The sequence below is a fragment of the Pokkaliibacter plantistimulans genome (assembly GCF_003194385.1).
Taxonomy (GTDB): Bacteria; Pseudomonadota; Gammaproteobacteria; order Pseudomonadales; family Balneatricaceae; genus Pokkaliibacter; species Pokkaliibacter plantistimulans.
In genome coordinates, this window is record NZ_LAPT01000034.1 from 1 (window position 1) to 55,336 (window position 55,336).

58 protein-coding genes and 1 other RNA gene (1 of these 59 cut by a window edge) are annotated in these 55,336 nt (G+C 53.7%); 35 read left to right on the forward strand and 24 right to left on the reverse strand.

The genetic code is table 11. The features are described 5' to 3' along the window. Nucleotides 1-301: 301 nt before the first annotated feature. The 3 genes from gatB to gatC all read right to left on the reverse strand — a co-directional run bounded on the left by gatB (nt 302) and on the right by gatC (nt 3,616). Nucleotides 302-1,753 carry an Asp-tRNA(Asn)/Glu-tRNA(Gln) amidotransferase subunit GatB gene (gene gatB, locus WH50_RS08160; protein ID WP_110186875.1) on the reverse strand — a complete coding sequence of 484 codons (1,452 nt, stop codon included), beginning with the start codon at nt 1,751-1,753 and terminating at the stop codon, nt 302-304. 27 nt (nt 1,754-1,780) lie between these two features. Continuing rightward, nucleotides 1,781-3,220: an Asp-tRNA(Asn)/Glu-tRNA(Gln) amidotransferase subunit GatA gene (gatA, locus tag WH50_RS08165; protein WP_110186876.1), complete on the reverse strand. Its 1,440-nt coding sequence runs from the start codon at nt 3,218-3,220 to the stop codon at nt 1,781-1,783. Between the two features lie 108 nt (nt 3,221-3,328). After that, on the reverse strand, nt 3,329-3,616 hold the full coding sequence (gene gatC / locus WH50_RS08170) for an Asp-tRNA(Asn)/Glu-tRNA(Gln) amidotransferase subunit GatC (protein ID WP_104156416.1): 288 nt from the start codon (nt 3,614-3,616) through the stop codon (nt 3,329-3,331). A 410-nt stretch (nt 3,617-4,026) separates the two neighbouring features. Here gatC and WH50_RS08175 point away from each other — a divergent pair, with 410 nt between their 5' ends. From WH50_RS08175 to WH50_RS08190, 4 genes are read left to right on the forward strand one after another with little or no spacing between them, the layout of a single operon-like run. Next, nucleotides 4,027-5,064 (forward strand): rod shape-determining protein, encoded by a 1,038-nt coding sequence (locus WH50_RS08175; RefSeq protein ID WP_104156417.1) that lies wholly within the window; start codon nt 4,027-4,029, stop codon nt 5,062-5,064. 23 nt (nt 5,065-5,087) lie between these two features. Continuing rightward, entirely contained in the window at nt 5,088-6,149 is a 1,062-nt protein-coding gene (mreC, locus tag WH50_RS08180) for a rod shape-determining protein MreC (protein ID WP_110186877.1), read from the forward strand. Next, nucleotides 6,146-6,628, forward strand: coding sequence for a rod shape-determining protein MreD (gene mreD / locus WH50_RS08185; RefSeq protein WP_104156418.1), 483 nt, complete (start codon nt 6,146-6,148; stop codon nt 6,626-6,628). Before mreC ends, mreD begins: the two co-directional genes overlap by 4 nt. A 60-nt stretch (nt 6,629-6,688) precedes the next feature. After that, nucleotides 6,689-7,273 (forward strand): Maf family protein, encoded by a 585-nt coding sequence (locus tag WH50_RS08190; protein ID WP_110186878.1) that lies wholly within the window; start codon nt 6,689-6,691, stop codon nt 7,271-7,273. Nucleotides 7,274-7,347: 74 nt separating this feature from the next. On the opposite strand, the gene WH50_RS08195 is transcribed toward WH50_RS08190, so the two are convergent. Together WH50_RS08195 and WH50_RS08200 are read right to left on the reverse strand one after the other, a co-directional pair. Further along, the gene (locus WH50_RS08195) at nt 7,348-8,028 is read right to left on the reverse strand and encodes a Fe2+-dependent dioxygenase (RefSeq protein WP_110186879.1); all 681 of its coding nucleotides are present in this window, start codon (nt 8,026-8,028) and stop codon (nt 7,348-7,350) included. 62 nt (nt 8,029-8,090) lie between these two features. Next, the gene (locus tag WH50_RS08200) at nt 8,091-10,241 is read right to left on the reverse strand and encodes a TonB-dependent receptor (protein WP_110186880.1); all 2,151 of its coding nucleotides are present in this window, start codon (nt 10,239-10,241) and stop codon (nt 8,091-8,093) included. A gap of 459 nt (nt 10,242-10,700) precedes the next feature. On the opposite strand from WH50_RS08200, the gene WH50_RS08205 reads away from it, so the two are divergent. The 3 genes from WH50_RS08205 (at nt 10,701) to WH50_RS08215 (ending at nt 12,792) form a co-directional block, all read left to right on the forward strand. Continuing rightward, on the forward strand, nt 10,701-11,279 hold the full coding sequence (locus WH50_RS08205; RefSeq protein ID WP_165838358.1) for a PepSY-associated TM helix domain-containing protein: 579 nt from the start codon (nt 10,701-10,703) through the stop codon (nt 11,277-11,279). Between the two features lie 59 nt (nt 11,280-11,338). Beyond that, complete coding sequence (locus tag WH50_RS08210; RefSeq protein WP_110186882.1) at nt 11,339-11,836, forward strand: DUF2271 domain-containing protein; 498 nt, start codon at nt 11,339-11,341, stop codon at nt 11,834-11,836. A gap of 71 nt (nt 11,837-11,907) precedes the next feature. Continuing rightward, complete coding sequence (locus WH50_RS08215) at nt 11,908-12,792, forward strand: DUF4198 domain-containing protein (RefSeq protein ID WP_110186883.1); 885 nt, start codon at nt 11,908-11,910, stop codon at nt 12,790-12,792. 151 nt (nt 12,793-12,943) lie between these two features. On the opposite strand, the gene WH50_RS08220 is transcribed toward WH50_RS08215, so the two are convergent. Beyond that, nucleotides 12,944-14,581, reverse strand: a complete 1,638-nt coding sequence (locus tag WH50_RS08220) for a fatty acid--CoA ligase (protein ID WP_110186884.1) — start codon at nt 14,579-14,581, stop codon at nt 12,944-12,946. 224 nt (nt 14,582-14,805) lie between these two features. Here WH50_RS08220 and WH50_RS08225 point away from each other — a divergent pair, with 224 nt between their 5' ends. The 4 genes from WH50_RS08225 to WH50_RS08240 all read left to right on the forward strand — a co-directional run bounded on the left by WH50_RS08225 (nt 14,806) and on the right by WH50_RS08240 (nt 22,404). Then, a complete protein-coding gene (locus tag WH50_RS08225; protein ID WP_110186885.1) occupies nt 14,806-15,879 on the forward strand; it encodes an AraC family transcriptional regulator in 1,074 nt (357 codons plus the stop codon). Nucleotides 15,880-16,003: 124 nt separating this feature from the next. Continuing rightward, complete coding sequence (rng, locus tag WH50_RS08230; protein ID WP_104156427.1) at nt 16,004-17,470, forward strand: ribonuclease G; 1,467 nt, start codon at nt 16,004-16,006, stop codon at nt 17,468-17,470. 49 nt (nt 17,471-17,519) lie between these two features. Then, nucleotides 17,520-21,404, forward strand: a complete 3,885-nt coding sequence (locus tag WH50_RS08235; RefSeq protein ID WP_110186886.1) for a YhdP family protein — start codon at nt 17,520-17,522, stop codon at nt 21,402-21,404. Nucleotides 21,405-21,558: 154 nt separating this feature from the next. Beyond that, complete coding sequence (locus WH50_RS08240) at nt 21,559-22,404, forward strand: carbon-nitrogen hydrolase family protein (protein WP_110186887.1); 846 nt, start codon at nt 21,559-21,561, stop codon at nt 22,402-22,404. A 33-nt stretch (nt 22,405-22,437) separates the two neighbouring features. Here the strand turns inward: WH50_RS08240 and yjgA are convergent, their stop codons facing one another. From yjgA to WH50_RS08300, 12 genes are all read right to left on the reverse strand, one after another. After that, a complete protein-coding gene (gene yjgA, locus WH50_RS08245; RefSeq protein WP_110186888.1) occupies nt 22,438-22,962 on the reverse strand; it encodes a ribosome biogenesis factor YjgA in 525 nt (174 codons plus the stop codon). Nucleotides 22,963-23,076: 114 nt separating this feature from the next. Further along, entirely contained in the window at nt 23,077-24,426 is a 1,350-nt protein-coding gene (mgtE, locus tag WH50_RS08250) for a magnesium transporter (protein ID WP_110186889.1), read from the reverse strand. A gap of 150 nt (nt 24,427-24,576) precedes the next feature. Beyond that, nucleotides 24,577-24,849 carry an HPr family phosphocarrier protein gene (locus WH50_RS08255; RefSeq protein ID WP_110186890.1) on the reverse strand — a complete coding sequence of 91 codons (273 nt, stop codon included), beginning with the start codon at nt 24,847-24,849 and terminating at the stop codon, nt 24,577-24,579. Between the two features lie 14 nt (nt 24,850-24,863). Continuing rightward, nucleotides 24,864-25,718 carry an RNase adapter RapZ gene (rapZ, locus tag WH50_RS08260; protein ID WP_104156433.1) on the reverse strand — a complete coding sequence of 285 codons (855 nt, stop codon included), beginning with the start codon at nt 25,716-25,718 and terminating at the stop codon, nt 24,864-24,866. Beyond that, a complete protein-coding gene (gene ptsN / locus WH50_RS08265; protein ID WP_104156434.1) occupies nt 25,715-26,179 on the reverse strand; it encodes a PTS IIA-like nitrogen regulatory protein PtsN in 465 nt (154 codons plus the stop codon). Before ptsN ends, rapZ begins: the two co-directional genes overlap by 4 nt. A gap of 9 nt (nt 26,180-26,188) precedes the next feature. Beyond that, entirely contained in the window at nt 26,189-26,497 is a 309-nt protein-coding gene (gene hpf, locus WH50_RS08270) for a ribosome hibernation-promoting factor, HPF/YfiA family (protein ID WP_104156435.1), read from the reverse strand. A 103-nt stretch (nt 26,498-26,600) separates the two neighbouring features. Then, nucleotides 26,601-28,073: an RNA polymerase factor sigma-54 gene (locus tag WH50_RS08275; protein ID WP_110186891.1), complete on the reverse strand. Its 1,473-nt coding sequence runs from the start codon at nt 28,071-28,073 to the stop codon at nt 26,601-26,603. A gap of 77 nt (nt 28,074-28,150) precedes the next feature. Then, nucleotides 28,151-28,876, reverse strand: coding sequence for an LPS export ABC transporter ATP-binding protein (gene lptB / locus WH50_RS08280; RefSeq protein ID WP_104156437.1), 726 nt, complete (start codon nt 28,874-28,876; stop codon nt 28,151-28,153). Further along, the gene (lptA, locus tag WH50_RS08285; RefSeq protein ID WP_110186892.1) at nt 28,873-29,379 is read right to left on the reverse strand and encodes a lipopolysaccharide transport periplasmic protein LptA; all 507 of its coding nucleotides are present in this window, start codon (nt 29,377-29,379) and stop codon (nt 28,873-28,875) included. Before lptA ends, lptB begins: the two co-directional genes overlap by 4 nt. Beyond that, complete coding sequence (lptC, locus tag WH50_RS08290) at nt 29,363-29,926, reverse strand: LPS export ABC transporter periplasmic protein LptC (protein ID WP_110186893.1); 564 nt, start codon at nt 29,924-29,926, stop codon at nt 29,363-29,365. Before lptC ends, lptA begins: the two co-directional genes overlap by 17 nt. Nucleotides 29,927-29,954: 28 nt before the next feature. Beyond that, nucleotides 29,955-30,500 carry a 3-deoxy-manno-octulosonate-8-phosphatase KdsC gene (kdsC, locus tag WH50_RS08295; protein WP_110186894.1) on the reverse strand — a complete coding sequence of 182 codons (546 nt, stop codon included), beginning with the start codon at nt 30,498-30,500 and terminating at the stop codon, nt 29,955-29,957. A 1-nt stretch (nt 30,501) separates the two neighbouring features. After that, entirely contained in the window at nt 30,502-31,473 is a 972-nt protein-coding gene (locus WH50_RS08300) for a KpsF/GutQ family sugar-phosphate isomerase (RefSeq protein ID WP_110186895.1), read from the reverse strand. A 357-nt stretch (nt 31,474-31,830) separates the two neighbouring features. Here WH50_RS08300 and WH50_RS08305 point away from each other — a divergent pair, with 357 nt between their 5' ends. From WH50_RS08305 to hisD, 9 genes are all read left to right on the forward strand, one after another. After that, on the forward strand, nt 31,831-32,628 hold the full coding sequence (locus WH50_RS08305; RefSeq protein WP_110186896.1) for an ATP-binding cassette domain-containing protein: 798 nt from the start codon (nt 31,831-31,833) through the stop codon (nt 32,626-32,628). Nucleotides 32,629-32,640: 12 nt separating this feature from the next. Then, entirely contained in the window at nt 32,641-33,423 is a 783-nt protein-coding gene (mlaE, locus tag WH50_RS08310; protein WP_110186897.1) for a lipid asymmetry maintenance ABC transporter permease subunit MlaE, read from the forward strand. Between the two features lies 1 nt (nt 33,424). Beyond that, on the forward strand, nt 33,425-33,883 hold the full coding sequence (mlaD, locus tag WH50_RS08315; protein WP_110186898.1) for an outer membrane lipid asymmetry maintenance protein MlaD: 459 nt from the start codon (nt 33,425-33,427) through the stop codon (nt 33,881-33,883). Between the two features lie 122 nt (nt 33,884-34,005). After that, the gene (locus WH50_RS08320; protein WP_207780230.1) at nt 34,006-34,635 is read left to right on the forward strand and encodes an MlaC/ttg2D family ABC transporter substrate-binding protein; all 630 of its coding nucleotides are present in this window, start codon (nt 34,006-34,008) and stop codon (nt 34,633-34,635) included. A gap of 3 nt (nt 34,636-34,638) precedes the next feature. Continuing rightward, nucleotides 34,639-34,932, forward strand: a complete 294-nt coding sequence (locus WH50_RS08325; RefSeq protein ID WP_110186900.1) for an STAS domain-containing protein — start codon at nt 34,639-34,641, stop codon at nt 34,930-34,932. Nucleotides 34,933-35,046: 114 nt separating this feature from the next. Beyond that, a complete protein-coding gene (locus WH50_RS08330; protein WP_110186901.1) occupies nt 35,047-35,289 on the forward strand; it encodes a BolA family protein in 243 nt (80 codons plus the stop codon). A 13-nt stretch (nt 35,290-35,302) separates the two neighbouring features. Next, the gene (gene murA, locus WH50_RS08335) at nt 35,303-36,565 is read left to right on the forward strand and encodes a UDP-N-acetylglucosamine 1-carboxyvinyltransferase (protein WP_110186902.1); all 1,263 of its coding nucleotides are present in this window, start codon (nt 35,303-35,305) and stop codon (nt 36,563-36,565) included. Between the two features lie 41 nt (nt 36,566-36,606). Next, a complete protein-coding gene (hisG, locus tag WH50_RS08340) occupies nt 36,607-37,269 on the forward strand; it encodes an ATP phosphoribosyltransferase (RefSeq protein ID WP_110186903.1) in 663 nt (220 codons plus the stop codon). Then, complete coding sequence (gene hisD / locus WH50_RS08345) at nt 37,266-38,600, forward strand: histidinol dehydrogenase (protein WP_110186904.1); 1,335 nt, start codon at nt 37,266-37,268, stop codon at nt 38,598-38,600. Before hisG ends, hisD begins: the two co-directional genes overlap by 4 nt. Before the next feature lie 81 nt (nt 38,601-38,681). On the opposite strand, the gene WH50_RS08350 is transcribed toward hisD, so the two are convergent. Next, the gene (locus WH50_RS08350; protein ID WP_207780231.1) at nt 38,682-39,827 is read right to left on the reverse strand and encodes a trypsin-like peptidase domain-containing protein; all 1,146 of its coding nucleotides are present in this window, start codon (nt 39,825-39,827) and stop codon (nt 38,682-38,684) included. A gap of 70 nt (nt 39,828-39,897) precedes the next feature. Here WH50_RS08350 and WH50_RS08355 point away from each other — a divergent pair, with 70 nt between their 5' ends. Beyond that, a complete protein-coding gene (locus tag WH50_RS08355) occupies nt 39,898-40,677 on the forward strand; it encodes a Nif3-like dinuclear metal center hexameric protein (RefSeq protein WP_459536956.1) in 780 nt (259 codons plus the stop codon). A 59-nt stretch (nt 40,678-40,736) separates the two neighbouring features. Here WH50_RS08355 and WH50_RS08360 read toward each other — a convergent pair whose 3' ends face one another. Then, nucleotides 40,737-41,207 carry a ZapG family protein gene (locus WH50_RS08360; protein WP_110186905.1) on the reverse strand — a complete coding sequence of 157 codons (471 nt, stop codon included), beginning with the start codon at nt 41,205-41,207 and terminating at the stop codon, nt 40,737-40,739. Between the two features lie 161 nt (nt 41,208-41,368). On the opposite strand from WH50_RS08360, the gene zapE reads away from it, so the two are divergent. The 8 genes from zapE to WH50_RS08400 all read left to right on the forward strand — a co-directional run bounded on the left by zapE (nt 41,369) and on the right by WH50_RS08400 (nt 47,763). Beyond that, nucleotides 41,369-42,475 carry a cell division protein ZapE gene (gene zapE / locus WH50_RS08365; protein ID WP_110186906.1) on the forward strand — a complete coding sequence of 369 codons (1,107 nt, stop codon included), beginning with the start codon at nt 41,369-41,371 and terminating at the stop codon, nt 42,473-42,475. A gap of 126 nt (nt 42,476-42,601) precedes the next feature. Further along, on the forward strand, nt 42,602-43,030 hold the full coding sequence (gene rplM / locus WH50_RS08370) for a 50S ribosomal protein L13 (RefSeq protein WP_110186907.1): 429 nt from the start codon (nt 42,602-42,604) through the stop codon (nt 43,028-43,030). A gap of 12 nt (nt 43,031-43,042) precedes the next feature. Next, a complete protein-coding gene (rpsI, locus tag WH50_RS08375) occupies nt 43,043-43,435 on the forward strand; it encodes a 30S ribosomal protein S9 (RefSeq protein WP_104156454.1) in 393 nt (130 codons plus the stop codon). A 449-nt stretch (nt 43,436-43,884) separates the two neighbouring features. After that, nucleotides 43,885-44,481: a ubiquinol-cytochrome c reductase iron-sulfur subunit gene (gene petA, locus WH50_RS08380; RefSeq protein WP_110186908.1), complete on the forward strand. Its 597-nt coding sequence runs from the start codon at nt 43,885-43,887 to the stop codon at nt 44,479-44,481. Continuing rightward, on the forward strand, nt 44,481-45,740 hold the full coding sequence (locus tag WH50_RS08385; RefSeq protein ID WP_110186909.1) for a cytochrome b: 1,260 nt from the start codon (nt 44,481-44,483) through the stop codon (nt 45,738-45,740). Before petA ends, WH50_RS08385 begins: the two co-directional genes overlap by 1 nt. Then, a complete protein-coding gene (locus WH50_RS08390) occupies nt 45,737-46,525 on the forward strand; it encodes a cytochrome c1 (RefSeq protein WP_341476829.1) in 789 nt (262 codons plus the stop codon). Before WH50_RS08385 ends, WH50_RS08390 begins: the two co-directional genes overlap by 4 nt. A gap of 86 nt (nt 46,526-46,611) precedes the next feature. Continuing rightward, nucleotides 46,612-47,241: a glutathione S-transferase N-terminal domain-containing protein gene (locus tag WH50_RS08395; protein ID WP_104156457.1), complete on the forward strand. Its 630-nt coding sequence runs from the start codon at nt 46,612-46,614 to the stop codon at nt 47,239-47,241. Nucleotides 47,242-47,307: 66 nt separating this feature from the next. Continuing rightward, the gene (locus tag WH50_RS08400) at nt 47,308-47,763 is read left to right on the forward strand and encodes a ClpXP protease specificity-enhancing factor (RefSeq protein WP_110186911.1); all 456 of its coding nucleotides are present in this window, start codon (nt 47,308-47,310) and stop codon (nt 47,761-47,763) included. A gap of 79 nt (nt 47,764-47,842) precedes the next feature. On the opposite strand, the gene WH50_RS08405 is transcribed toward WH50_RS08400, so the two are convergent. From WH50_RS08405 to WH50_RS08420, 4 genes are read right to left on the reverse strand one after another with little or no spacing between them, the layout of a single operon-like run. Further along, a complete protein-coding gene (locus tag WH50_RS08405; RefSeq protein WP_110186912.1) occupies nt 47,843-48,412 on the reverse strand; it encodes a BON domain-containing protein in 570 nt (189 codons plus the stop codon). After that, nucleotides 48,409-49,002, reverse strand: a complete 594-nt coding sequence (locus WH50_RS08410) for a phosphoheptose isomerase (RefSeq protein WP_110186929.1) — start codon at nt 49,000-49,002, stop codon at nt 48,409-48,411. The genes WH50_RS08405 and WH50_RS08410 overlap by 4 nt, the downstream gene beginning before the upstream one ends. Before the next feature lie 22 nt (nt 49,003-49,024). Next, nucleotides 49,025-49,384, reverse strand: coding sequence for a YraN family protein (locus WH50_RS08415; RefSeq protein ID WP_165838359.1), 360 nt, complete (start codon nt 49,382-49,384; stop codon nt 49,025-49,027). 4 nt (nt 49,385-49,388) lie between these two features. Beyond that, nucleotides 49,389-51,206 (reverse strand): penicillin-binding protein activator, encoded by a 1,818-nt coding sequence (locus WH50_RS08420; RefSeq protein WP_341476830.1) that lies wholly within the window; start codon nt 51,204-51,206, stop codon nt 49,389-49,391. A gap of 48 nt (nt 51,207-51,254) precedes the next feature. Between WH50_RS08420 and rsmI the strand changes: the two genes are divergently transcribed. From rsmI to WH50_RS08450, 6 genes are all read left to right on the forward strand, one after another. Continuing rightward, nucleotides 51,255-52,103: a 16S rRNA (cytidine(1402)-2'-O)-methyltransferase gene (gene rsmI / locus WH50_RS08425; RefSeq protein ID WP_110186915.1), complete on the forward strand. Its 849-nt coding sequence runs from the start codon at nt 51,255-51,257 to the stop codon at nt 52,101-52,103. A gap of 86 nt (nt 52,104-52,189) precedes the next feature. Then, an RNA gene (gene rnpB / locus WH50_RS08430) (RNase P RNA component class A) lies at nt 52,190-52,538 on the forward strand. A gap of 173 nt (nt 52,539-52,711) precedes the next feature. Beyond that, nucleotides 52,712-53,173 (forward strand): division/cell wall cluster transcriptional repressor MraZ, encoded by a 462-nt coding sequence (gene mraZ / locus WH50_RS08435; RefSeq protein WP_104156463.1) that lies wholly within the window; start codon nt 52,712-52,714, stop codon nt 53,171-53,173. Between the two features lie 7 nt (nt 53,174-53,180). Further along, nucleotides 53,181-54,113 carry a 16S rRNA (cytosine(1402)-N(4))-methyltransferase RsmH gene (gene rsmH / locus WH50_RS08440; protein WP_110186916.1) on the forward strand — a complete coding sequence of 311 codons (933 nt, stop codon included), beginning with the start codon at nt 53,181-53,183 and terminating at the stop codon, nt 54,111-54,113. Between the two features lies 1 nt (nt 54,114). Further along, nucleotides 54,115-54,480: a cell division protein FtsL gene (gene ftsL / locus WH50_RS08445; protein WP_243410040.1), complete on the forward strand. Its 366-nt coding sequence runs from the start codon at nt 54,115-54,117 to the stop codon at nt 54,478-54,480. After that, nucleotides 54,477-55,336 carry the 5' portion of a peptidoglycan D,D-transpeptidase FtsI family protein gene (locus WH50_RS08450; protein ID WP_110186917.1) on the forward strand. It continues 844 nt past the right edge of the window, so only the first 860 of its 1,704 coding nucleotides appear in the window; it begins with the start codon at nt 54,477-54,479; its stop codon lies off the right edge, out of view. Before ftsL ends, WH50_RS08450 begins: the two co-directional genes overlap by 4 nt.

The window sequence follows — 55,336 nt, forward strand, 5'->3', positions numbered from 1 at the left end:
CCCCAGGGCATGGCCAACAGCCCTGCGCCACGGCCTTCGGCCAGCCGTGACGAAGGCGCGGAGAGGATCAACGTTAACAGGCTGTTGAAAAACGTTATCGAGGCAGCCGAGACAAGGAAATACCCCGAGGGCACAAGAAACAGGCGAAAAAGCGGAGTTTAGTGAACTAAATGAGCACTTGACTCGCTTTGCTCGCCCCTTCGGGGCCGTGCTAAAGCACGTTCAGCCTTTGGCTGTGAGCCTGTTTTTGACGCGGTATTCGGCAACGCAGATAGATTTTCAACGACCTGTTCAGGCGTGATCAGCAGAGCTTGTCTAGCTTGCTCTTCAGCAATCCGGTGACCTGACCTGGGTTGGCCTTGCCACCCGAGGCTTTCATTACCTGGCCCATGAAGAAGCCCAGCATCTTGCCACGCTTGTCTGGCTCGGCAGCCACATACTGCTCCACCTGAGGTGTGCACTTGGCGATGACGTCATCAATGACCTGTTCCAGTGCACCGGTATCGGTTTCCTGTTTCAAGCCTTTGGCGGCAATGATGGTGTCAGCATCGCCTTCACCATTCCACATCGCATCCCAGACCTGTTTGGCGATCTTGGAGTTGATCGTGTCATCCAGAACACGCTGAATCAGTTGTGCCAGGTTGGCCGCAGGGACGGGAATCTGGGCAATGTCCAGACTGTTCTGATTCAGATACTTGGCGACTTCGCCCAGCATCCAGTTGGCGGCCTGTTTGGCATCACCACAGACTTTGGCAACGGCTTCGAAATAGTCCGCCTGATCGCGATAGGCCGACAGGTTGGAAGCGTCGTAATCGTTCAGGCCGTACTGTTCCATAAAGCGGGCCTTACGGCTGTCGGGCAGTTCGGGAAGGGTCTGGCGCACTGCGTCGATATAGACGTCATCGATGATGATCGGCAGCAGGTCAGGGCAGGGGAAGTAACGGTAATCGTTGGCTTCCTCTTTGGAGCGCATGGAGCGGGTTTCGTTCTTGTCGGCATCGTACAGGCGGGTTTCCTGCACGACTTCACCACCGTCTTCGATCAGGTCGATCTGACGCTCAATCTCGTACTGAATGGCTTTTTCGACAAAGCGGAACGAGTTGACGTTCTTGATCTCGGCACGGGTGCCAAACTTTTCCTGACCCTTGGGACGCACGGAAACGTTGGCGTCGCAGCGGAAAGAGCCTTCCGCCATGTTACCGTCACAGATGCCGAGGTTGGTCACGATGGCATGAATCTTCTTCAGATAGGCCACGGCTTCCTTGGCTGAACGCAGGTCTGGCTCAGAAACGATCTCCAGCAGGGGAGTGCCTGCACGGTTGAGGTCGATGCCCGTCATGCCCTGGAAGTCTTCATGCAGTGACTTGCCTGCGTCTTCTTCCATGTGCGCACGGGTCACACCAATTACCTTGCGGCTGCCGTCTTCCAGCTCAATTTCCACTTCGCCCTTACCGACGATGGGGAACTCGAACTGGCTGGTCTGATAGCCTTTTGGCAGATCGGGATAGAAGTAGTTTTTGCGGGCAAAGACGGATTTCTTGCCAATCTCAGCACCGATGGCCAGGCCAAACTTGACCGCCATCCGCAGCGCTTCTTCATTCAATACCGGCAAGGTGCCAGGCAGTGCCAGATCAATGGCACAGGCCTGGGTGTTGGGTTCGGCGCCAAAAGCAGTGCTGGCACCGGAGAAAATTTTCGATTGGGTGGCGAGCTGGGTGTGAATTTCCAGACCGATTACAGCTTCCCATTGCATCTTCTATATACCTCTTCTCATCCGGGCTCAGGCTGGGGTACGCAGGTGCCAGTCGGTCACTTGCTGGAACTGGTGGGCTACATTCAGCAGACGGGCTTCGTCGAAGAAGTTACCGATCAGCTGCAGACCCACCGGCAGGTGGCCGATGAAACCAGCGGGCACAGACATACCGGGCAGACCCGCGAGGTTCAGGGACAGGGTGAAAATATCTTCCATATACATGGCGACAGGGTCATTAGTGTTTTCACCGATCCTGAAAGCAGGGGTTGGCGTCACCGGTGCCATGATGACATCCACATCATTGAGGGCTGCGATGTAATCCTGCTGGATCAGACGACGTATCTTCTGTGCCTTCAGGTAGTAAGCATCGTAATAGCCAGCGGACAGGGCGTAGGTGCCGACCATGATGCGGCGTTTGACCTCTTCACCGAAGGCCTCACCACGGCTGCGCTTGTACAGATCCATCAGATCCTTGGGGTTGTCGCAGCGATAGCCGTAACGAACACCGTCAAAGCGGGACAGGTTGGAAGAGGCTTCGGCCGGGGCAATGATGTAGTAGGCCGGAATCGACAGGCCAACGTTGGTCAGGCTGATTTCCTTCACTTCAGCGCCCAGCTTGCGGTATTCGTCAATGGCAGCCTGCAGCACGCTTGCCATCTGCCCATCCAGATCAGCGTTGAAGAACTCCTTCGGCAGACCAATCTTCAGGCCGCTCAGCGGGGCATTGAGACTGGTGCTGTAGTCGGGCACGTCGCGCTGGGCGCTGGTGGAGTCTTTCTGGTCAAAGCCTGCCATGGCCTGCAGCAGCAGTGCGCAGTCTTCTGCGGTGCGCGCCATAGGACCGCCTTGATCCAGACTGGAGGCATAGGCGACCATGCCCCAGCGCGACACGCGGCCATAGGTGGGGCGCAGACCGGTAATACCGCAGAATGCAGCGGGCTGGCGAATGGAGCCGCCGGTATCAGTGCCGGTGGTGGCGGGTACCAGACCAGCGGCAACGGCGGCGGCTGAGCCACCCGAAGATCCGCCGGGAACGCGTTCCGCATCCCAGGGGTTTTTTACCGCACCATAGAAGGAGTTCTCGTTGGAGGAACCCATGGCGAACTCATCACAGTTCGTTTTACCCAGCATGACCATGCCTTCGGCAGCACACTTCTCCACCACGGTGGCATTGTAGGGAGCGATAAAGTTATCGAGCATTTTCGAGCCGCAGGAGGTGCGCACGCCTTCGGTGCAGAAAATGTCTTTGTGAGCGATGGGCAGACCGGTCAGCAGACCGGCATTGCCTGCCGCGCGGCGCTCGTCAGCCGCTTTCGCCTGTTGCAGCGCGATCTCTTCGGTCACGCTGATAAAGGAGTTGGTGGTGTCTGCCTTGATACGGCCCAGATAATCCTGTGCCAGTTCAGTGGCAGAGCACTGGCCGTCCTGAAGTTGTTTGGCCAGCCCGGCCAGAGTGTGTTGTTGCATGGGAAAAGGCATCCTGTGCTGTCGATCAGCGGAATATGTAGAAGAAACAGACCAGAGATCGGGCTCCGGTGATTTCAGCTGTCGTTAAGGTTGAAAAAGTGCCAGGAATTACTCGATGACCTTGGGCACCAGGAACAGTCCGCGCTCCTGCGCAGGGGCATTAGCCTGCAGCTTGTCGCGCTGATTTTCCTCGGTTACGGCGTCAGGACGCAGACGTTGAACGGCGTCCAGGGGGTTGGCCAATGGCTCGACATTGTCGGTATTCACCGCCTGCATCTGATCGACCAGAGCGAGAATATTGGAAAGATTGCGCACGTATCCCTCAACACTGGACTCTTCCAGTTGCAGCCGGGCCAGGTGTGCAATTTTTTCTACGTCGGATTGCTGAAGTGCCATGTAGTGTCATCCACCTTTCAGAAGATTTTGCCAGCCCATCCATACCTCTCTCTCTGTCTGCCGCTGTGATGACCTTGCGCCTTTGTCGCAGTGCAGCGACAACGTGCCAAGGTCATTGCCTGCTTACCCGCCAATATCGACAAATTCTGACATTTACCCGGGTATTTCCGGTTGTAACCAGCAACAGTACTGTACCAATCAGCAGTTTCTTATGGTCGGCTGCTCGGCTAGAATAGCGCCTCAAATCGCGCGAGAGCGTCAGGTTCGCCAGGCATGGACGGCGAGCTGCTCAAAGGCTGGTAAGGTACCATATTTACGCCTTGCTCAAAATCCCTGCCATTGTTAGAGTTTGGCAGTTTACTGACGCCCGCTCACGCACTCATCAGCCTGCATAAGAAGCTATTAGTCTCATGTTCAAACGAATCCGTGGACTGTTCTCAAGCGATCTATCCATTGACCTGGGAACGGCCAATACCCTGATTTATGTCCGCAACAAGGACATCGTACTCAACGAGCCATCAGTGGTGGCCATTCGTCAAGTGGGCAACCAGAAGCAGGTCGCGGCGGTCGGTCTTGATGCCAAGCGTATGCTGGGCAGAACTCCCGGTAACATCACTGCTATCCGGCCAATGAAAGACGGCGTTATTGCTGACTTCCATGTCACCGAAAAAATGCTCCAGCACTTCATTCACAAAGTGCATGAAAACTCCTTCATTACGCCCAGCCCACGTGTGCTGGTCTGTGTGCCCTGCAAATCTACCCAGGTTGAGCGTCGTGCGATCAAAGAGTCGGCACTGGGGGCAGGTGCGCGTGAGGTCTATCTGATTGATGAACCCATGGCGGCGGCCATTGGTGCAGGTTTGCCAGTAGATGAAGCGACCGGTTCGATGGTGGTGGATATCGGTGGTGGTACTACCGAAATCGCTATCCTGTCGTTGAACGGTATCGTTTACGCCGAGTCTGTGCGTGTAGGTGGTGACCGTTTTGACGAATCCATTTCAACCTATGTACGTCGCAACTATGGCAGCCTGATTGGTGATGCTACGGCTGAGCGTATCAAGCAGGAAGTGGGCTGTGCCTATCCCTCTGCTGAAATCCGTGAAATCGATGTGCGTGGCCGCAATCTGTCAGAAGGTATCCCGCGCAGCTTCACGCTGAACTCCAACGAAATTCTGGAAGCGCTGCAAGATCCGCTGTCTACCATTGTGCAGGCGGTTAAAACTGCACTGGAGCAGTGCCCCCCTGAACTGGCCTCCGATATCGCCGAAAGCGGTATCGTGATCACCGGTGGTGGTGCCTTGCTGCGTGATATCGACAAACTGATCAGTGAGGAAACCGGTTTGCCGGTCATCATCGCTGATGATCCTCTGACTTGTGTGGCCCGTGGTGGTGGCCGTGCACTGGAGATGTTGGACAGCCGCGGTTTTGAGCTGTTGTCATCCGAATAAGTCAGGGATAACAGAGAACCACTGTGCGTTCGATTTTCCGTAGTTCTTCTTCCAAGTGGTGGTTCTGGGTTTTGGTGTGCCTGTCGCTGTCTCTGCTGGTGGCTGATCGCTATTGGTCGGGGATGTCGCAGGTGCGCTCCTGGCTCACCGTCTTTACCGCTCCTCTTCAGTGGGTGGTCGATGTCCCTAATCAGGTCTGGAGTGCTGCTGACCGAACGCTCGCCAACCGCGAGCAGTTGCAGCAGGACAATGATCGTCTGCGTACTCAGGTGCTGTTTCTTGAGCGCCAGGTGCAGAAAATGGCATCTACCACAGCAGAAAACATTCGCCTGCGTGAATTGCTCAACGCTTCCCAGCGTCTGGATGAGCGTGTTCTGTTGGCAGACCTAATCGGCGTCAATCCTGACCCTTTCCAGCATCAGATCGTCCTCAACAAAGGCAGTAACGATAACGTCTATGTAGGGCAGGCTGTTCTGGATGCTGGCGGCATCATGGGGCAGGTGGTAGAGGTCGGACCCTACACCAGTCGGGTGCTGCTGATCACTGACGCGGCTCATGCCATTCCGGTGCAGGTCAACCGCAACGGTCTGCGTGCCATTGCCTTTGGCGAAGGTGTGCCGGGTGTGCTGAGCCTTGAGCATGTACCTGACACTGCAGATATTGCCAAGGGTGACTTGCTGATCAGCTCCGGGCTGGGAGGGCGCTTCCCTTATGGTTATCCGGTCGGGGAGGTGACTGAAGTGATTCATGATCCGGGTGAGCCTTTTGCGCTGGTTAAAGTCAAACCCAGTGCACAGCTTGACCGCAGCCGCCATGTATTGTTGTTGTTCCCGTCGCCACAGCCGCTTGTTGATCCTGCTGCTGTACCCGCTGAAGGCGCCGATGCTCAGGCTGGCTCCGTTCCGGCTCCTGCCAGCAATGCAGCTGCCAACGCAGGTACGAGTACGCCGCAAAAGCCGGCCGCTACGGCTGCCCCTGCACCCTCACCGGATGCAAGAAAACAAGACAACAAGCCCAAGCCTGCTGCAGGGAATGCGCACACCAGTGCTGCCACCCCTGCTGCTAAAAAGGTAGCGACCCCATGAGGCAGGGCCCCAAGGGTGGCTGGCTGATTCTGCTGTCGTTGTTGTTGGCCTTCATGCTCAGTGCTATTCCACTACCAGAAATGCTGCAGTGGGGGCGGCCCGAATGGGTTGCCATGGCGCTGATCTATTGGGTCATGGCATTGCCAGAGCGTGTGGGCGTCAAGACCGCATGGATATGTGGATTACTTCTGGATCTGCTGCAGTCCAGCCCGCTCGGGGCCAACGCCATTGGGCTGACGGTGGTGGCGTATCTCACCACTTTGCTGCATCAGCGCCTGCGTAACTTCCCGCTGATTCAGCAATCTTTCGTGGTGCTCATGCTGATTGGCATTTTGCAAATGGTGCGGCACTGGCTGCAGCAGTGGCAGGGTGGTGCCGCAGAGTCATTGATCTTTATGCTGCCCAGTCTGATCAGCGCTTTGCTATGGCCCTGGTGGTTTGTCGTGCACAGGGATCTGCGCCGCATTTTTGTCAGCTGATCCGATCACATTGCTTGGTGTTGCTCTCCCGTTTTCCCTTCTTGTTTCAGGTAGCCTCTCATGAAATTGATTCTGGCCTCCCAGTCTCCACGTCGTCGTGAACTGCTAACCCAGATAGGTGCAGAGTTCACCGTGCAGGTGGCCGATATTGATGAAACTCCTCTGGTTGATGAAGACCCCGCCGCTTATGTGGAACGTCTGGCTATTGAAAAGGCACAGGCTGTAGCCCGGTTGCAGGGTGATGATGTCGCGGTGCTTGGATCTGACACCAGTGTTGTTCTGGACGGCGAGATTCTTGGCAAACCGCTGGATCAGGCCGACGCAGTCCGTACGCTGGTTAAACTGGGTGGGCGCGAGCATCAGGTGCTGACGGCAATCGCCATCGTGACAGCGGGGCAGGTATTCAGTCGTGTTATTACTACCGATGTCAGCATGATGCCAGTCTCAGCCGCACAGGCCGAGGCGTACTGGATGACGGGTGAGCCTGCCGACAAAGCCGGGAGCTATGGTATTCAGGGCAAAGGTGGCGTCCTGGTGGCGGGGGTGCGTGGTAGCTATTCAGCGGTGGTAGGACTGCCTTTGCATGAGACTGCGTTGCTGCTAGCTGAAGCCGGCGTCCCTACCTGGCTGACTCAGGCGACCTGATCTCAAACGGGATGACGTTGCGGTACAAAGGCCGGTGTGAATCCCCGGCCTTTGTGTTTTCTGCGGTAGTCGTATCAGACCTCGGCCCATTCGCGCAGCAGGTTGTGATATACGCCGGTCAGCTGAATCAGGGCAGGGTGCTCCGGGGTAGCCTGAGTGAGCTGCTGGATCGACATGTCCAGATCAAACAGCAGGCTGCGGCGGCTGTCCTGACGAATCATGCTTTGCAGCCAGAAGAACGACGCCAGACGCGCTCCCTGGGTGACGGCTGTGACGTGATGCAGGCTGGTTGAAGGGTAGAGAATCATGTGCCCGGCTGGCAGTTTTACCTGATGGGTACCGTAAGTATCCTCCACTACCAGCTCGCCGCCTTCGTACTCATCGGGATCGGAGAGAAACAGCGTACAGGACAGGTCTGTACGGATGCGCTCCGGCGTGCCGGGAATACGGCGAATGGCATTGTCGACATGGGTGCCAAAGGACTGCCCACCCTGATAGCAGTTAAACAGCGGTGGGAAGATCTTGCCTGGCAGGGCTGCTGCCATGAACAGCAAATTGGTGGCCAGAGCGGTAGTAATCATTTCCCCCATGTAGCGTGCAGCGTCACTGTTTTCGGCCAGTTGCAGATTGTGCTTGGCTTTGGCCGACTGGTGACCCGCAGTGACCTTGCCGTCAATCCAGGGAGCGTCCTGCATGATCTTGCGGCATTCGTTGACCTGATCCTGGGTCAGTACAGCGGGAATGGGAAGCAACATGGTACGTCATATCCTGAATATAAAAGGGCGGCTGAGTGAACCGCCCTGTGGTGAGGCATGGGTCAGAAAGATACATCTGCCGTCAGGGTGGCGTAACGCCCGGTGCCGGGCACAAAGTGTCCGCCACCTACGCTGTCGATGTAGTCTTCGTCTGTGATGTTATGCAGATTCAGACGCAGGGTAACATCAGGATTGACGGCATAGGAGACGGTCGCGTCATACAGGGTGTAGGACGGGGCAATACGCAGGTTGGCGGTACTGTTGTAGCGATCATCCACATACTGCGCACCTGCGCCGACCTTGATGCCGTAGCCTACGTCGTAGTCACTCCACAGGCTGAAGGAGTTACGAGGAGTATTGCTCAGCTCATGGCCGACGATGTCCTCGTCTGCGGAACTGACCACTTTGCTCTTCATGTAGGTGTAGCTGGCGATCACTTGCCACTGAGGCGTGATCTGGCCTACGGCACCCAGCTCCAGGCCCTGCACACGCTGCTTGCCATTCATGACGTACAGGGTGCTGTCATCGGGGTCGGTTTCCCGTGCGTTGGTCTTCTCAGTGCGGAAGACCGCGGCGCTCAACAGCAGTTTGCTGTCCAGCAGTTCCCACTTGGTGCCCAGCTCATAGCTGCGGTTCTTTTCTGGCTCCAGATCCTTGGTGGCATCACTTAACGCCAGACCTTCGGCTGAAGGATTGAACGAGTTGCCGTAGGACAGGTAAATGCTGCCGTTTTCCCGTGGCTTGTAATTCACGCCAGCCTGATAGCTCAGGGTGGTTTCGTTATTGCTATAGGTGCCGAGCGGTACAGTACGAGAGGCCGTTTTCACGGTGTAGTCAGTGTCCGAATGATCCAGACGCAAACCGCCATTGAGTTGCCACTGCGGATTCAGATGCAGGGTGTCGTTGACGTACAGCGATTGAGTATTGGTCACCCCGACGTTGGCTGGCGTGCGTTCCGGCACGGCGCTGTAGCTGTCGTAAGGATTGGGATTGTACAGATCCGTCAACGCGGAACTGCTGCTGACGTTACGGGTGATGGTTTCTTCTTTCTCGCGTGTCAGCTGGATACCGGTCACCAGATCGTGTTTCACCTGGCCGGTGGCAAAGTGCAGGGTCAGATCGGTCTGATTATCAAAAATTGAGTCGACCTGATCGCGGCCTTTGAGCTCTCGCTTGATATCGGTGCTGCCATCAGCGTTGAAGCGTGGTGTGCTGATGATGGAATCACGATCACTGCGGGTATAGGTGAACTGGTTGCGCAGGGTGACGTTGTCATTGAAGTCATGTTCGGCCGCAACTTTCAGGCTGTCACTGACGATGTCTTCATAGTCGCGCTCGACCAGACCATAAAAGTTGTCGAAGTTGACCGGTGGGGCCTTGTCGGCATAGTCAGCCAGTGCGGTATTGGTCGTCGGAACCCAGGGAATGCCGTAGTCCGGCATGTTGTCTTCCTGAATGTGCTGATAGCTGACGGTAACGCGGGTATCGGTTTCCAGGCCAAAGGCAACGGAGGGCGCGACGCCCCAGCGCGAGTTGTAGACTTCATTCCGGCCAGCAGTATCGGCATCGTAACCCATCACATTGAGACGGATAGCACTGTTACTGCCAATGGTCTGGTTGGTATCAATGGTGGCACGTTTGTACTCGTCTGTGCCCAGACCAACGCTGGCAGTGGTGAAGCTGTCCAGGCGCGGCGCCTTGGAAACCAGATTGATGGAGCCGCCTGTCGAGCCGCGTCCGCTCATGGATGATGACGGGCCCTTGGCCACTTCAACCTGCTCCAGATTGAAAGAGTCTCGGGTGTAGGTACCCAGATCGCGTACGCCATCCACGTAGATATCAGTGCGGGCATTGAAACCACGAATGCTCATGTTGTCGCCAGCAGGTGTTCCCCCTTCACCTGCCTGAATGCTGATGCCGGTGACGTTGCGCAGCACATCGCGCAGCGTGGTGGCGCCCTGTTCCTTGATCACTTCCTCAGGAATCACGGTAATGGTTTTGCCGGTATCCAGCAGCGGCTGGGTGTACTTGGGAGAAGCCGCCTTCTCTACTTTGTAACCTTCTTCAACCTGATTGCCTTCGATACTGACCACAGGCAGTTGCAGACTGTTGTCATCGGCATGAGCCAGCAGGGTTGATGAGGTGAGAGCCAATCCCACTGCTGTGGTCAGCAGGGTTTTGTGCTGAGTAGAAGTGATACCGCCGGATGCCATTCTGTGACTCCTGTTTCAACTACAGAATACTTGTGGGTTAAAGGAGGCTTTCACGCCAGGTGCGAGGGCTGGTGAGAAGGTGCGACGAATCTACTCTGTGAAATATAAAAATACAAATGATAATTTTTCGTATTTAAATTTATATTTGTCTTTGATGTTAACTGACAAAACTGAAAAAGCAGGCGGATTATTGACTGAGGGAGGCTGGGTAACATTTCTTAACTATTGTTACTACGTATAATCATTTTCATTCGTGTTTCTGTCGAGTTTTTTGCAGCGTTGGCTATACTGGCGCGCCATCGGTACGTTGCAGCGATGCCGGGCTATCACGACATAGCGCCTGCAACCTGCAACCTGCAGCAGAACAGCCCTACGGGCTGCAGACAAGATCAAACAGAAGCAGGCTGACCTGCTCATGATGAGAGTGATGACGTGCTCAAAGGCAAGGTGTTGCGCGCGGTGAAGTCCGTGCATTGGATCAGTTCGGCGCTGGCATTGGCCTGTCTGCTGCTGTTCAGCGTCACGGGGATCACCCTCAACCATCCTGACTGGTTTGATGCGGACCCTACACAGGCAGAGCAGCACTTGCAGTTACCAGAGGAGCTTCAACAGCAGCTGATGAAGGCAGTGGCTGCAGGGCAGTGGATCAGTGTCCAGCCTGCATTGCTGCAATGGTTGTCTGGCCAGGGGCTGGCTGGCACTCCGCAGCGTCTGGAGGCGGTGGATAACGAGCTGCATCTGGATTACCAGCGCCCGGGTGGCTATCGCCAGATCAGCATCTATCTCGATGAAGGGGTGGTGGAGGCCGAAGAGGAAAGCCGTGGGTTGGTGGCAATTCTTAATGATCTGCACAAGGGACGTCATGCGGGCGCCTGGTGGAGTGCGCTGATCGATCTCACGGCAGTGATCATTCTGGTGTTTTCCGTCAGTGGCCTGGTGCTGCTGTATCACTTTGCCAGTCAGCGCGGGTCAACATGGCCGCTGGTGACCGTGGGCTGCGCCATTCCGTTGCTGATATATCTGGTGGCTGTGCCGTAATCATCGTTTTCCCCCGGCGGCTGACATGGCCGTGCGGTGTCTATTTGCTGGAGATAAGCATGAAGTACTTCGTTGCTGCGCCTTTGCTGCTGGCTGCGGTTAGCAGTCAGGCCGCTGACCTGCGCGTTGAGTTTGTCGTACCTGCAATGAAGGTTGCGGAATATCACCGGCCCTATGTGGCGGTATGGATCGAAAATGATCAGCGTCAGGCGGTGAACACCCTGGCGGTGTGGCATGAACAGGGCAAGAAAGACAAGTGGCTGAAAGATCTCAGCCAGTGGTGGCGGCGTGTCGGGCGTGATCTTGACGGCCCCATTGATGGTGTTTCCGGTGCCACCCGCTTGCCCGGTACCTACCAGCTGCAGTGGCAGGGTATTGATCAGCAGGGTCAGGCACTGCCAGCTGGCCAATATACGCTGTCGGTGGAGGTGGTGCGTGAAGTGGGGGACCGGGAGTTACAGCGCGTCAGCTTTGACTGGCCACCCGCTGAGGCACATACCGAGCAGCTGCAGGGCAAGACGGAGCTCGGTCAGGTGACGCTGCAGCTGACACCCTGATCAGGCTGCGTGCTGTGATTCATCAACGGATTTACCCATTCCTAGCTAGTACATCTTTGGGACGGATACGCATGAAAAAGACGTTTTTGGTTTCGACGCTGGCCCTGACTATGGGGCTGGTGACGATGCAGGCTCAGGCTCACAGCCGCTGGATTCTGCCATTGCAGCCTATTGTCAGTGGCCATGAAAGTGAATGGGTCTCTTTCGATGTGTCGGCGTCGAACACCCTTTTTCAGGCGGATAAGCCAGCCCGGCTGGATGGCATGGTGGCGGTGATGCCTGACGGCAGTCAGGGCGTTGCGGTGGAAGGCTACACCGATAAGCGACGCAGCGTATTCAGCTACGAGCTGACCCAACCCGGTACCTACAAGTTTGAGCAGACCAACGAAGGTTACATGGTGATGCGCGAGCGTCCGCAGGGCGCAGAGCAACCCAAAGCGGAAGGAGGCAAGCCACAGGGCGAGGGCAAGCCCGGCATGGGACCACAGGGGCCGGGGCGTGGTATGCGTGCTGACACGCTGGAAGCCCTGCTGGCGCAGCTGCCGGATGACGGCAAAGCCAAGCACATCGTCCATTCACTGTCGCGGGTGGAGACCTTCGTTACCCGCGGTAAGCCGACCGATGCGGCACTTAAGCCTACCAATAAAGGTATTGAGATGGTGCCCCTGACCCATCCGGCAGACCTGTTCACGGGCGAGCCAGCTACCTTCCAGTTTCTGCTGAATGGTAAGCCAGCCGCGGATCTGGCGGTTGAACTGACGCCGGGAGGGACGGCCTACCGCAATGAACGCCTGACCCAGTCACTGAAAACGGACGGCGAAGGCAAGATCAAGGTAGAGTGGCCGATGGCCGGACCCTATCTGGTAGAAGTGGAAGATGAAGTCAAACTGTCAGAAGGGAAGGTCAATAGCGAGCGCTATGGTTATTTCGCCACGCTGGTGGTGCAGCCGCAGTAAGGCAGTCAGGGAGGTCTTCACCCTCTGCCCGGTGTCGGCGGCACGCGGGTGAAGCGACCTTCTGACGGAGTATCTGCAGTTAACAGACGGCATTTGCTCAGGTCGTGAATAGGTTTGAGGAGTGAGCGGGCCCGTAAGCCCGCTCATTTGATTAATGGCCAAACAGCTCGCGAATCTGTTTCTTGTTGATCTTGCCGACGCTGGTTTTGGGGATGTCAGCAACAAACTCGAAGTGATCGGGTATGCCCCACTTGCTCAGTTTGCCCTGGGCGACAAATGTCTGAAGATGGCTGCGCAAGGCGGCGTCATCCAGTGTGTCATCGCTTTTCACCACCAGTGCCAGTGGGCGTTCACCCCACTTGCTGTCAGCGACCCCCACCACTGCCACGGCGGCGACGCCTGTGTGCTGACTGATAAAGTTCTCCAGTTCAAGTGAAGACAGCCATTCTCCTCCGGTCTTGATGACATCCTTCAGACGATCCTTGATCTCGATAAAACCATCGGCATGGATGGAGGCTACGTCGCCCGTATGCAGCCAGCCGTTGGCCCACAACTCTTCGCTTTTGCTTTCTTCCTTGTAGTAGCCCTGAGTCAGCCAGGGGCAGTGCACCACAATCTCCCCCAGCTGTTCTCCATCGTGCTCAAGCAGATCGCCGATGGGGCTGGCTATCTGCAGATCGACCAGATTGACTGGCTTGCCTGTCAGAATGCGGTAATCCAGTTGCTGCTCCAGCGGTAACTCACGCTGCTCCTTGGTGAGATGGGTAACGGTCAGCAGGGGGCAGGTTTCTGACATGCCGTAGGCGGAGCTGATATCGATACCGCGCTCCATCGCCGCTCTGGCCAGTCCGCGAGGCAGCGCACTGCCACCGATCAATACTTTCCAGCCCTTGAAGTCGATGTCTTTGCAGCGCTCGCAACTCAGCAGCATCTGCAGGATGGTAGGTACGCAGTGGGATACAGTGACCTGATGTCTGACCACCAGATCCACCAGCATGTTGGGTTCATAGCGGCCAGGATAGATCTGTTTGCAGTTCAGTACGGTAGCGGCATAGGGCGTGCCCCAGGCATGGACATGGAACATCGGCGTAATCGGCATGTACACCGATTCCGAGCGCAACAGGTCAATGCCGTTGTACGCGCCCAGCGTACCCACCATATTGAGCGTGTGCAGCACCAGTTGCCGATGGCTGAAGAACACCCCTTTGGGGTTGCCGGTCGTGCCGGTGGTATAGAACGTGGTAGCGATGGCATCTTCGGAAAAATCGGGGAACTCGGTCAGCGGCTCGGCTGCTGCCAGCAGCTGTTCGTATTCGCCAATAAACGCAACGTCACCCTGATAGTCACCGCTGTCACTCAGGCGAATACATGCCTGCACCATCGGCAAGCGGGGCAGCAGCGCCTGGGCGATGGGAATAAAGTCATCATGCACCAGCACAAAACGGTCTTCGGCATGAGCCATGGTGTAGTGAATCTGCTCAGGAGAGAGGCGGATATTGACGTGGTGCAGTACGGCGCCCAGCATCGGTACGGCAAAATAGCACTCCAGATACCGATGGCTGTCCCAGTCCATCACTGCCACGGTATCGCCTTCTTTTACTCCGGCGGCACGTAGCACTGCTGCCAGTTGCTGGACCCGCAGTCGGAACTGGCGATAGCTGAAACTCTGCTGATCACGATAGACGATCTGGTTGTCTGGCTGGTAACGTCCTGCGGACAGGAATAACTGTTTGATCAGTAATGGAAAATGTTGCGCGGCCTGGGCAGGTGGAATCAGTTTTACACCCATGGTGTGGTCCTCTTGTTGTTATGGTGTGGGTGAGGTAGTCGCTGCAAGGATTCTTTCTCGGACCAAGGTCGACTAACAAGTTGCTTACCGCTGCGGATAATAACTTGTCGCATAAAGACAATAGCTCATGAATAATGAGCTCGCGAGATGTACTCAGGTGATTGCAGACAACAGCACATGCTGGGCAATGCAGGGAGATGATCCATGACGGCTGAGAGAAGACCATGACGGCCACGGTGCTGGCAGGATGGCTCGGTGTGATCGAGCAGGCGGCGAGTCGCTATGGGCTCGACTTTGCCAGCCTGTTGCAACGCAGTGGTATTGATCCTGAATTACTGCAGCAAGGCACGGCGCGAGTGCCGCAGCGCAAGATCAGTGATCTGATGCAGCTGGCCATGGTGATGAGCAATGATCGTGGTTTTGCCCTGACAGTGGCCCGGCAAGTGCGCCCCCCTTCCTGGTACAGCCTTGGTTACGCGATCTGGGCCAGCGATACCCTGTTGCAGGGTTGTCAGCGATTGCAGCACTGTGCGGCATTGTTTGCCGATGCCTTCCATGTGCAACTGATTGAGCATGACGGTGAACTGCAGGTTGTATTACGGCAGGCACCTCTGCTGCGTGACCCTTTGCTGATGCTGGACTGGGAAGTCTTTGCTGCCACCATAGTGCTGACCATCCGGCATCTGCATCCGGCCAAGCCGCAACCACTGCGTGTTGTTCTGCCTGGGCCGGAGCCTGAAATGACGGCCCCCTTCAAGCGTCTGTTTGGTGAGGCGCTGGCGTGGCAGGGGGAGGAGGTGGTATTAACGTTCTCTGCGAGCCTGATGAAGGAGTGGCTGCCCGGGCGGAACCCTGAATTGGCCCGACAACATGATGAGCTGTCGCAGCGCTATCTGCAGGCCATGAACCACCGTAGTTTTAGCCGACAGGTGTATGAGCAGCTGTTGTCACGCGACTCGCTGCGTGAGGTCGAAGCGGCACAGGTGGCAGAGGCGCTACACATGAACCTGCGCACCTTTCAGCGGCGCCTGCAGGATGAGGAATGCTGCTTTCGTGAGTTACTGGATCAGGCCCGCCACGCGCTGTGCTGTCGGTATCTGAACAATGAACAGTTAAGCATGGGCGAAATCAGCTATCTGCTGGGGTTCGCCAATGTGAGTAATCTGTATCGCGCCTTCAGGCGCTGGCGTCAGGAAGCACCGGGCGAATATCGCCAGCGCCGGCGCCATGATTCTCTTGCCTGTTTGCAGACAGGAGGCAGGTCGGCACAAGCCCTTATACCTGTGACTTTTAGATAGTCTGCCAAACAGCTGCGAAGCCGTAACATCATGTTGCCACCAGGTGGGGTTGTCATAACCCATCAGGCATAATAATCAACCCCGGTCCAACGTCGGCCGGGATCTGGAAGAGCTTGAGACCCGAATGAGCGAAGAGATTCTAATCAACTTCACACCGATGGAAACCCGCGTTGCCGTGGTTGAGAACGGTATGCTGCAAGAGGTTTATGTCGAGCGTGCAGCCAAGCTGGGTATTGTCGGCAACATTTATAAAGGCAAGGTCGTCAGAGTACTGCCGGGCATGCAGGCTGCCTTCATTGATATTGGCCTGGATCGTGCTGCCTTTATACATGCTGCTGATATCCGCAGTGCCAAGGAAGATGAGAACAAATCCATCAGCTACCTGCTGCGCGAAGGGCAATCCCTGGTGGTACAGGTCACCAAGGATCCCATCGGCAGTAAAGGTGCGCGGCTGACCACCCATATCTCCATCCCCTCGCGTTATCTGGTGTATATGCCTTACGCCGAACATGTCGGCATCTCGCAGCGTATCGAAGATGAAGTCGAGCGTGAGCGCCTGAAACAGACCGTGCAGAGTCAACTGGACCAGTTGCACGAAGAGGGCGAGGTCAATGTAGGGGGCTTTATCGTCCGCACCGTTGCCGAAGGTGCACGGGAGAAGGATATTCACAAGGATTTGCTGTACCTGCGCCGGTTGTGGCACTCCCTGCAGGAGTCCATGGACAAGGCCGCACCCGCCACGGTGATCTATGAAGACCTGCCGCTGTATATGCGCATCCTGCGTGACCTCGCGACACCCGAGGTAGAAAAGATTCGCATTGACTCACGTGAAACCTTCCACAAGGCACAGGAGTTTGTTGGCAAGCTGATCCCTGAGATTCTTGAGCGTATTGAGTACTATCCGGGCGAGCGGCCGATTTTCGATCTCTACAATGTTGAAGATGAGATTCAGCGTGCTCTGGGCCGCAAAGTGCAACTCAAATCGGGCGGCTATCTGATTTTCGATCAGACTGAAGCCATGACCACGGTCGACGTCAATACCGGTGCTTACGTCGGGCACAAGACACTGGAAGAAACCATCTTCAAGACCAATCTGGAAGCCGCCACTGCCATTGGTCGGCAGCTCCGGTTGCGTAATCTGGGTGGCATCATCATTCTCGACTTTATTGATATGGAAGATGTGGAGCATCAGCGCCAGGTGTTACGAACCCTGGAGAAGGTGCTGGAGAAAGATCACGTCAAATGCAAGGTGACGGGGGTTTCTGAGCTGGGTCTGGTGGAAATGACCCGCAAGCGTACCCGCGAAAGTCTGGAGCAGGTGCTGTGTGAGCCATGCCCTATCTGCCAGGGACGGGGATCATTGAAGACCCCTGAAACGGTCTGCTACGAGATCTTCCGTGACATTCTGCGTCAGCATCGGGCATACAACACCGATTCCTATCTGGTACTGGCCAGCCAGTCAGTGGTCGACAAACTGATGGATGAGGAGTCGGATCGCGTGGCGGAACTGGAAACCTTTATCTCCAAAACCATTCGTTTTCAGGTCGAGCCCATGTACACCACTGAGCAGTTCGATGTCGTTTTGCGTTAAGCCCAGAGTATCAGGTCGTACCCTCAAGGACGGTCAGGAGTAAGGTTGGATGCCGTTGTTGTTAAGGTTGGGACGATTCTTTCTGCGACTGCTGACCATGTTGTCGATCATTTGGGTGGCATTGCTCACCCTGATCCTGCTGGTTTGGCAAACCTTGCCCTGGTGGTCGGCGCCGGTATTGAACTGGGGCCGGCAGCATTTCGCCATTCCGCTGTATTTTGATGCTACTCAGACGCAGTGGAACGGTAGCCGTATCGCTCTGACCCTGAGAAATGTGCGTTGGGGAGAGCAGCTGAATATCCCCGAGTTGCAGCTGGAAATGGATGCACTGAACAGTGTCTGGCGCTTCTATCCGGTGATGACCCGTATTCAGGCCCACGATATCGAGATACAGGCTGCTGTGCCGGAACAGTCCGGGGATAGTCAGCCTCAGTGGCCTTCCTGGCTGATCACGCTGCCGGTGGATGTCAGTGGCAAGGTGGCATTGAGCAAGGGCGCTATACGGCAGCAGGTGCAATTCAGTCTTTATAACGCACCTGCTGCAGCATCCCATTTTAACTACGGTGGTCGTCTGCAAGTGGCGACGGAAGGCGTGGCTGCTCCGCTTGAGTTGCGCTGGCAAGGCAATATCTGGGAAGGGCAGTTATGGCTGAATATGCCCAACCAGTCCTATCGCACCGCACTGCAGCCTTGGTTGCCTCAGGGGCTGCAGCTTGGTGCGCTGGATCTCGAAGGGCAGCTGTGGGCTGACTGGCGTGGCACCCGTATCCAGACGGTCAACGGCAACCTGTCTCTGCCTGATCTGGCACTCTTTACAGCGGGCTCCTCCTGGCAACTGTCACAGCTGCGGACGCAGGTGGTCTGGCGCAAGGCCGGGAATGGCTGGTGGGCTGGCTTGCAGCAGCTTAGCTGGGCTGATCAGCAAGGTAAATCGCTGGCACCCATGAATATCAGCATCCAGCACTTACCCTGGCAAACGCGACTGTGGCTGGATGATCTGGACCTGCACAGGCTGTGGCCCTGGCTGATGGAGCAGCATGTATCCTCCGGCTTGTGGGAAAACCGTCTGCTGCCTCTGTATGGGCGCGGGCATGTCAAAAATCTGTATTTCACTCTGGATCAGGCAAATGTCGAACAGGCCAGCCAGCGCTATGGTGCGGTGCAGCCTGCTTCACTCTGGACGTTACGGGCTGATCTGCAGCAAGTCAGCGTCAATGATGTTGATGGCATTCCCTCGCTCATTGGCGTGACCGGAGCAGTGGAGGCGGATGCTTATGGTGGTAAGGTCAGCCTGCACGGGCAGCCCCTGACGCTGGCCTTTCCACAGCTGTTCAGCAACGGCTGGGAGTTCAACAGCGCCGCTGGGGTGATTGGCTGGCATCTCACGGATAAGGATGCCTGGGTGACCAGCAATACCCTGAGCCTGGATCGACCGGGTTGGCAGGCCAAGGGGCGATTCAGCCTGAAGTTACCCTTGCATGAGGATGACAATGATCAGCGCTTTACGCTGATGATCGGTGTGAAAGACAGTGATGCCGGGCAGGGGCTGGAGTTTGTGCCCGATCACACGGTATCACCCTCCCTGATGAACTGGTTGCGGCAAGCCATGCCCGATGGCTATCTCCGCAGTGGTGCTTTTCTTTATGACGGCAGTGTCAGTAAGAGTGCCGGTTGGAACGAGCGTACCGTGCAGCTTTATCTTGATCTGCAGAACGCTCAGCTGAATTTCTCACCGGAATGGCCTGCCTTGCATGATGCCAATGTCCAGTTACTGACCCATGATGAATCCGTCACCGCCTTCGCCCCTCAGGCTCAACTGCAGAATCTGGATCTGAGTAACGTGCAGGTGGCATGGCCAAAAGCACCAGATGATCATCGCTTGTCGGTGGCGACGGAAGTCAACGCTGCTTTACCTGATGTGCAGGAGCTGTTGTTCGCTGCGCCGTTTGCAGGCTCTCTGACGGCACTGAAAGACTGGCAGATGACCGGCTCGCTGAAGGGCCAGGTAGTATTGCAGATCCCGCTGGCCAAAAATGATCCCGCGCTCGACATCAAGGTGGATACCCGTCTTGGCAGTGCTCAGTTGGTGCAGACCAAAGAGCAGTTGCAGGTCGACGACATTCACGGTGATTTGCATTACGACAGTAGCAAAGGACTGTTTACCGAGATGCCGTTGCAAGGCAGCTGGCGTGGCCAGAGTGTACAGGCCGAGCTAGTCCCTGCGGCAAGCAGCAAAGACTCCAAAGGGGCGGCAGCGACAACGCTGAAGGTAACAGGACACAGTGCCCTGAGTGATCTTGCCCAGTGGCAACAGCTCTCTTTGCCTGACTGGATTACCGGCGATCTGGACTGGGTTGCCATGCGCCATTTCTGCCAGGACGATACGTCCTATTGCCAGACCCTGCATATCAACAGTGATTTGCAGGGTGTAAGTGTTGACTTACCAGCTCCACTTGGTAAGGACGCAAATGCTGCAGTCCCGCTGCAACTGGATATCGAAGCCCAAAAGGAAACCCGGGTCACTGTTGAGTACGGTGACTTGCTGCATGCCAAGGCCAGATTTCTGGGTAACCAGGCTAAAGCCGTGGCTGTCAGTGTCGGTGGTGAGGCGCCTCAGTGGCCGAAAAGCGCTGCAATTGAAGTGGCCGCGAAGTTTGCTGAGTTGAATCCAACAGACTGGATCGCTGCAGTGAGTTCACTCTCTTCCACCGTCAGTAATAATGCGTCGACGGTTGGTGCCGCATCTGCCGGAGAGAAAGGTGATGTGCCCGATGGCAAGATTAACCTACCGATTTCAGCTCGCATAGTGACCGATAATCTCCACTGGCTGGGGCGTGACTGGGGAGCAGCGACTGCTAGTTATGATCCCAAAGGGGTGCTGTTCAGCGGCGACAGTCTGGATGGACGAGTCAGCTATGATGCAGGTCGTCGCCATTTGGATGTCAATCTCAGTCGCCTGTTGATTCCTGAAGTGGATGACAAGAGTAAGCAGAGCGATGGCGAGCAGGATAAGTTTGAGGACCCCCTGGCACAGGTTGATCCACGACAATGGCCAACACTGACAGCTCAAGTGGGTGAGCTGAAGTTTGGTAAATGGCCTTTGGGGGGCTGGCAGCTGAGTGGTAAGCCCAATAGTGATGGCTATCAGCTATTGCCCATCACTGCCAAACTGGGCAATCACGGTATGGACGCCCTGATGAGCTGGCATCGCGACAGTAGGCAGTCAACCACACAGTTGAAGCTGGATGCGCATGGGGATGACCTTGGTGAACTGATCAGCCGTGGTGGTTATGCCAAGTCACTGACCAGTAAAAACTGGCAGCTGACAGCCAATGTCGGTTGGCCAGGTTCACCGGCTGCCTTTGCCTTGAGCCGGCTGAGTGGCCAGTCTGATCTCAAACTGGAGAAAGGTGAGATTCTGAAGACATCGACGGAAAGTAACGCCCTGAAAGTCTTCAATATCTTTAACTTCAATCAGATTGGTCGTCGTTTGACGTTGGATTTCCGTGACCTCTTCAGTTCGGGTATCAGCTACGATACCTGGACCAGCTCCGTGCAGATTAGCAATGGGGTGATGACTACCCGCGAGCCCACCCGTATTCAAGGAGGAGGTGCCGACATTGAGGCCAGGGGCACGCTGGATCTGGTGCATGATACGGTTGATCAGCATGTGAATGTGACTCTGCCTATTACCAGCGCACTGCCAATTGCCGGGCTGCTTGCCGGATTGCCGCAGGTGGGGGGAGCCTTGTTTATTCTTGATAAGATCACCGGGGACAGGCTCAGCAAGATCGCCACGGTCAAATACCACATCAAAGGCAAACTCGGTGAAGAGGATGTGCAACTGGAGGGAGCGGGGGATAAGGCCTCTGATGCTTCAGAGGGGGCAGAGCAGCACGACAAGACAGGGCGTTCTCAGGGGGGGGATCGCTAGGAAGCTGCTTGCGTCGCACATTCATGTTCTGTGTACCTTCAAGCCAACTCCGGCAGCTCTCTTGCATATTTGCTACCTATAAGGTGGTAAAAGCCGGTGAGCCTGTAGATGAATGTTTCTGCAACCTGTTGTGTCAATCAAGGTGGGAAGGATTATGGGTGAGATTGCACTGCTGCAAATGGTCAGCATTCCGGATCTGGATGCCAACTTGCAGCAAGCACAGTTTTTAATTGAGGTAGCCGTTAAGCAGGGGGCTCGTTTTATCCTTCTGCCCGAGAACTTTGCCTCTTTTGCCACAGGGCGGATGCAGGAAGTGGCTGCTCAGGAGATTGATCAAAGTGGCAGATTGCGCAGTTTTGTTGCTGAGCAGGCGCGGCGGCATGGTGTCTGGTTGCTGGCTGGCACGATTCCCACTCGTCGCCGTGCCGATGGTAGCTTGCTGCACGCTCGTGCGCGATCTGCTTCGTGGCTGCTGGATGATGCAGGCAACGAAGTGGCGCGTTACGACAAGATTCACCTGTTTGATGTTGAGGTGGCTGATCAGCAGCAGTCCTACCGTGAATCCAGTGAGGTGGAGCCAGGTGACACTCCTGTCGTTGCTGATACCCCCTGGGGCCGGCTGGGTATGGCGGTATGTTATGACTTGCGATTCCCGGAGTTATTTCGGCGTTATCAGCAGGCGGGAGCAGAGTTGCTCAGCCTGCCTTCTGCCTTCACCCGTACCACCGGCGATGCGCATTGGGAAGTGCTGGTACGGGCCAGAGCCATTGAGACGCAGTGCTACATGCTGGCCCCGAATATGGGCGGACAGCATACGCCGAAACGCGCCACTAATGGTGACTCCATGATCGTTTCTCCCTGGGGAGAGGTGCTGAACCGGCTGAAGCAGGGGGCGGGAGTGGTGAGTGCGGATTGTGATCTGCAGTTGTTACGGGACATCCGTGCGCGAATGCCAGTATTGCAACACGTCAAGCTTGCTCCTCCATCAAGCGCCAGTTGAGTGTAGCGCTTGATGGCGGGGGAGGCCGCGACTTTACTGTCTTGCTTCGACCACTTCACGAATATAACTGAACAGCTTGCGGGCGCTGGCAGGTGGTTTCCCTGCGCTTTGTTCACGTTGCGCATTGCGGATCAGCTGACGCAGGTGCTGGATGTCGAACTCGGGGAACTCTGCCAGCAGTTCAGTTAATGCATCCTGCCCTTCGTTCAGAAGACGATCACGCCAACGCTCCAGCATATGGAAGTGCTGTACGTAAGCCTGACTTCCTGCATCGAAGCGGTCCACAACATTCTGGATGGCTTCGTTATCTTCACTACGCATCAGCTTGCCGATGTATTGCAGGTGGCGGCGCATGGCCTCGCCCTGCTTGAGGCGTTTGTGCTCAAGGATGGCCTTGGCCAGGGTGTCGCTCATAGGCACCTTGGTTAGCTGTTCGTTGGTCATCTCTGTAAGACGCTTGCCGAGTGACTGCAGAGCCTCGCTCTGGCGCTTCAGTTCCGACTTGCTCGGGCCTTCAAATTCGTCTTCTTGGTCGTCTTTATGCCAGCTGTAGCGCATTGTCTTATCCGTCAAACCTGGGTGGGGAACTGTATTTCTTCTGACGCCTGTTGATATGTCGTTGACAGGAGTTAGTTCTGCTGAACGTCTCAGGGCTGCAGAGCGGAAATACGATCAGGCGTAGAAAATAGTGGCCAGGCCGAGAAAGGACATAAACCCCACCACATCTGTAATGGTAGTCAGGATCACACTTCCTGCCAGGGCGGGATCGATCCCCCACGCCTTCAGTAAAAGGGGCAACATAGTACCAGAAAGTGCGGCCGCGATCAGGTTGATCATGATCGCGCTGGCGATGATGATGCCAATCGTGATGTCCTTGAACCAGAGCATGGCCAGGCAGGCGATGACGACGGCCCATAACACGCCGTTGAGCAGTCCGACGAGCAGTTCACGATTGAGTAGCCAGCCCATGTTGCTGCGCTCTACCTGTCCCAATGCCTGGCCGCGGATCATCAGGGTTAGCGTCTGGCTACCAGCAATGCCGCCCATGCTCGCTACGATGGGCATCAACACCGCAAGCGCTACCACTTTCTGAATGGTCGCCTCAAACATGCCGATGACAGCTGAAGCGATAAATGCAGTGATCAGATTGATACCCAGCCAGACGGCGCGGCGTCTGGCGGTTTTCAGCGTAGGGGAAAAGGTATCAGCATCATCATCAAGGCCGGCCATGCTCATCAGTGAGTGGTCTGATTCTTCGCGAATAACATCAACCACATCATCGATTGTGATCCGTCCAAGCAGGACATTGTCATCTCCGACCACCGGTGCTGACACCAGATCGTGCCGCTCGAATAGCTTGGCAACATCGGTGTCTGGCATAGTGGCAGGGATGGTGATGGTATCGGTAATCATCACCTCGCGAATACTGATATTGGGGTCGCTGACCAGCAGGCGGGTCAGCGGCAGAATGCCGATGAAGACATCTTTGCGGCTGACCACGAACAGGCTGTCTGTCATGGCAGGGATTTCACTGTGCCAGCGCAGATATCGCAGCGCTGTGTCGATGGAGATATCCGCCCGAACGGTAATGGTGTCGGTATTCATCAACCCGCCAGCACTGTCTTCGGGGTAGGACAGTACCTGTTCCAGACGCTCGCGATCCTGCTGATCCATCGATCGCAACACTTCGCTGATGATAGTGCTAGGCAGATGCTGCAGCATATCTGCCAGATCGTCGATATCCAGATGCTCAACGGCTGCAATGAGCTCTTCCGCGTTCATTTCCCGCAGGAAACTCTCCTGCAGGTCGAAGCTCAGATATTGCAGGACTTCCCCTTCGTTGTCCTGATCGACCATGTTCCATAACAAGGTGCGGATTTTAGGTGGGGAAGACTCGATAAGATGGGCAACATCGGCGGGTTTCAGGCCACCGTTCATCATTCGGCGAACCTGTTGCAGCTCACCGCTGTTGAGCGCGGCGTTAAGGTATTCCAGCTGGCTGTGGTTCAGGGGCTGGGCCATAGCTCGTTCCTGGTGTGCAGATCTGCACCGCTGGGCACAGAGGCTGAATTCCTATATCACTGCTGAAATAGTATCTGAATATCCCGGTCATACCAGCGCAAAGGCAACGGGATTGAGGAGTGGAGGGGAGCAGCTGGTGGGAAAGGGAGGTTACTCTCCCTCTTCAAACCGATCATTGATCATAGCTGCAATGGCGTCCCAGGCTTGGTCCTCATCTTCACCATCCAGCACGAACTGGAGTTCAGTGCCGTTGCTGGCCGCCAGTAACATAACAGACATGATGCTTTTGGCATCAACCATCTTGCCACCGATCTTGCCCATCTGGATCCGGCAGGTAAAACGGGTGGTCACACCGATCAGCTTAGCTGTTGCTCTGGCATGCAAGCCCAATTTGTTGATAAGTGTAATTTTCTCTTCGCGCATGCCGCATCCTGAAGTTAATCGAGCTCTCTGTGCCGAGTCTGGATGTGATGCCGAGTTGCAGTGAAGTAAGCGGCTAGTTGCTCGACCATATAAACCGAGCGATGCTGGCCACCTGTACAACCTATGGCTACCGTCATATAGGCACGATTGTTGCGTTCATAATATGGCAGCCAAGTTTCTAACAAGTTACGCAGGTCATCAAGCATCTTGCCTACATCTGCCTCATTTTGCAGGTAATCGATGACAGGTTGTTCACGTCCAGTGAAGCCGCGCAGTGATGGAATCCAATGTGGATTGGGCAGGCAGCGGACATCAAACACCAGGTCCGCATCCAGTGGCAGGCCATGTTTAAATCCGAACGACAGAAATAATACCGCCAGCTCCTGTGCTCGGCCTGCAACACGCACTTTGATCGTGTCGCGCAAGTCGTACAGCGTCATATGAGTCGTGTCGATGGTTAAATCGGCACAGTTGGAAATAGGGCGAAGCAGTCTTCGTTCTTCCTGAATGGCTTCCTGGAGGCTGATACGTCCATTGGTCAAAGGATGGCGGCGGCGTGTTGCGCTGAAGCGTTGAAGGAGGATGCTTTCATCTGCATCCAGATAAATCACTTCACAGTGGACACCCATGTTGCGGATGTCTTGCAATAGCACCGGAAGATCACCCAGACCACCGGGAAGGTTGCGAGCGTCAATGCTGACAGCCATATTCTGACGCTCAGGGCTGGGAGACTTCTGAGCCTGCTCGACCAGCGCTTTCAGCAGGTCGACGGGCAGGTTATCTATGCAGTAGTAGCCAAGATCCTCCAGCGCGTTGAGTGCTGTACTCTTTCCTGATCCTGACCGACCACTGATGATAAAAAGTTTCATGATGTCTGAGCAGCTATATCCAGTGCTGTCTGATATAAGGCCTCTGCACTGCCAGCTCGGCGCAGGCGCTGCAGGTTGCTTTCATCCTGTAACAGCCCGGCAACGCGCGCTAATGCCTGCAGGTGAGAGTCATGAGCTTCTTCGGGAGCAAGCAGGACGAAAATCAGATCGACGGGTTGATTATCACGAGCATCGAAGTCGACTGGGTCTTTGAGATGTATCAAGGCGCCAGTGACCTTGTCGCAGTCCTGTAAGCGGCAGTGAGGGATCGCAATCCCACCACCCAGGCCAGTACTGCCTAGTCGCTCTCTACTGAGTAGGCCGTTGTAGATAGCATCAACATCCAGATGGTCGAACTGGCTGGCCAGTAGCTCACTGGCCTGTTCCAGTACGCGCTTCTTGCTACTCCAGGCTGCACCTTCAATGGTGCAGGCCTGGGTTAAAAGTTGGTTTAGTTGCATAGGGGAGGATTAACGTACCGTAACGCCGTGACTGCGTTCTTTTTGCTTTTCTTTATGCTTCAGTAACTGGCGATCCAGTTTGTCTACCAGGCCGTCAATTGCAGCATACATATCACCATTTTCATGGGTGGCAAACAGCTCGCCACCTGCCAGATGAACATTGGCTTCGGCGATCTGGCGGGTTTTTTCCACACTTAGAGTGACTTGAACGTTGGTGATGTTGTCAAAGTGACGTTCCAGCTTTTGTAGCTTGCTGTGAACGTAATCAGTGAGAGCAGGGGTGAGTTCCAGCTGATGGCCTGTGATATTTATTTGCATAGCACTCTCCTGAGTTGCCGGTGAATGTTTGCTGGTTGCATCTCAATATAGCCGTATGCTTGCAGGCTTCGTCAAATCTTTTTTGCGTCAAAAAATTTAGCTTTTAAACCAAACGTTTACGCTCATTCGATGGTGCAATACCCATCGCTTCGCGATATTTAGCCACAGTACGACGAGCCACATTGATACCCTGATCTTCCAGAAGGGTAGCCAGTTTGGCATCACTCAATGGCTTTTTCGGAGGCTCCTCGGCAATCAGCTTTTTGATTATGGCGCGAATGGCTGTCGAGGAGGCTTCCCCACCGTCGGATGTACCGACGTGGCTGGAGAAGAAGTACTTCAGCTCAAACACCCCACGTGGTGTGTGCATGAACTTCTGGGTTGTGACACGAGAAATGGTGGACTCGTGCATCTCCACTGCCTGAGCAATGTCTGCCAGGACCATCGGGCGCATTGCTTCTTCTCCCTCTTCAAAGAAGTCGAGTTGAAATTCAACAATCTTGGTGGCTACTTTGAGCAGGGTGTCGTTGCGACTTTGCAGGCTTTTGATAAACCAGCGTGCTTCTTGCAGCTGATTCTTCAGATAGGTGTTGTCACTGCTTGAGTCCGCGCGCTTGATCAAACTGGCGTAACTGTTGTTGATACGCAACCGAGGCATGGCATCCTGATTCAGTTCAATAAGCCATTGACCTTCTTTCTTACTGACAACTACATCGGGGATAACGTATTCCGAATCGCCAGAAGTAATGCTGGCGCCAGGGCGAGGATTAAGGGTCTGTATCAGATGAATAACAGCGGCCAGCTCTTCTTCGCTCAGACGGGTGCGGCGCATCAAGGTCGCATAGTCTCGAGTGCCAAGCAGATTCAGGTGTTGCGCAATGATGTCCAGAGCCTGTTGTCGCCATTGTGTATCCACAGGTAGCTGTCGCAACTGGATCGTCAGACATTCTGCTAGATCGCGGGCAGCAACCCCAGGAGGGTCAAATTGCTGCAGATGGTGTAATACCATCAGTAGCTCATCTTCTTCTACAGGGTCTTCGTCATCGTTTTCGTTGAGGCTTTCCATCAACTCTTCCAAAGAGCTGGTCAGATAGCCTTCGGTGTTAATGCTGTCGATCAGGGTATAGGCAATCAGTTGATCACGTTCGTTCATCGGTGTCAGATTGAGTTGCCATTCCAGATGGGCCTGCAGGCTTTCTCCCTCAGTGGCTCGTGACTCAAAGTCGTAGCCATCTTCGCTATCGGATGAAGAGCTGGGCAGTGTGGAGTAAGTATCTTCCCAGTTGCTATCGACAGCCAGTTCTTCCGGAATATCTTCCGACCACTGGCTGTCAGTCTCCTGCTCGCTCTCATTATTGCTGCTAGTAGTTTCGTTTTTCAGAGCGGTTTCGTAACGCTCTTCAGCAACAGCAGGTTCGAACTCTTCTTCGACTTCAAGCAGCGGGTTACCATCCAGTGCATCCTGGATTTCCTGCTGCAGGTCGAGAGTGGAAAGCTGCAGCAGACGAATAGCCTGTTGCAACTGCGGGGTCATGGTCAGCTGCTGACCGATTTTCAGCTGTAATGAGGGTTTCATATTTGGCTACGAAGATACTTCTTGACTCATCGGATCAGGCTTGAAAATGGCGTGTTATTACCGCCATGCCGGGCTGCTCAAAAGCGGAAGTTTTCGCCCAGATAGACCTGCCGTACTTGTTCATGTTGAAGAATAGCATCGGCATCTCCCTCTGCGAGAATGGTCCCATCACTAACAATATAGGCATGATCACAAATCGACAGGGTTTCCCTGACGTTATGGTCGGTGATCAGCACTCCAATGCCCCGTGACTTCAGATGACGGATGATCTGTTGAATGTCACTGACGGATATTGGGTCAACTCCTGCAAAAGGCTCATCCAGCAAAATGAAGTCAGGTTCCATGGCTAATGCCCTGGCAATTTCCACCCGACGTCGTTCGCCGCCAGACAAACTCATGCCCAGACTATCGCGAATGTGCGTAATGTGGAACTCTTTTAGCAAGGATTCCATAAGCTCCAGACGACTTGCCTTGCTCAGCTCTGCTCGGGTTTCGAGGATCGCCAGGATGTTATCTTTCACGCTGAGCTTGCGGAAAATTGATGCTTCTTGCGGTAGATAGCCAATTCCCGCTCGTGCGCGGCCGTGAACAGGAAGGGCGGTGAGGTCCTGCTCATCCAGCAGAATACGGCCTTTATCTGAAGCAACGAGGCCAACAATCATGTAAAAGCAGGTGGTTTTGCCCGCGCCATTTGGGCCAAGCAGCCCAACAATTTCGCCGCGACTGACCTTCACGGATACATCCTTGACCACCTGACGTTTCTTGTAGGCTTTGGCCAGGTGTTGTGCATGTAATGTGCTCATGGGGTCGCTTTTTTCTTTGGTTGCAGGATCATCTCAACACGCTTGCCACTGCTGCCCTGAGCACTGAATGCATTTACCGTGCGTTTGGTAATGTCGTAAGTGATACGTTCGCCGGTAAAAGTATCCTGATTCTGAGTCAGCTTTGCCTGCTCAATGGCCGTCACAGTCTCTGCGGTCAGGTCATATTCCAGAGTCAGGCCGTAGGCATGGGTCAGGGGCTGATTCGGGCTGGGTAATTGCTGGTAGTGCGCAGGTTTGCCGTATGCAAAGGCCTTGGTCAGCTCGTTGTTGACGACATGTAGCACGACCTTGTCTGCATTGATTTCCAGGGTTCCCTGAGTCAGTTTGACGTTCCCTGTGTAGGTGACAGTACCTTTTGCATCGTCCAACACCGCCTGATCAGAGACGATGTGTACAGGTTTTTCCCTGTCTTCCGGGAGTGCCATGGCCAGAGTCGGAAGGAGTATGGCTGCGCCGAATGCGAGTTTAACGAGCTTTTTCATAGGTGGCTCTTACCTGAGAGAGAAGGGTTACTCGGTTGCTGGCCCAGTCGGCAGTCATGCCTGTAGCCTCTGCAATGCCATCCGGGGCTGTAATGACCACCGGTCTATCTGTTGACGCTTGCTCAAGGTGTGAATCAATACGCAGCCATTCTGTTGCCATGGTTATTGGGTTCTGTGGTGGCTGGCGATCAATTACAACATTGTTTTCCAGTTCAATATGTTCGTCGGCATCATAGTAGCGACCATTTTTGGCCGTGGTATGCCACTCTCCGTCTTTGGACCAGGTGCGGATATCAGGCATCTGTAACAAGCTCACCCCCTTCGACTGAAAATGGTCGACGCGTGGTGAGAATACGCTTGATGCCAGCTGTCCGTTTTGATCAAAGCGATCAGTGGTGATGTCAGTGGCGTAGGAGTCTGCTTTCTCGCCATCAAGCACCTCCAGACTGAGTACTGGTTGATCTGGCTCACGCAGATCATAGCGCAGCAGTGCAATCCCAATAAGCACGAAGGCTAGAATCAGGATAACTCGGTTCTTCAGGGACATGTGTCCGCTCCCATTTTCTGCTTCTTGCTCAGTCCAGATAGGGTTGCAAGCAGTCCGATAGCTTCTGCTGTGCTGTCAGTATCAGTTCGCATAGCTCTCTGACAGCCCCTTCGCCGCCGTTGCGTTGGCAACAGTAGTGGGTGTGAGGCTGCAGCGCAGGAGCGGCATTGGGTACTGTCACTGCCAGTCCGACACGGCGTAGTACCGGCAGGTCTGGCCAGTCATCACCAATGTAGGCAATGTTTTCCATGTCGATCTGATGTTCCTGACGCAGTTCTTCCAGTGCGTCCAGCTTGTCCTCTCTGCCCTGAAATAGAAAGTGAATGCCGAGATCCTTTGCTCGCTTTGCTACCAGAGCAGAGCGCCTGCCAGTAATGATTGCTGTTTTGATGCCCGCCTTGTGCAGCATCTTGATGCCGTGACCATCGAGAGAGTTGAACGCTTTTAATTCGTATCCTTCCTCAGCAAAATACAGGCGACCGTCGGTCAGAACACCGTCGACATCCATGATCAGCATGGTGATTCGCTGCGCGCGTTGTAGTAGCAGTGAGTCCAGAGTGCTTTCCTGAGTCATGTCACACTACTCCCGCTTTGATCAGATCGTGCATATGCAGAATGCCAACCGGTTTGTTTTGCTCTACGACTACTAGGGCGGTAATGCTCCATTGTTCCATCAGGTTGAGCGCCTCAGCGGCAAGCAGTTCGGGATTGATGGTCTTGCAGCCGCGTGTCATGACATCGCTGATGGGCAGCGAGTGCAGGTCCAGGCGTTGGTCCAGGGCTCGACGCAAGTCGCCGTCGGTGAAGATGCCACAAAGTTGGCCGCTTTCGTCTGTTACCGTGGTGAGGCCAAGGCCCTTGCGTGTAATTTCCAGCAGCGAGTCGCGCAGCAGAGTGTCGGGGCTCACCTGAGGTAACTGCTCGCCTCCATGCATGAGATCCCGGGCGCGTAGTAACAAACGCCGTCCCAGACTGCCACCAGGGTGGGAGAAGGCGAAGTCTTCTGCGGTGAACCCCCTCGCTTCGAGCAGGGCAACGGCCAGCGCATCGCCCATGACCAGCGCAACGGTCGTGCTGGTGGTCGGTGCCAAGCCTAATGGGCAGGCCTCTTCATCAATACTCAGGGTAATGTGTATATCAGCAGCGGTTGCCAGGCTGGAGCTGGCATTGCCCGTCATGCTGATCAAGGGGATTCGTAGTCTCTTCAGTAAGGGAATGAGATTGAGAACCTCTGGGGTTTCTCCCGAATTTGAGAGTGCTAGTACCACGTCAGCAGCGGTAATCATCCCCATATCGCCGTGGCTGGCTTCTGCTGGGTGTACGAAAAAGCTGGGGGTGCCGGTGCTGGCCAGGGTGGCGGCAATCTTATTGCCAATGTGCCCTGACTTGCCCATGCCGATAACCACAACACGTCCCGTGCAGTTCAGCATTAGTTGGCAGGCTGCATTGAAGTGTTCGCCAAGTTGTTGTTGCAGCGCGGCAACTGCATCGGCTTCTATACGAATGGTGCGTTGTGCACTTGCCAGGAAATCGTGAGGGTGACTCATGCGCTCCAGCTCGGTTATTAGCAAAATAGGTGCCGATAATAGCATTATTTTTTTTATGCTAAACGCTTTGCGCTGCTGCTACGCATGCGGAGTTGCTAGGGAATATGCAAACGTGTGCCGGTTTGTCGGGGCTTCGTCAGTGTTACTGACGAATGCAACAGTTTGTATGTGAGGGTTGATGTTGACGATGCAGATGGCCATAACAGCATCGGGCTGAATCAGCAGGGTTCATGGATTAGTGTATGCCAGTTGTCGGCTAGCTGAGTTGAAACGCAACATTTATGCGGGATGTTGGTCGCGCAGGCATCATGTTATGATTTGCGCTTTTTTAAACCGCCGACCGCCCAGTGAGGGATTATGGTGTCTGATAACGTTATTGTTCGCGTTCGCGACATGAGTTTTTATCGGGGGGAGCGGGCGATTTATGATGAGGTGAATATTGATATCCCCCAGGGAAAAATCACCGCCATCATGGGCCCAAGCGGTACAGGAAAAACGACCTTGCTGCGGCTGATCGGTGGGCAACTCAGACCTGATGCTGGCGTCATCGAGGTTGCGGGCAAGAATATTGCCAGAATGAGCCGTAAAGAGTTGTTTGCCGTACGTTCGCGGATGGGCATGTTGTTCCAGTCTGGAGCATTGTTTTCAGACTTGAGCGTTTTTGAAAATGTTGCTTTCCCACTACGCGTGCACACTCAGTTACCTGAAGACATGATCAGTGATCTGGTACTGCTGAAGTTACAGGCAGTCGGATTGCGTGGCGCCGCAGAGCTGATGCCGGCGGAGCTGTCTGGAGGTATGGCAAGGCGTGTGGCACTGGCGCGTGCCATTGCGCTGGACCCGGATATCGTCATGTATGACGAGCCGTTTGCTGGACAAGACCCCATTGCTATGGGGGTAGTGGTGCAGCTGATCAGCAAGCTGAACAAGGCACTGGGTCATACTGCAATCATCGTTTCCCATGATATTCAGGAGACCTTCAGTATTGCGGACTATGTCTACGTTGTTGCTGATGGTCAGGTTCTGGCCCGGGGAACGCCCGAGGAGTTGCAGGCAACTGACCAGATGCAGGTAAAACAGTTCATTCAGGGGCTGCCTGATGGTCCCGTGCCTTTTCATTACCCCGCCATGTCGGTTGCCGAGCAATTTAGCTGAGGAGTGTGTTAGATGCTTGATTGGGTGGCTGGTGTTGGACGGTCCACGCTCAATATCTTCACGGTATTAGGTCGATCCGGGCTGACAATGTATCAAGCGTTGGTGGCCGTACCTGACTGGCGGGTACAGTTTCCGCTGTTAGTACGGCAGCTGTATTTTGTCGGCGTTCTGTCGGTGATCATTATTGTCGTATCTGCCCTGTTTATCGGCATGGTCCTGGGGTTGCAGGGCTATACCATTCTGGTGGATTACGGTTCAGAGCAGGCTGTGGGTCAAATGGTGGCGCTCACCTTGACGCGTGAGCTGGCTCCGGTTGTCGCTGCACTGTTGTTTGCCGGTCGGGCTGGTTCTGCGTTGACGGCAGAAATCGGACTGATGAAGGCCACTGAGCAATTGGCCAGCATGGAAATGATCGGTGTCGATCCGTTGCGGCGAATTATAGCTCCCCGTTTCTGGGCTGGGTTTATATCGCTACCTGTGCTTGTGGCGATTTTTAACGTGGTGGGTATCTGGGGTGGGTCACTGGTCAGTGTGGACTGGTTGGGAGTCGACTCAGGTTCATTCTGGGCCAATATGCAGAACTCGGTTGATTTCGCTGATGATGTGATCAACGGCATGATCAAGGCGGTAGTGTTCGGTGCGGTGGTGACCTGGATCGCTGTGTTTCAGGGCTATGATTTGGTGCCGACATCTGAAGGTATCAGTAAGGCGACCACCCGTACTGTTGTGTATTCTTCCCTGGCAGTGCTGGGGCTGGACTTTGTGCTAACTGCACTGATGTTTGGAGATTTTTAGGATGAAAGTGCGAACGCTGGAGTTAAGTGTTGGTGTACTGATGTTGGCAGGGATAGCTGCGTTGCTGGTGTTGGCTGTCAAAGTCAGTGGCTTGACGTTTGCGGCGTCTGAGCCGACCTACAAAGTCTATGCCCGCTTTGATAACATCGGCGGCCTTACCTCGCGCTCGAAGGTCACTATTGCCGGGGTCCCTATTGGTCGGGTGACCAGTATTCAGTTGGATCCCAAGGATTTTCGCGCCAAGGTGGAAATGCAGATCAATCAGAGTGTGAACTATCTGAGCACAGACAGTTCTGCAATGATCCTCACCTCGGGCTTGTTGGGAGAGAAATATATCGGCATACAGGTAGGTGCCGATGACACCATGCTGAAGGATGGGGATATCATTGAGTACACCCAGTCAGCACTGGTGCTAGAAGACCTGATTGGCAAGTTTCTTTCCAGTCAGACCAAAAAATAGCCAGCTCTGACGCAGAGGCTCCTTGACCTGATCTCGCTAACTGACAGTGAGATGGCTTTTGAGGAGTGGTAGATTCAATCTCTGGTTACTGTGAGTTGGCGGGTAATTGCATGTGAGGGTAAATGAGTAACATGGTTAAACAGGTATGGAAGGCCGCAATGGCGTTTGTTGTGCTGGCGGCTATGGCGGTAGCTGGCACAGCACAGGCGTCGGATTGGGATGATGCTAAAGAAGTCGTAGTCAAAACCACGGATGCCATGCTGCTGATGATGAAAGATCCGGCAATGCGTCAGCAGGAGAATTTTGAGACTCTGTATGGTGAAGTGGATGCGACAGTGTCGCCGGTTGTCGACTTCGATAGCCTGTCAAAGGGTGTCATGGCGCATTACTACCGTCAGGCAAGCGATGCACAGAAAGCTGCATTTGCTGATCAGTTCAAGACCACGGTAATTCGTACTTTCACTAAGGCACTGCAGGTTATTACGCTGGATAAATACCAGGTATTGCCCAGTCAGGGGGCTGATCGTGACGGCAAAGCCAGCGTGCGTTTTGATTTTGCTACTACTGATGGCAAGACTTATCGCATTGAGTACAGCATGCACAAAAAAGGAAGTCAGTGGCTGGTATATAACGTGACGCTTGATGGCATCAACGTGGGGCTTAACTTCCGTAACCAGTTTGCCGAAGCCATGAACCGTGAACAGGACATGGATAAGGTTATTAATACCTGGACTGTGGCGGTCAAGGAGTAACTCATGGAGGCCTCACTGGACGAAAATGTCATCTTCTTGAATGGCGAGCTCGCTGTGGCTGATGCAGAGACATTACGTAGCAGAGTCGTTGAGCTAGTAAGAAAAGCGGGGGGCAAGATTATTGTTGATGTCTCCCGTTGCCATTCTCGCTCCATGGTTATCGTTCCCGTGTTGCTTGGTGCCCTGCGAAAGGCCAGGGCGATGAATGGTAGTGCTGTATTACGCGGAGTCAGTCCTGCCTTACTGTCCATTCTGGAGTTGACTGATTTGGATGACGTCATACCAATGGTGCAGTAGCGCTGTTCTTGGCGTATCCACGAGTAGTATGGAATAAAGCCGCCACAGGTACTGACCTGTGGCGGTTGTCTTGTCTTTGGCGTACCGGGGCAGATCGTTTAATTTGAGGTTGTCATGCAGGTAGAAGAAGTAAAAGCTCGTATTCAAGCGGGTATCGAAAATGCTGAAGTCTTCCCCGAGGGTGAAGGTTGCAGCTTTCAGGTGGTTGTGGTCAGTGAAGTATTCAATGGCATGACTCCTGTCAAGAAGCAACAACTGGTGTATTCCTGTTTAGCGGACAAAATTGCAGATGGCAGTATTCATGCTCTGACCATCAAAGCCTATACCCCCGCCCAGTGGCAGAATATCAGCGCCTGATCAGGAGTGCTCTATGGATAAATTGTTGATCTCTGGCGGCGCGCCGCTGCAGGGAGATATTCGCATTTCTGGCGCCAAGAACGCCGCACTTCCCATTCTCGCTGCCACCTTGCTGGCCGATGGCGTCGTTAAAATATCCAATCTTCCTCACTTGCATGATGTTACTACTATGGTCGGTCTGATTCGCCGCATGGGAGTCGAAGTGACCATGGACGAGAAGATGACCGTCGAGGTGGATGCGACCCAGATTGATAATGTCACCGCTCCCTATGAGCTGGTAAAAACCATGCGTGCATCCATTCTGGTATTGGGGCCACTGGTGGCACGATTTGGTCGTGCAGAAGTATCCCTGCCTGGTGGTTGTGCCATTGGTAGCCGTCCGGTGGATTTGCACTTGCGTGGCCTCGAGGCCATGGGCGCCAAAATCGTGCTGGAGGATGGCTATATTCGCGCCAGTGTCGAAGGGCGTCTGCGTGGTGCTCATATATTCTTTGACACGGTGACCGTCACTGGTACTGAAAACCTGTTGATGGCAGCAGTACTGGCAGAGGGCGAGACCGTTCTGGAGAACGCTGCGCGCGAGCCTGAAGTGGTCGATCTGGCTGAGTGCCTCATTGCTATGGGCGCAGATATCCGCGGTCATGGCACGGATACTATCCGTGTTTACGGTGTTGAAAAGCTGCATGGATGTACCTACCGGGTCCTGCCTGATCGTATCGAAACGGGGACCTATCTGGTTGCGGCAGCGGCAACGGGTGGGAAGGTGCTGCTGAAGGATACTCGCGCCGACATTTTGGAAGCGGTGCTGCACAAACTGACGGAAGCTGGTGCCAAAGTTGAGTTTGGCGATGATTGGATCAGTCTGGACATGCAGGGTAAGCGTCCTAAAGCTGTCAGCCTGACCACCGCTCCTTATCCTGCTTTCCCTACAGATATGCAGGCACAATTTGCCACGCTGAATACCATTGCTGAAGGTACCGGCATCATTCGAGAAACTATTTTCGAAAATCGCTTCATGCATATGAACGAGTTGATGCGAATGGGTGCCAAGATGCATATCGACGGCAACACCGCCGTGATCGAAGGTGTTCCGCAGCTGAAAGCTGCACCGGTTATGGCTACTGATCTTCGCGCTTCTGCCAGTCTGGTGATTGCCGGTCTGGTAGCATCAGGTGACACCGTAATTGATCGCATTTACCACATTGATCGTGGTTATGAATGCATTGAAGAAAAATTGCAGCGTTTGGGCGCTAAAATTCGCCGCTTGGCCAACTGATCAATCTTTTGGCATGCAACGGTACTGACGTGGATGTAACGATGAAACAAACCTTGACTCTGGCTTTGTCGAAAGGACGTATTCTGGACGATACCCTTCCCCTGCTGGCAGCCGCGGATATCCATCCTCTGGAAGATATTCGAAGCAGCCGCAAGCTGATATTCGACACCAACCATGAGCATTTGAAGTTGATCGTTATTCGTGCCACCGATGTACCCACCTACGTTGAATACGGCGCGGCAGACATGGGCATTGCTGGCAAGGATGTGTTGATGGAGCACGGTGCTCAGGAAATGTATGAGCCCGTGGATCTGGAGATTGCCAAATGCCGCCTGATGACGGCAGGAGTCAAAGGGGCTGCGCCGGTCGTTGGCCGCCGTCTTAAGGTGGCTACCAAGTTCGTGAATGTCGCAAAGGCCTACTATGCGGAGCAAGGTATCCAGGCGGATGTCATCAAGCTGTATGGTGCCATGGAGCTGGCTCCCTTGATGGGATTGGCGGATAAAATCGTTGATATCGTTGATACCGGTAATACGCTGCGGGCCAACGGCTTACAGCCCGAGGAGCTGATTGCAGATATCAGCAGCAGGATGGTAGTCGGCAAAGCCTCGATGAAAATGAAGTATCGCCTGATTGAACCTATTCTGGAGCGGCTACAGGCAGCGGTGGTAGCCAATCGTCCCGGTCAGGAGGGGGGGCAATGAGTATTGACGTCGAAGTTCAGAAGGTGAGCACTGCGGTTCGTATGCTCAACGCTGCAGATGCTGACTTTGCCATGCAACTGGATGCGCTGCTGGCATGGGAGTCTGTATCCGATCCGCTGGTGCAGCAGCGTGTTGATGAGATACTGGCAAATGTCAAAGAGCGCGGTGACGCTGCTGTGCTTGCTTACACTGCGCAGTTTGATCGTTTGTCGAAAGACCGAATGTCAGATCTGGAGGTTCCGCGAGCCAGATTACTGCAGGCTCTGGACAATTTGCCTGCCAAGCAACGCGATGCGCTGCAGGTGGCTGCAGATCGTGTTCAGCGCTACCATCAGCGTCAACTGCAGTCCTCCTGGCAGTATGAGGAGGAAGATGGCACCGTGCTCGGGCAGAAGGTGACGCCGATGGACCGTGTGGGCATTTATGTGCCCGGCGGTAAGGCTGCTTACCCGTCATCTGTGTTGATGAATGCCTTACCTGCCAAAGTGGCAGGGGTGGGCGAAATCATCATGGTGGTCCCTACGCCAGGTGGTGAAGTGAACGAACTGGTGTTGGCTGCAGCGGGTCTTGCTGGTGTTGATCGTGTGTTCACTATCGGTGGCTCACAGGCAGTGGCAGCGCTGGCTTACGGCACCCAGACAATACCTAAGGTCGATAAAATTGTCGGCCCCGGAAATATCTATGTGGCTACCGCCAAGCGGGCTGTGTTCGGTACTGTGGGTATCGACATGATCGCCGGTCCTTCTGAAATTCTGGTGATTTGCGATGGTCAGACTAATCCTGATTGGATTGCCATGGATCTGTTCTCGCAGGCTGAGCATGATGAGCAGGCACAGCCGATCCTGATCTCTCCCGATCTGGCGTTTCTGCAGAAGGTGCAGAACAGTATTGATAAGCTACTGCCTACCATGGAACGTAAAGACATCATTAGTGTCTCATTACGTGATCGGGCCGCTTTTGTCGCAGTGGCTGATCTGGATCAGGCGTGTGATATTGCTAATCACATTGCACCTGAGCACCTTGAGCTGTCGGTAGCAGACCCCCAGGTCTGGCTGGAAAAAATTCGCCATGCCGGTGCTATTTTTATGGGTCGTTACACTGCTGAGGCACTTGGCGACTACTGTGCCGGACCTAATCATGTACTGCCCACTTCCGGGACCGCACGGTTCTCCTCTCCGCTGGGCGTATATGATTTTCAGAAGCGTTCTTCATTGATCATGTTCACAGAAGACGGCGCGAGTGAGGTAGGTAAGGTGGCATCCGTTTTAGCCCGCGGTGAATATCTTACGGCTCATGCGCGTTCTGCCGAATATCGCATCAAGCCTGACTAAGGTTTGGTGCTGGTCGGGCTGAGTAGCATTGATGAAGGCGGGACATTCCCGCCTTTTCTGTCTTTGGGGGTCTCCTCTGAGCTATTGATCCTCCGTCAGAGTATTCGGGCGTTTACCCACGCTCACATTCACGGAAAGGGTGCGCTGATCACGCAGAATATCCAGCTGTATGCTGCTACCTGGCTTCATTTGAGAGACTTCAAACATCGAGTAATTATTGCCCATTACCGGCTTGCCGTTGATGCGAGTGATGATGTCTCCTGGGCGCAAGCCTGCGACATGGGCTGGGCCATTGCGATATAGTCCGGTGATCAGTAATGCATCCGCTGGAATGTTGTTGACACCTTCCGTTTTTAGCTCCTGAGTTTCTACTCCCAGCCAGCCGCGGATGACTTCACCGTATTTGATGAGGTCTTTGACTACCATATTGACCATATTGGCGGGGATGGCGAAGCCTATGCCCTGATAGCCGCCAGACTTGGAGAATATAGCAGTATTGATACCAATCAGGCGGCCTCGGACGTCTACCAGTGCTCCTCCGGAGTTGCCCGGGTTGATGGCCGCATCGGTTTGAATAAAGCGCTCAAAGGCGCTGAGTCCAAGCTGGCTTCGACCAATCGCACTGATAATGCCCATTGTCACTGTTTGCCCGACGCCGAAAGGATTGCCAATGGCGAGCACTACATCGCCAATACGTGCCTTGCTGTCGTCTGTTGTTTCAATCACCGGTAAGTTTGGCAGATCAATTTTAAGCAGAGCGAGGTCCGCATCCTGATCGCTGCCAATAACCTTGGCGTCAGCCTCCCGGCCATCACGTAAAGCCACTTTAATCTCGTCTGCACCACGAATAACGTGGTGGTTGGTTACCACGTAACCCTTACTATCAATAATAACGCCTGACCCCAGGCTGGACTGAATGCGGTCCCGATTCGGTGAGTCCGGCATGTTGAAGAAGCGACGAAATACCGGGTCATTCAGCATCGGGTTGGCAGGAGCACGCTGATAGGTTCTTGTGTAGATGTTGACTACTGCTGGAGCTGCATGCTCGACAGCGTCTGCATAGCTGGCTGGGCCAGTGGGCGGAACAAGAAGGCTACCAGGTGCGGCATGAGCCTCTTCAACAAAGGGCGCATGTTGATTCCAACCCAGCAGTGCAACGCCAATCGCAACACCGGTGATTGATGGCCAGATGAATGACCGGCAAACATGCATCCAGTTTTTCTTCATGCAGAAACCTCCTTCGTGCAAGAGCCGCTAAAATAGAGCCTGAAACTAAGTGATTCAAGGACCCTCAAACATGACAAACATGGTAAATCAGCCGATCTCTCTGGCCCAATTAGTGATGACAGCTGAGCAGCAGATGAACAGTGGAGCCTTTAAGGATTATTGTCCCAACGGATTGCAGGTCGAAGGGCGTTCTCAGGTGCGTAAATTGGTCAGTGGGGTCACTGCCAGCCTTGCATTTGTTGAGCAAGCGATAGTGGCTGGTGCTGATGCATTGTTAGTGCATCATGGCTATTTCTGGCGTGGCGAGACTGCTGAAGTGGTAGGGGTGAAAAAACGTCGATTGCAGGCGTTGCTGCAGGCGGATGTAAGCTTGCTTGCCTACCATCTGCCTTTGGATGCCCATGCAGAGTTGGGGAACAATGTGCAGTTGGCAAAGCGCCTTGGCTGGATAGTGGAGGATGGGCTTGAGCCTGGCAATCCTCGTTCTATTGGTTTGCAGGGGCGGTTATCACAAGCGTTGCCAATTAATGATGTGCTCTCTCAGCTTGCAGATATAACCGGTCGCACACCGTTACTGGTGGGGCAGGGGAAGCCGGTAGTAACAAGAATTGCCTGGTGCACTGGGGCAGCACAAAGCATGCTGGAGCAAGCAGCGTTGGTTGGGGCTGAGGTTTTTGTAAGCGGTGAGATATCAGAGCAGACGGTGCATCTGGCTAATGAGCTTGGGCTTTACTACATAGCGGCAGGACATCACGCTACAGAACGATACGGTGTTCAGGCTCTGGGAGATTGCTTGGCAGAGCAGCTTGGTATCGAGCATCAGTTCATTGATCTGCCTAATCCCGTTTGAGCACCCAGTTGCCACACTTTCTGGTATGGCAACTGGGCTCTTCGACGGACGGGTGAGAGTTAGTCGATACGAGGAGAGGTGGACTCTTGTGCAGCCTCTTTCGCCCTTAATCCGAAACCCTCGGCCAGCGTGCCGACATCATTAGGTGAGGACTTGGGGACGTAGTCCCGCGGTTGTTGAATCGGGGAGGGCTCGGCTTCACTGGTAGTATTGTCTGTCACTGTCTGAGTGACGGTTGCCAGTGGGCGCAGTGCTGTAGAGCCATCGCCTAGCTTGCTGTTGACGCTGTTTAACTGCGAGTGCATGGCTTCGACATTCGTCAGTAGCTGATTGAAGAGTGTGACGGTAGAGTCGAGATGATTCTGTACGTCAGCACGATAAGTGATCAGTTCCTGTTGCGTCGCAGTATTGCCGGTAAAGCTTTCAATCTCTCTTTTTTGCGGTGGTTGCCTTGGCATCAGGCGTCCGACAATCAGGCCGACGATGAAGGCAATGGCGGCGATCAGAATGATTTGTGCGAACTGTTCCACTGATTACTCCTGACTAGATCCTTGTATTACTCTCGCTATCATAGGGGAAGCTTGCTGTTGCACCAAGCGCAAGCTGTATTCCCTGACCTGCCATTGCTTAACATGGGGGGGATGGCTAAAGTATCGCCTTCTTGATTTTACCTACATGAACGACTACCGCCATGACCCCTCTGGAGCGCTACCAGCAAGACCTCAAACGTCCTGATTTTATCCATGATCCTGCCCAGGAAATGGCCGTCAGACATTTGCAGCGTTTGTTCGACGATCTGATTGCTCAGCAACATCAGCCCAAGCCTGGCTTGTTCCAACGGTTGTCAAATCGGTTGGGAAATAAAACGACAGAGCCGGTGACTGGCCTGTACTTCTGGGGTGGCGTAGGACGTGGTAAAACCTATCTCATGGATACTTTCTTTGAGTGCTTACCTTTTAAAGAGAAGAAGCGCACTCACTTCCACCGCTTTATGCAGCAGGTACATGAGGATCTGAAAGCGTTAGCTGGTACCGTGAACCCATTGGTTGCGATTGGCAAGAAATACAGCGAACAGGCGAGAGTGCTGTGCTTTGATGAGTTTTTCGTTTCGGACATTACTGATGCGATGATTCTGGGTGGGCTGCTGGAACAGCTGTTTGCCAATGGCGTGTCGCTGGTCGCGACATCCAACATTGTTCCTGATGGACTGTACAAGGATGGTTTGCAGCGGGCACGTTTCCTGCCAGCCATTGCGCTGCTCAACAAGTACACTCATGTGGTGAATGTGGACAACGGTGTGGACTATCGTCTGAGGGCGCTGGAACAGGCAGTGCTCTATTACAGTCCGCTGGGGGATGAAGCGGAACTGAGTCTGCGCAAGAGTTTTGAGTCTCTGGTACCTGATCTGGGATCAATGGAAGAGAGCACTGATTTGCTGGTGAACAACCGGGTTATAAAGGCACGCTTCCTTTGTCAGGATGTGGCATGGTTTGATTTTGCTGAACTGTGTGATGGGCCTCGTAGCCAGAACGACTATATAGAGCTGGCCAAGATGTATCATGCGGTGTTGTTGTCAGATGTGCCGCAGCTGGGTGGCAATAAAGATGATCAGGCGCGTCGGTTCATTAATCTGGTTGATGAGTTTTATGACAGTGGTGTCAAGCTGATTATTTCTGCATCGGTCCCTCTCATTGATTTATACGCTGGCGGGCGGCTGAACTTTGAGTTTGAGCGTACTACCAGTCGACTGTTGGAAATGCAGTCAAAAGAGTATCTTGCAAGAGAACATCGCTCTTAACATTTGCAGAATGAGCCGTTATAATGCGCGGCCTGCATTTTAAGCAGCATTGTGTTAGCCAGTGTGATCGGCTAACGAATAAAAATAGGTAGCACTCCCAAGTGCATCGTTGTTAGGACGAGATTAATGAAAACCCTGAGCGCCAAGCCTCATGCTGTAAAGCATGACTGGTATGTGGTTAACGCCGAAGGTAAAACCCTGGGTCGTCTGGCCACTGAGATTGCTCGCCGTCTGCGCGGTAAGCACAAGACTGAATACACTCCTCACGTTGATACCGGTGACTACATCGTTGTTGTTAACGCTGAGAAGGTTGCCGTTACTGGCGCCAAAGGTACTGACAAAATGTACCACCGCCACACTGGTTATCCAGGTGGTCTGAAGTCCATGAGCTTCAACCAGCTGATCGATCATGCGCCTGAGCGTGTTATCGAGCTGGCTGTGCGTGGCATGCTGCCCAAAGGTCCTTTGGGTCGCGCTATGCACTCCAAGCTGAAAGTGTATGCTGGTGCTGAGCACCCGCACACTGCCCAGCAGCCTAAAGAACTGAATATCTAAGGGGAAGTAGACATGTCAGTGACTCAATACTACGGTACCGGTCGCCGCAAGACCTCTACTGCCCGTGTTTACCTGAAGGCAGGCTCTGGCAAGATCGTCATCAACAAACGCAGCCTGGAAGAGTATTTCGGCCGCGAAACCGCTCGCATGGTAGTTCGTCAGCCTCTGGAATTGGCTGAAGCTACTGAGAAATTCGACGTCATCATCACCGTTGCTGGTGGTGGTAACTCTGGTCAGGCTGGTGCGATCCGTCACGGTATCACCCGCGCTCTGATCCAGTATAGCGAAGATCTGCGTTCACCTCTGCGTAAAGCAGGTTACGTTACCCGTGACGCTCGCGAAGTTGAGCGTAAGAAAGTGGGTCTGCGTAAAGCGCGTAAGCGTCCTCAGTACTCCAAGCGTTAATTCGCTTTTGGTACAGAAAAACCCCAGGTGGCGAAAGCTGCCTGGGGTTTTTCTTTTTTTGGGGGGGGAAAGGGGTTCGCGAACTACTGAGTATTTCGAAGTGGTTTGGCTTTGATATCGAATGCACTGCATTTTTTTGATCCTGAGCAGGGCGAGTACAGAAACCTTTTGCCATACTTAGGGGGCTTGCTGTGGTTACTTTCCACAAAAATGGCTGGAAAAAGGGATTGTGCACAGTCGTAAGCGGCATTTCTCTTTTCTCGATGTGTTGATTTTGTAAGTTGGAAAATATTAGCAGTACTGGCTATAAGGTTGATGGCCTATAGCCGATACGTGAACTTCATTACCGTCGGCGGCAATTCCGTGAATTAGAGCCGTGCACTGGCGTATTGGATATCTGCTTGGATGGGAGGCAGGTTTGCTCGTGCAAATATGGGAGAACACCTGTAATGAGCAATGACGGCGTGAATAAAGGGCGTCGGCGTTTCCTGGTGGCGACGACCTCGGTAGTCGGGGCTGTGGGTGCTGTTGGAGCAGCGGTGCCTTTTGTTGCATCATGGAGCCCAAGTGCCAAGGCAAAAGCAGCAGGGGCGCCAGTGAAGGCGGACATTTCCAAGCTGGAAATTGGTCAGCAAATGATCGCAGAGTGGCGTGGCAAGCCTGTATGGATTGTCCGGCGCAGTAAGGAGATGCTGGACAGCTTGTCGAAGCTGGATGGTCAGCTGGCGGATCCAATGTCAGAAAAGCCGCAACAGCCAGACTATATTCCCCACCAGGCATACCGTTCAATCAAGCCCGAGATTATGGTGATGGTGGGTATTTGTACTCATCTCGGGTGTTCGCCAACTTACCGACCTGAAGTTGCTCCAGCAGATCTGGGGCCAGAGTGGTTAGGTGGGTATTTTTGCCCATGTCATGGCTCTCGCTATGATTTGTCTGGACGGGTTTACAAGGGTATGCCTGCGCCATTGAATTTGTTGGTGCCCCCTCATAACTACACAGATGACAACACCATTGTGATTGGTGTGGATAAGGAGAAAACCTGATGGGTAATCCAAACCGCAGCAAGGCTACTGGTGGCTTATTGGGTTGGATAGATGCGCGTTTTCCTGCAACTCAAATGTGGGAGGACCATTTATCAAAATACTATGCGCCAAAAAACTTCAACTTCTGGTACTTCTTCGGCTCACTGGCGTTGTTGGTGCTGGTCAACCAGATTCTCACCGGAATATGGTTGACCATGAGCTACAATCCCAGTGCAGAAGGTGCTTTTGCCTCTGTTGAATACATCATGCGCGATGTCGATATGGGGTGGATAATCCGCTACCTGCACTCTACCGGCGCTTCAGCATTCTTTATTGTGGTCTATCTGCATATGTTCCGCGGCATGATGTATGGCTCGTACCGCAAGCCACGGGAGCTGGTGTGGATATTCGGTATGGCTATCTATCTGGCGCTAATGGCGGAAGCCTTCATGGGATATCTGTTACCCTGGGGGCAAATGTCCTACTGGGGTGCGCAGGTTATTGTCTCTCTTTTCGGTGCGATTCCAGTAGTAGGGGAGGACCTTGCTCAGTGGATTCGTGGTGACTATCTGATATCAGGTATCACACTAAATCGCTTTTTCGCATTGCATGTAATAGCTCTGCCTATTGTCTTGCTGGCGCTGGTCGTCCTGCACATTCTTGCTCTTCATGAGGTGGGATCGAATAACCCGGACGGGATCGAAATCAAGGCTCTCAAGGATGAGCGTGGTATCCCGCTGGATGGTATTCCTTTTCACCCTTATTACACCGTCAAAGATATTGTGGGTGTTGTGGTATTCCTGTTTGTCTTCTGCACAGTGGTGTTTTTCTTCCCAGAGATGGGGGGGTACTTCCTGGAGAAGCCGAACTTCGAGCCTGCCAATGGATTGAAAACGCCAGTGCATATTGCGCCGGTTTGGTACTTCACTCCCTTCTATGCCATGTTGCGAGCTGTCACCTATCCGCTGTTTGGTGTGGATGCCAAGTTCTGGGGGGTGGTTGTTATGGGGGCGGCCATTGCCATCCTGTTTGTGTTGCCCTGGCTTGATCGCTCACCAGTCAAGTCCATCCGCTACAAAGGCTGGATGAGCAAAGTAGCGCTCGTTATTTTTGCGTTATCTTTTGTCTTGCTGGGGTGTCTGGGAGCGACGCCTTCTACAGGTCCTCGAACGGTTGCGGCGCAGCTGGCAACTGTTTTGTACTTCGCTTACTTCCTGCTGATGCCTTTCTATACCCGCATGGAGTCAACCAAGCCTGTGCCTGAGCGAGTGACTGGATGATGAATAAAATACTGGCCATAGTTTTTGCAGCGTTAATGCCAGTTGTGGGATGGGCAGCTGAAGGACATAGCGTGCATTTGGATAAACATGAGACCGATCTGCATGACACGGCCTCTATGCAGCGTGGATGGGCACTGTTTAAAAATTATTGCCTGGGGTGTCACTCGGCAAACTATCAGCGTTATGAGCGCACGGCTGATGATCTCGGTGTGCCCGCAGAGATGGCTGAAAAATACCTGGTTTTGCCCGGGCACAAGATTGGTGAGCAGATGACCGTGGCTATGCGTACTGTTGATGCAAAGGCTTGGTTTGGTAGTCCTCCACCAGATTTGACATTAGAGGCGAGATTGCGTGGAACAGATTGGATTTATACCTATCTGCGCAGTTTCTATGCAGATAGCTCTCGTCCTTTTGGGGTTAACAACACCGTATTTCCCAATGTTGGAATGCCTCATGCGTTAATTGAGTTGCAGGGGGTGCCCGAAAAAACCTGTAAGCCTGTACCTGTTGTTGATGAGGATGGGCGTACCAAGGTAGATCCCCTCACGGGTAAGGCTTTTCTTGAAACGCAATGTGATGTTATTGGCATCAAGCAGGGAACGGGTAAGTTGACAGAAAAGGAATATGATCAAGCGGTCTATGATCTGGTAAACTTCCTCGCCTATATGGGTGAACCATCAAAATTGGACAGCATGCGAATTGGCACCTATGTGCTAATATTCTTGGCCATTCTATTTGTGTTCGCCTACGCGCTGAAACGTGAGTACTGGCGAGACGTGCATTAGTACGTTGTTAAGCGAGCTTACGCGCGGCCTTTAAGGGCCGCGTTGGCGTTTGTGCAAAAAATCTTTATTCAGAAGAGGTTACCAACATGGGTGTTGTGGCGAAGCGTTCTTCAATGACGTTCTTCTCCAACGGTGAAGATCATTACAGCCATCGCGTACGTATCGTACTGGCCGAAAAGGGGGTGACTGTTGATGTGCTGGATACCGATCCTGAGCATTTGCCCGAGGATGTGACCACTCTTAACCCTTATAGCTCATTACCGACATTGCTTGATCGTGAGTTGGTGCTGTTTGAGCCTAATATCATGATGGAGTACCTTGATGAGCGTTTTCCGCATCCTCCGCTGCTGCCTGTTTACCCGGTAGCGCGTGCTGAAAGCCGTCAGTTGATGCATCGTATCCAGCGCGACTGGTGCAAGCATGTTGATCTGATCCTGGCAAATAAAAATAGTGATGAAGCTGAACAGTCACGCCAGATTCTCACTGATAGTCTGGTATCTATTGCACCGATTTTCTCTGAGCGTCCTTACTTTATGAGCGATGAGTTCACTCTGGTGGATTGCTGCACTGCGCCAATTCTATGGAGACTTCCTGCTCTGGGTATCGAGCTGCCTGAAAAGCCCGCCAAGCATCTTCTGAAATACATGGGACGGTTGTTTGAACGTGAATCTTTCCGCGCCAGCTTGTCTGAGGCTGAAAAAGAGATTCGTGCTTGAGACTATGCTGGCGATATGCTGCTCTGGGCTGAATGCCCTTTTATCTGTTTGTGAAAAGAGTTACTTATGATACCTAGCCGCGCATTCCTGGCTCGTGCCTTGTATGACTGGATACTTGAGAACGGTTGGACTCCATACGTCGTTGTTGATGCTGAGTGTCCAGGGGTTCAGGTACCAGTTCAGCACGTTCAAGATGGGCAGATTATTCTCAATATTTCACCGTCAGCAGTGCAGTATCTGCAGATGGGTAATGCTGAGTTGACATTTAGTGCGCGATTCGGGGGAGTGCCAATGCAAGTAATTGCCCCTATTGCCTCTGTTCTGGCGATGTATGCCAGAGAAAATGGTCAGGGTATGGGGTTTGGTATGGAGCCCGGAGCGGATCTGCTGGAGCAGCGTTTGCTGGAGGAGGCAACGGCTTCTTCACTGGAAGCTGTTGATGGAGTTTCTAGCAAGGGTGATGAGCCAGTAGAGGACGCGGATAGCAAGAAAAAGCGTCCAAACTTGAAGGTTGTTAAGTAGTGAAGTAATCGCTGCTACTGAGCTGTTTCTTTGATTACAAAAGGCATGTTCTCGAACATGCCTTTTGTTTTATTGGAGTTTAAATGTACTCGAAGACTTTAACGATCTGTTGAACCCCGCCAACTTGCCTGATTAAGTCGACTGCCAGGTTGGCTTGTTGTGGTGTGACTCGTCCCATTAAATAAACGATCCCAGCTTCGGTAATTACCTTGATCTGTGAGCTCGGTACATTCTTGTTGGAAAAGAGTTTACTTATTACCTGTGTGGTAATGAAGGTATCTTGGCTCTGCATAACCAGTGTGGCTGGCGGTGCCACAGACAGCATGTTCTGTACTTGTTTTACGTCGCGAACCTGCTGGACTATTCTGCCTGCTTCTTCTTTTGCTGCCTGGGTAGGTACCTGTCCAACCAGCAGTACGATACCATCAATGCTGGTTACGGAGATGCGCCCGTGTTGTACCTCTGCTGAACCTTTGCTGATATTTACATTGGCTTTCGTCTCGATTACCTGATCGTCGATATACCCGCCCATGGTGCGTGAACCGTAGTCTTCTTTAATAGGTTCTTCGCGGCCATTGGATATCATAGTTGAGCAGCCATGCAGAGCGATGGTGCTAAGTACCAAGGTTGCAAGCAAAGGGTGCTTCATCCTTCTCCTCCAAAGAGCTGATGGTCAATAAGGTCGCATAAACAATGCACGATCAGGGTGTGGACTTCTTGAATGCGCACAGGCTGATCCGAAGGGACTCGCAGTTCAACCTCTTCTGGTCTGAGTAGTGCTGCTATATCACCCCCATCGTGGCCAGTCAGTGCAATAACCATCATATCGCGGTCATGGGCTGCCTGAATCGCTTGGACTATGTTGGCAGAGCGGCCTGATGACGACAAAACCAACAGGATGTCTCCTGGTTGACCTAGGGCTCGAGTTTGTTTTGAGAAGACATCGCTGTAGCTGTATTCGCTAGCGATAGCTGTCAACGTGGCGGCATCCGAGCTCAAAGCCATGGCAGGCAGGCCGGGGCGATCACGATCGAAGCGATTCAAAAGCTGTGTGGCGAAGAGTTGGGCATCGATTGCAGACCGACCATTGCCACAGCACAGGATTTTTCCCTCATTTAGCAGACAATGCAGCATCATCTCGCTGGCGTGGGCTATTACAGGCGTAAGGGTTTCAACCGCATGGACTTTGACGTCGATGCTGGTGTGAAATTGCGCAATGATGCGATCTTGCAGCTCCATGAGTGGTTGGGTCATGTCAGATTCAGGTCGTGAAGGCATTTTTCAGCCAGTTAAATAGGTAGCCATCAGCACTGTTTTCAACAGCGATGACATCAAAGCGACAGAGCTGATTTTGCCATCGCGGATTGTGCTGCAGGTAAGCATGGGCGGCGTTGATTATCCTGCTTTGCTTGTTGGTACCCACCGATTGTGCAGCGGATACCAGAGAACTGGCACTGCGATAGCGAACTTCGACAAATATCAGGATGTTTTGTTCCTGCACGATAATATCGATTTCGCCATTGGCCAGCCTGATATTCCTGTCCACCACCATCAGCCCGGCTTGCTTCAGGTAATCACAGGCTGCCTGTTCAGCGCTTCTGCCGCGCCAAAATGCTCGCACACCCTCAGTCCTGTGGTTGGTTGGTGAGGATGGGGTAAGGCGCTCCGTCACGCATGCGCGCAATGCTGAGTTGTCGATGAATGACGCCGTCTTCCATCTCCAAAATGCCCGTCTGGCCATAGAAGCGGCTGCTCTGATGTTCCTTCATCAGCGGCATCCGCAGCATGAGCTCAAAAGCATCCATACCCATGGCATAGAACCCCAGAACGTTGCCAGCTGACTGCTGCCAGAAGTCCTGCACCTGAGCTGAATTGCCGCTAACTCCCTTCAGAAGCATGGGCATGATGGTGAAATAGACACCATTCAAATCCTGATCATGCTGAGGGTCGGGTTTGCCAGTGTAAATTTGCGATGTCGCGTAAATGGGGATGTCAGAGGCAAAGTTGAACGACAGGGCAGGGACTACCTGTCGTGCGGTCTGGGGTTTGCTAACTAGAAAAATCATATCAATATCCTGGCGGTGACGTGCGCTGCCATTGCTGGCTTTGGCTTGTGAGGCCGTCATGTTCAGACCGAGCCATTGAGCAGAGACATCGACATAAGAGTCGCGACCATCCAGCGAAAATTCGTCTTGTATGGTGCCTCCCAGTGACTGCCATTCCTGACGAAATGCGCTGGCGGCTCGTTGAGCCCATTCACTGGGTTCGGTGAGAAGCATGGCGCTGCGCTTGCCATCTTGCCAAGCCTGATTGGCCGCCTGGCGGGCTTCGTCTTCAATCGTCAGGCCATATTCAAAGAGGTTGTCGGGCAGATAGCTGGTGTTGTCCAGTACGTTCAGGCCCAGGGTGTCGATATCGAGATGGTTGCTGTTAGCCAGCTGCTGTAACTGCTCTTTGCGCAGAGGGCCGATGACAAACTCTACGCCCTGACTTTTCAGATCCTGATATAAAGACAACAGGTTCGGGTAGCTTTCGCTGTCCTTGACTACCACTTCGGGCGTATTCAGACCGCTTTGCTGGCGCTGATAGTAGGAGGTCATGAAGCCTTGTTGGATGGCTTGGCTGACGTTGGCTAGCTGGCCGCTCAGTGGCAGTACTAATGCCACCTTGGGAGGAAGTTCGGTGTTGGTGTCGGTCAGAGCGGCAAGCTCTCCCGGCAGCAGGTAGCTGGCGGGGTGGCTGGGCCATGCGCGTTTCCAGTCCATGAGGTTGCTGGTCTGCTGTGCCAGATCAGACTGGTTGCGCATTATCAGTGCCAGCTCAAGCCAGCCTTGAGTGAGGCTGTCGAGTGCATCGCCTTTCGCTTGACTAAGCTGGCTGGTGTTGCTGCGTTGCAGGTCTTGCCAGATCAAGTCGTGCTGAGTCTGCTTCTGACTGCCATCCAGCAGGCTTGATAATTGAATACGCTCTTTGGCGGCGTGAATGTAGTCAAGATTCAGTTCGAAAGCCTGAGCACGCAACTGGTGCAGCAGCTGTTCATCGACGGAGCTTAGCTGCGACTGCTGGAAGATTGGGTCATGTAGCCAAAAGAGCGCCTGGTTACCATCCTGTCGGCTGAGTTCCAGCTTGGCTCGAAGGAATGCATATTCGAGTTTCAGGTCGGCATCGAGTGATCGTTCATCAACCATGTCTGTCAGCATGCTGGCATCGCCAGGGCGCGCCTGATCTAACAACTGTTCTGCGTTCAGCAATAGAAACTCGTTACGATCTTCACCGGACTTTGTCTGGCTGCGTGCTACTATGGAGCCAATTGATTGTTGTGAGCTGGCTCGTTGAGTTGCTTTCTGTGGCTGAGTCCCTGAGTTGGACACGCACCCAGCCAGCAGGATGCTTGCAGATGTTGCTAGGCATAGTGCCAAGCTGCGTAAATTGCATAAGCTCACAGTCAATCCCTGTCGCCTTGGTTTTTTATCGGAATATCTGGATTCGGCATGTCAGAACAGGCCTTATATATTGTCGCCACTCCAATTGGAAATCTTGAGGACTTAAGTCCTCGTGCTGTTGCCACATTGTCCAGCGTTGGGCTGATTGCGGCAGAAGATACTCGCCATAGTCAGCGTTTGCTGTCTCATTTCAATATTCGGACCCCAGTGTGGGCTGTACATGATCACAATGAGCGCAAGCAGGCAGACGCTATTGTACAGCGATTGATGGGAGGGGAAAGTGTTGCTCTGGTTTCTGACGCAGGAACACCTCTAATCTCCGATCCTGGCTATCACCTGGTGAAGGAGGTGCGCCGGGCTGGATTCAAGGTGGTGCCGATACCGGGGCCGTGTGCCATGGTGACAGCGCTGTGTGCAGCAGGCCTGCCAACTGACAAGTTTGTATTTGAGGGGTTTCTGCCTGCAAAGGCGCAAGCCAGGCAGGCTGCGCTGGAAAAGGTCAGAGATGAAGCCAGGACTCTGGTGTTTTACGAAAGTCCACATCGCATTCTTGCCACGCTTCAGGCAATGGTGGAGGTGTTGGGTGAGGGGCGCGCCATGGTGATGGCGAGGGAATTGACCAAAACCTTCGAGACTTTTTTGTCTGGTTCGATTGCAGAAGTGCTGGCCGAGGTTGAAGCAGATCACAATCAGCAAAAGGGAGAGATGGTGCTTATGGTTCAGGGGCACTCTGTATCTGTTGCTGACGATGACGATCTGGATGCAGAGGGTGTGCGTGTCATGCAAATACTGCTGGAGTCGCTGTCAATCAGCCAGGCTGCCTCAACGGGTGCAAAAATACTTAATCAGTCGCGCAAGAAATTGTATCAGTGGGCTCTGGCGCGTCAGAGTGACTAACAGACGGGACGGGTAACGGGGGTATTGAAGAATATCTGCAGTTGCCCCTTGTACCTTTGAAATTGCATGGTATCCTTTGCCGCCGCTGAGTCCGCTGGACAATCGTCGCCCTGCAAGGGGGGGAGGAAAGTCCGGGCTCCACAGGGCAGAGTGCCAGATAACGTCTGGGAGGCGCGAGCCTACGGAAAGTGCAACAGAAAGTATACCGCCTAAGTCCGCAAGGACCGGTAAGGTTGAAATGGTGCGGTAAGAGCGCACCGCGTGGGTGGCAACACTCCACGGCGATGGTAAACCCCACTCGGAGCAAGACCAAATAGGAACCCATTAGGCGTGGCCCACGCTGGGTTCGGGTAGGTCGCTTGAGGTCAGTGGTGACGCTGACCCTAGATGAATGATTGTCCTCGACAGAACCCGGCTTACAGGCGGGCTCAGCCCTTCCTTTCTGATATGTATCCAACTCCTTTCTAGGCTTTCTTGAATTCCACTCATCTAGGCGTGGCTGGGTGGCTTTTGCCTTGCAAATGCTATGGTGCATTTCTATAGTGTGGGTGGTGAAAAGTGGGAGAAAGTGGTGTTTAAGTGGGGAGGTTGTCAGTGAGTGAGGGTCGATGGGTAGTTTTCGCGGGCTAACATCAATTTCTCTCGACGATAAGGGGCGAATGGCACTTCCTGCTCGTTACCGGGAGTTATTGACAGAAGCCTGTGACGGCAACCTGGTACTCACGATTGATACTGAAGATCCATGTTTGCTGCTCTATCCCTTGCCAGTATGGGAGGGTATTCAGGCGCGTCTGGAAGCACTGCCTAGCTATAACCCGGCGACTAGGCGTATCCAGCGCTTGTTGATTGGTCATGCTACAGATGTGCAAATGGATAAGCAGGGTCGTGTATTGCTGCCAATGGTGCTGCGAGCTTATGCCAGGCTGGACAAGCAAGTGGCGCTGATAGGTCAGGGACAGCGATTTGAGCTGTGGGATGAAGCAATGTGGATGCAGCGGCGAGAGGAGTATCTCGCGCCGACTCATGACATGGCTGGCTTGCCAGCTGAATTAAGTGAATTAGCACTGTAGGCGACAAATGACAGATACCTATCAGCACGTAACAGTACTCTTGGACGAGGCTGTCGATCAGCTGGTGACCAATAGTGATGGCGTCTACATTGACGGCACCTTCGGCCGTGGCGGCCACTCTTCACGCATTCTTCAGCGGCTGTCTGCTAACGGCAGGCTAATAGCTATTGACAAGGATCCTGATGCCATTGCGGTGGCTAAGCAACGTTTTGCTGAAGATCCTCGTTTTGAAATTGTTCATGCATCCTTTGCTGATCTCGCCGAGATAGTCTCGCAGCGCTCTCTGCATGGGCAGATAAGCGGTGTCCTGCTTGATCTCGGTGTCTCATCTCCCCAGCTGGATAATCCTGAGCGCGGCTTCAGCTTTATGCAGGACGGGCCACTGGATATGCGTATGGATCCTTCGCAGGGGCTCAGCGCTGCAGACTGGGTCAACTCGGCAGCAGAGAAAGATATTGCTGATGTGCTCTTTGTTTACGGTGAAGAGCGTCATTCCCGGCGAATGGCAAAGGCTGTAGTAGCCGCCCGGCAAGTAGCACCTATTCTGCGTACCCATACGCTGTCAAAAATCATTACCGATGCCAACCCTGCCTGGGAGAAAGGTAAACACCCTGCAACGAGGGCATTTCAGGCCATTCGTATCTTTATCAATAAAGAACTGGACGACATCCAAACCTGCCTTGACGCATCTGCCGATGTGTTGACGTCTTCTGGTCGTCTGGTTGTCATCAGTTTTCACTCCTTGGAAGACCGCATAGTTAAACGCTTTATCCGCAAGGAATCCAAAGGCGAGCAGCTGCCAAGAGGTCTGCCAGTTACTCAGGATATGCTCAATATCCGTATGCGTACCTTGGGAAAGGCGCAAAAGGCTGAAGCTGACGAAGTAACCGACAATGTTCGGTCTCGCAGTGCAATCATGCGCGTAGCTGAGAGGATCTAGTATGGGACAGGCGGTAGTGAACAAGCAGCCTGCTCGAGTGCAGAATGTTGTGCCTCAAAAACGGCTGGTCATGCATCCTGTACTCAAGATTGAGGCTTCTTCCTGGCGTGTCATCCTGATTGCGGTATTGATGGCAATGGTTGTTGCCAGTGCTGTGGCAGTGATCCTGAGCTCTCATTGGAATCGTAAACAATTTAATGAGCTGCAGCAGTTAGAGCGACAGCGTGATCGTCTGGAGGTCGAGTGGGGTCAGCTTTTGCTGGAGGAAAGTACCTGGTCAGCACACAGCCGGGTAGAGACGCTCGCTCGTGACAGGTTGCACATGTTTTCGCCTCCTCCCAAATCAATCATTATGGTTCAGCCATGAGAAACACCAATACGGGCCTGCCATTCCCCTGGCGAGTACGCATAGTACTTGGCATGCTGGGGGCGCTCGCACTTATTCTGGTGGGGCAGCTCATTAACCTGCAGGTGGTACACCAGAACTTCCTGAATACTCAGGGAGATGCGCGTGCGCTGCGAAAAGAGGTCATTCCTGCGCATCGTGGCATGATTGTGGATCGTAATGGCGAGCCATTGGCTATCAGTGCGCCAGTCGAAACCCTATGGGCGGAACCGCAAATACTGAGCGAGTATCCCGATCGCTGGGCTGACCTGGCGACGGCTCTGGAGACACCCGCTGATGTGCTCGCTCAGCGTATCAAGCTTAATGCAACCAAAGAGTTTATGTATCTGCGTCGCCAGATGACGCCGAATGATGCAGCCAAGGTGGTGGCATTAGGCATTCCTGGCGTATATAGCCGCAAGGAGTATCGCAGGTTCTATCCCGCCGCCGAAGTGACCAGCCATGTTGTTGGCTTTACTGATGTCGATGGCAAAGGGCAGGAAGGGCTGGAGCTGGCTTATGACTCCTGGCTTGAAGGTGTGCCGGGGCTAAAAGACGTGTTGCGCGATCGCTTGGGGCGCAATATCAAGGATCTGAAACTGGTCAAGCAGGCACGCCCAGGTAAGGATCTGGTGTTGTCCATTGACTTGCGTCTGCAATATCTGGCGTATCAGGCGCTGAAAGGGGTGGTTGCAGAGAACGGCGCCAAGGCCGGAACCATGGTCGTACTGGATGCCAAGACGGGTGAGGTTTTGGCTATGGTTAACCAGCCTGCCTACAACCCCAATAACAGAGTCGACGTTTCGTCATCCAGTTTACGCAACCGGGCAATCACGGA

What these genes read in the sequence shown, in the direction of transcription:
- gatB (WP_110186875.1), bottom strand. Translation starts at nt 1,753, where the DNA reads ATGCAATGGGAAGCTGTAATCGGTCTGGAAATTCACACCCAGCTCGCC.
- gatA (WP_110186876.1), bottom strand. Translation starts at nt 3,220, where the DNA reads ATGCAACAACACACTCTGGCCGGGCTGGCCAAACAACTTCAGGACGGC.
- gatC (WP_104156416.1), bottom strand. Translation starts at nt 3,616, where the DNA reads ATGGCACTTCAGCAATCCGACGTAGAAAAAATTGCACACCTGGCCCGG.
- WH50_RS08175 (WP_104156417.1), top strand. Translation starts at nt 4,027, where the DNA reads ATGTTCAAACGAATCCGTGGACTGTTCTCAAGCGATCTATCCATTGAC.
- mreD (WP_104156418.1), top strand. Translation starts at nt 6,146, where the DNA reads ATGAGGCAGGGCCCCAAGGGTGGCTGGCTGATTCTGCTGTCGTTGTTG.
- WH50_RS08190 (WP_110186878.1), top strand. Translation starts at nt 6,689, where the DNA reads ATGAAATTGATTCTGGCCTCCCAGTCTCCACGTCGTCGTGAACTGCTA.
- WH50_RS08195 (WP_110186879.1), bottom strand. Translation starts at nt 8,028, where the DNA reads ATGTTGCTTCCCATTCCCGCTGTACTGACCCAGGATCAGGTCAACGAA.
- WH50_RS08200 (WP_110186880.1), bottom strand. Translation starts at nt 10,241, where the DNA reads ATGGCATCCGGCGGTATCACTTCTACTCAGCACAAAACCCTGCTGACC.
- WH50_RS08210 (WP_110186882.1), top strand. Translation starts at nt 11,339, where the DNA reads ATGAAGTACTTCGTTGCTGCGCCTTTGCTGCTGGCTGCGGTTAGCAGT.
- WH50_RS08215 (WP_110186883.1), top strand. Translation starts at nt 11,908, where the DNA reads ATGAAAAAGACGTTTTTGGTTTCGACGCTGGCCCTGACTATGGGGCTG.
- WH50_RS08220 (WP_110186884.1), bottom strand. Translation starts at nt 14,581, where the DNA reads ATGGGTGTAAAACTGATTCCACCTGCCCAGGCCGCGCAACATTTTCCA.
- WH50_RS08225 (WP_110186885.1), top strand. Translation starts at nt 14,806, where the DNA reads ATGACGGCCACGGTGCTGGCAGGATGGCTCGGTGTGATCGAGCAGGCG.
- rng (WP_104156427.1), top strand. Translation starts at nt 16,004, where the DNA reads ATGAGCGAAGAGATTCTAATCAACTTCACACCGATGGAAACCCGCGTT.
- WH50_RS08235 (WP_110186886.1), top strand. Translation starts at nt 17,520, where the DNA reads ATGCCGTTGTTGTTAAGGTTGGGACGATTCTTTCTGCGACTGCTGACC.
- WH50_RS08240 (WP_110186887.1), top strand. Translation starts at nt 21,559, where the DNA reads ATGGGTGAGATTGCACTGCTGCAAATGGTCAGCATTCCGGATCTGGAT.
- yjgA (WP_110186888.1), bottom strand. Translation starts at nt 22,962, where the DNA reads ATGCGCTACAGCTGGCATAAAGACGACCAAGAAGACGAATTTGAAGGC.
- mgtE (WP_110186889.1), bottom strand. Translation starts at nt 24,426, where the DNA reads ATGGCCCAGCCCCTGAACCACAGCCAGCTGGAATACCTTAACGCCGCG.
- WH50_RS08255 (WP_110186890.1), bottom strand. Translation starts at nt 24,849, where the DNA reads ATGCGCGAAGAGAAAATTACACTTATCAACAAATTGGGCTTGCATGCC.
- rapZ (WP_104156433.1), bottom strand. Translation starts at nt 25,718, where the DNA reads ATGAAACTTTTTATCATCAGTGGTCGGTCAGGATCAGGAAAGAGTACA.
- ptsN (WP_104156434.1), bottom strand. Translation starts at nt 26,179, where the DNA reads ATGCAACTAAACCAACTTTTAACCCAGGCCTGCACCATTGAAGGTGCA.
- hpf (WP_104156435.1), bottom strand. Translation starts at nt 26,497, where the DNA reads ATGCAAATAAATATCACAGGCCATCAGCTGGAACTCACCCCTGCTCTC.
- WH50_RS08275 (WP_110186891.1), bottom strand. Translation starts at nt 28,073, where the DNA reads ATGAAACCCTCATTACAGCTGAAAATCGGTCAGCAGCTGACCATGACC.
- lptB (WP_104156437.1), bottom strand. Translation starts at nt 28,876, where the DNA reads ATGAGCACATTACATGCACAACACCTGGCCAAAGCCTACAAGAAACGT.
- lptA (WP_110186892.1), bottom strand. Translation starts at nt 29,379, where the DNA reads ATGAAAAAGCTCGTTAAACTCGCATTCGGCGCAGCCATACTCCTTCCG.
- lptC (WP_110186893.1), bottom strand. Translation starts at nt 29,926, where the DNA reads ATGTCCCTGAAGAACCGAGTTATCCTGATTCTAGCCTTCGTGCTTATT.
- kdsC (WP_110186894.1), bottom strand. Translation starts at nt 30,500, where the DNA reads ATGACTCAGGAAAGCACTCTGGACTCACTGCTACTACAACGCGCGCAG.
- WH50_RS08300 (WP_110186895.1), bottom strand. Translation starts at nt 31,473, where the DNA reads ATGAGTCACCCTCACGATTTCCTGGCAAGTGCACAACGCACCATTCGT.
- WH50_RS08305 (WP_110186896.1), top strand. Translation starts at nt 31,831, where the DNA reads ATGGTGTCTGATAACGTTATTGTTCGCGTTCGCGACATGAGTTTTTAT.
- mlaE (WP_110186897.1), top strand. Translation starts at nt 32,641, where the DNA reads ATGCTTGATTGGGTGGCTGGTGTTGGACGGTCCACGCTCAATATCTTC.
- mlaD (WP_110186898.1), top strand. Translation starts at nt 33,425, where the DNA reads ATGAAAGTGCGAACGCTGGAGTTAAGTGTTGGTGTACTGATGTTGGCA.
- WH50_RS08320 (WP_207780230.1), top strand. Translation starts at nt 34,006, where the DNA reads ATGAGTAACATGGTTAAACAGGTATGGAAGGCCGCAATGGCGTTTGTT.
- WH50_RS08325 (WP_110186900.1), top strand. Translation starts at nt 34,639, where the DNA reads ATGGAGGCCTCACTGGACGAAAATGTCATCTTCTTGAATGGCGAGCTC.
- WH50_RS08330 (WP_110186901.1), top strand. Translation starts at nt 35,047, where the DNA reads ATGCAGGTAGAAGAAGTAAAAGCTCGTATTCAAGCGGGTATCGAAAAT.
- murA (WP_110186902.1), top strand. Translation starts at nt 35,303, where the DNA reads ATGGATAAATTGTTGATCTCTGGCGGCGCGCCGCTGCAGGGAGATATT.
- hisG (WP_110186903.1), top strand. Translation starts at nt 36,607, where the DNA reads ATGAAACAAACCTTGACTCTGGCTTTGTCGAAAGGACGTATTCTGGAC.
- hisD (WP_110186904.1), top strand. Translation starts at nt 37,266, where the DNA reads ATGAGTATTGACGTCGAAGTTCAGAAGGTGAGCACTGCGGTTCGTATG.
- WH50_RS08350 (WP_207780231.1), bottom strand. Translation starts at nt 39,827, where the DNA reads ATGAAGAAAAACTGGATGCATGTTTGCCGGTCATTCATCTGGCCATCA.
- WH50_RS08355 (WP_459536956.1), top strand. Translation starts at nt 39,898, where the DNA reads ATGACAAACATGGTAAATCAGCCGATCTCTCTGGCCCAATTAGTGATG.
- zapE (WP_110186906.1), top strand. Translation starts at nt 41,369, where the DNA reads ATGACCCCTCTGGAGCGCTACCAGCAAGACCTCAAACGTCCTGATTTT.
- rplM (WP_110186907.1), top strand. Translation starts at nt 42,602, where the DNA reads ATGAAAACCCTGAGCGCCAAGCCTCATGCTGTAAAGCATGACTGGTAT.
- rpsI (WP_104156454.1), top strand. Translation starts at nt 43,043, where the DNA reads ATGTCAGTGACTCAATACTACGGTACCGGTCGCCGCAAGACCTCTACT.
- petA (WP_110186908.1), top strand. Translation starts at nt 43,885, where the DNA reads ATGAGCAATGACGGCGTGAATAAAGGGCGTCGGCGTTTCCTGGTGGCG.
- WH50_RS08385 (WP_110186909.1), top strand. Translation starts at nt 44,481, where the DNA reads ATGGGTAATCCAAACCGCAGCAAGGCTACTGGTGGCTTATTGGGTTGG.
- WH50_RS08390 (WP_341476829.1), top strand. Translation starts at nt 45,737, where the DNA reads ATGATGAATAAAATACTGGCCATAGTTTTTGCAGCGTTAATGCCAGTT.
- WH50_RS08395 (WP_104156457.1), top strand. Translation starts at nt 46,612, where the DNA reads ATGGGTGTTGTGGCGAAGCGTTCTTCAATGACGTTCTTCTCCAACGGT.
- WH50_RS08400 (WP_110186911.1), top strand. Translation starts at nt 47,308, where the DNA reads ATGATACCTAGCCGCGCATTCCTGGCTCGTGCCTTGTATGACTGGATA.
- WH50_RS08405 (WP_110186912.1), bottom strand. Translation starts at nt 48,412, where the DNA reads ATGAAGCACCCTTTGCTTGCAACCTTGGTACTTAGCACCATCGCTCTG.
- WH50_RS08410 (WP_110186929.1), bottom strand. Translation starts at nt 49,002, where the DNA reads ATGGAGCTGCAAGATCGCATCATTGCGCAATTTCACACCAGCATCGAC.
- rsmI (WP_110186915.1), top strand. Translation starts at nt 51,255, where the DNA reads ATGTCAGAACAGGCCTTATATATTGTCGCCACTCCAATTGGAAATCTT.
- mraZ (WP_104156463.1), top strand. Translation starts at nt 52,712, where the DNA reads ATGGGTAGTTTTCGCGGGCTAACATCAATTTCTCTCGACGATAAGGGG.
- rsmH (WP_110186916.1), top strand. Translation starts at nt 53,181, where the DNA reads ATGACAGATACCTATCAGCACGTAACAGTACTCTTGGACGAGGCTGTC.
- ftsL (WP_243410040.1), top strand. Translation starts at nt 54,115, where the DNA reads ATGGGACAGGCGGTAGTGAACAAGCAGCCTGCTCGAGTGCAGAATGTT.